We start from the raw sequence: 56,415 nt of genomic DNA, 5'->3' as shown, positions 1-56,415 counted from the left end.
ATCTTGCTCTACGATGCCAGCAGATTCAATTAAAAATAAAAAGGAGGCAGCACTGCCGTCCATGATCGGCACTTCTTCGCCATCTAATTCAATCAAAAGATTATCCAAACCCAAACCAGCACAGGCTGACAATAAATGTTCAACAGTAGAAACTCGGACGCCATCTTTTTGTATTACTGAAGCTAAACGGGTGTCACATACTGCCAGTGCGGTAGCAGGAATCACCGATGGCTCTGGAGTATCCATACGAACAAATTGAACCCCTGAATTTATTGGTGCAGGCTTAATCGAGATCGTAACCTTACGACCAGAGTGCAAACCAATGCCTACGGTCTTCACCGGAGTAGCAATGGTTCTTTGTTTCATCATGGTCTTATCTCTAAATTCAGGGGAATAAATTACAGTTTTTTTAGAATTGAGGCTGCATCGCTCACTTCAAACTTACCAGGAGCTTCACGATCTAGACTTTTCACGACGCCATTTTCAACAATCATGGCATAACGATCAGAGCGCACACCCAAACCACGAGCCATTAAATCTAACTCCAAGCCCATCTTTTTGGTGAACTCGCCACTGCCGTCACCCATCATGCGAATTTTTTTGTCGACCTTTTGATCTCGTCCCCATGCACCCATCACAAATGGGTCATTCACTGAAATACACCAAATCTCATCGACTCCTTTTGCTTTGATCGCATCGAAGTGCTCAACATATCCAGGAACATGTTTAGCAGAGCAGGTTGGCGTGAATGCGCCCGGCAAAGCAAAAATAACAATTTTTTTACCAGCAACTAATTTATCAACTTCAAAAGCATTAGGTCCTAAGGTACAGCCCTCGCTCTCTTCATTCAAAAATTCATACAAAGTAGCGTTAGGTAGTTTTTGTCCAACAGCAATCATGACATCTCCAATAAGTAGTTGTTAGTTAGTATGCCAACGCAAGCGCGGGATTCGTCGTCCGGAGGGGCGCCCGCGCTGGCATTTCGCAACTATCTATTGTATTGAGCAGTCAATTAATCTGCTTGTTTTCGTAAAAAGGCTGGAATCTCATAGTAATCAGCCCCTTTATCCAACATAGTCTTTGCTTGAGGAGAGCTATCTGCGCCCAAAGTCGGAGCAGCAGCTGCCTCACGGGAGCTTCGGAAAACCCGTGGCAAATCATATTGGCTGTAATCAACACTACCGGCACCAGCTGATTGAGCGGGCAAGGAAGATAAACCTCCAGCCATCGCTGCACTTGTACCTAAGATAAAGTTCATACCAACCTTACTCATAGCAGCAGAAGGACTAGCAGGGGCAAAACTATTGAGATCAGCCATAGTTGGCATTGCATCATTTGTACCAGTAGCCTGTCTCCAGACTACTTCTGGTTGATGAGCTTGACGTGCTTGTGGATTATTCAATCCAGTTGCAACAACTGTCACACGCAGAGCATCACCCAAGCTATCGTCATATACCGTACCAAAAATAACGGTTGCATCATCAGCGGCATAACCACGAATAGCGGCCATCACTTCACGTGTTTCTGATAACTTCAATGTATGGCTTGCAGTAATATTTACCAAGACACCACGTGCACCTGATAAATCCACGCCTTCAAGTAATGGTGAGGCAACCGCAGCTTCTGCAGCTAAACGTGCGCGGTCCATGCCCGATACAGTTGCAGTACCCATCATGGCTTTACCTTGCTCGCCCATGACAGTTTTCACATCTTCAAAGTCAACGTTGATTAAACCCTGAACATTGATAATTTCTGCAATACCAGAAACGGCGTTATGCAACACATCATCTGCACAAGCAAAAGCCTTATCAAACTCAGCATCCTCACCCATTACTTCAAACAACTTCTCATTCAGAACCACGATCAATGAGTCTACATATGATTCGAGTTCAGAAGCACCGTGCTCTGCTACCTTTAAACGTTTCACACCTTCAAAGTCAAATGGCTTACTAATCACGCCAACCGTGAGAATACCCATTTCTTTTGCTACCTGTGCAACGATCGGAGCAGCGCCAGTGCCTGTACCGCCACCCATACCAGCAGTAATAAATACCATATGAGCCCCTTGCAATGCATCGGCTATACGCTCACGTGCTTCGATAGCCGAAGAGGCACCGATCTCAGGTTTTGCTCCGGCACCCAATCCACTAGAGCCCAGTTGCAAATTCACAGATGCTTCTGAACGCCGTAAGGCACCTGCATCGGTGTTCATGCAAATAAACTCTACGCCACTCACTCCGCGACGGATCATGTGCTGAACGGCATTGCCTCCAGCGCCACCGACTCCAACCACTTTAATCATGGTTTTGCCAGCAGTATCTTGATCTAACATTTCAAATTCCATATACCCTCCTAGGTAATTAACTTACTACATTGACGACGACGAAAAACTTAAAAATTTCCTGCAAACCATTCCTTCATGCGCGAGAGAACTCCTTGAAGCGCGCCTGACTGAGAAACACGACGACCCCGTAATAACTGAGCTTGACCTTCCATCAACAAACCAATGCTGGTGGCGTAGCGGGGGCTACGTAAAACTTCATGTAAATGGCCACGATATTCAGGAGTACCAATACGAGCAGGTCTTAAAAACACTTGTTCTGCTAACTCGACCATTCCAGGCATTAAAGAGGTGCCCCCAGTCAGCACAATTCCAGAAGAAACCATATCCTCATAGCCAGAGTCACGTACAACGCCTCTAACCAAAGTGAACAACTCTTCAACACGAGGCTCGATTACCGCAGCTAATGCTTGCTTAGACATCGGACGAGGTTCACGATCACCTACGCCTGGGACATCAATCATTGCAATAGGATCGGCCATCTCTTGACGCGCGATCCCATGAGCAATTTTTAAATCTTCTGCATCAATGGTTGGGGTGCGTAATGCCATTGCAATATCATTAGTAATTTGATCGCCGGCAATCGGAATCACTGCAGTATGACGAATAGAACCTTGACAATAAATCGCGATATCGGTGGTTCCTCCGCCAATATCAACCAAGACAACGCCAAGCTCTTTCTCATCATCAGTCAATACTGCCAAGCTAGATGCCAAAGGCTGCAAAATTAAATCATTTACTTCTAAACCACAGCGACGCACACACTTCACAATATTTTGTGCAGCACTTACCGCACCAGTCACAATGTGCACCTTTACTTCTAAGCGTAGACCACTCATACCAATCGGCTCGCGGACATCCTCTTGACCATCAATAATGAATTCTTGAACCAAGATGTGAAGAATCTGTTGATCCGTTGGAATATTGATTGCTTTAGCAGTTTCTAAAACGCGCTCTACGTCGCCTTGACCAACCTCTTTATCTCGAATCGCAACCATGCCACTCGAGTTAAAACTCACAATATGATTTCCAGCAATCCCAGTAAAGACCTGAACAATCTGACGATCAGCCATTACCTCAGCCTCTTCTAGAGCTTTGTGAATAGACTGAACAGTTGCCTCAATATTGACAACAACGCCTTTCTTTAAACCCTTAGAGGCAGTCTGACCAACACCCACAACATTAAATTGACCATCAGGAGCTAATTCAGCAACCAAGGCAACCACCTTGGATGTACCAATATCTAAGCCGACCAATAAATCGCGATTATCTTTACTCATTCCGATTCCTCATTGCTTCTGCTCACTTTTTTTTCCATCAACATCATTCTTTTTTAAACTGGCAGCAGCTAAATGAACTGCAAAGCCATTCGCATATCGCAAGTCAACCGCATCAATGCGATTTCCCCACTTCTCTTGTACTTGTGGCCAATACTTAAATAGACGTGCTACACGTTCTTCCGTTAAGTTCTTGTCGGAGCTTTCTTCGTCGCGTCCAAATTCCACCTTCATACCATTGGATAATTTGACATGCCAGGCATATCTTTCGGTCAGCGCTAAACTTTTTACCTCTACACCCCATGGCTTAAACCAAGCGGTAGCTTTGTCATAAAGGTTCATGACTTCTTTACTAGCATCAGCTGGCCCATAAAAATCAATTAGATAAACTTCATCACTAATTTCAGATACACGGCCTGCAAATAATTCGCCATAGGTATTCATCAAGGTATGGCTATCTGCCCCGCCCCATGTACCAAATGGCTTTTGTTCTTCAATACTGACTACTAAACCATTTGGCCAGACACGGCGTACATTAGCGTGGCGAACCCAAGGCATACTTTCAAATCCGCGCTTGACGTCTTCTAAACGAACGCTAAAGAAATTTCCTTGGACGGTTTCAAGGACTTGCTGTTTCACAATCGGCTTATTAATATGTTTTAGAGTTTGTCCGGCAACAGGTTCAATTTGAATTTGCTTCAGCATAAAAACAGGGCGCTGACTCAGCCACACTAAAATTCCGATTACCATCATTACTGCAAAACAACGCATCAAGAAACGGCTAAGGCTTTGCATTCGCCCCGGATGGTTCCAAAGCGGAGACATGATGACGGAGAAGATATCTCCAAATCGGTCTAAAAGAGTGCTCATGCGCTAGCGCCCTCCTTTTGCTGCATAGTTTGGCTCAGCAACCACAAGACCAAGTCTGCATAAACCACACCCGCTGCTTTGGCTGCCATCGGCACCAATGAGTGAGATGTCATGCCCGGAGAAGTATTCATCTCCAGCAAATAAGGTTTACCTGTCTTCTGATCAAGCATGACATCAGCACGGCCCCAGGTACGGCATCCTAAAGCTTTGTAAGCCAATAAAGATAAAGCTTGAACTTGGGAATTCACTTCTGGCGCAAGCCCAGTAGGGCAGAGATACTGGGTCTCATCTGAAAAATACTTATTATGAAAATCATAATTGGCTTGCGGGGGAATAATTTTGATTACTGGTAATGCCTCTGCCGTAGCACCCTGACCTACTAAAGGACAAGTTAATTCATCACCAATAATGCAAGTCTCAGCAATTACCTTTTTATCTAGTCCTGCTGCCAATTGATAAGCGGCAGGCAACTCATCTACAGATTTCACTTTAGTTAAACCGAGTGATGATCCCTCATGTGCAGGTTTGACAATCAGTGGCAGGCCTAACTTTTTAACCACTGCAGACCAATCACTCGCTGGAGTCAGTTCTTCAAATTCAGGGGTAGCTAAACCATTGCTGATCCAAATTTGCTTGGTTGCAATTTTGTCAATTGCTAAAGCTGAAGCTAAGACACCGCTACCGGTATAAGGAAGGTTGAGCAATTCTAATAAGCCTTGAATTGTTCCATCTTCACCATATCGGCCATGCAGAGCAATAAATACTCTATCAAATTTTTCTTTGGCTAATTCTGTTGGGCACCTTAAGCCTGTATCAAAAGCATAGGCATCAACACCTTTAGCTCGCAATGCTTCTAAGACGCCATTACCAGACAACAGTGAAATTTCTCGCTCACCAGAGCGCCCACCCAAAAGAACGCCGACTCTACCTAAAGATTTCAGATCTAAATTGGCTAACTGCGTCTGAACGCGCTGACCCCAATCCATCAGTTGTTTAGACATGCTTTGCCTCCACCAGCGTGTAGGGCAAAGTGGAAATAGAACCTGCTCCCATCGCAATCAAGACATCGCCATCTTTTAAAATTTCACTTAGCTTTTCAGGCATCTCGCCAATATTGGCTGCAAATACCACAGCAGAAGAATCAAGTGCAGCCTTTGAGTTCTGATCTTCAGCAAGTGCTGCCTTCATGAGACTCTTACCATCAGCACCAGGAATTTTTGCCTCACCTGCTGGATATACTTCAGTCAATACCAAAGCATCAAAATTTCTCAGTACTTGCACGAACTCGCCAAAACAATCACGCGTTCTTGTGAATCGATGTGGCTGGAATGCCAGTACTAAGCGACGGTTTGGAAATGCCCCTCTTGCAGCGGCTAAGGTAGCTGCCATCTCGACCGGGTGATGACCATAGTCATCAATTAATGTAAAGCTGCCACCAGCGAGCAAGGTAATATCACCATGGCGCTGGAAGCGCCGACCTACCCCACCAAAATGAGATAAAGCCTTAGTAATAGCTTCGTCACTCACGCCTAATTCAGTCGCAACACCAATTGCAGCTAAAGCATTTTGAACATTATGTAAGCCTGGTAAATTTAAAGTGATGTTGAGTGGACCTGGTTTATTACCATGTCGACGTACCGTCCGTCGCTCTACTGTGAAATGCATTTTCGTTCCATCGGCACGAATATTACTGGCGCGAATATCTGCGTCGTCTGATAGTCCATAACGTAATATTGGCTGTGAAACAAAAGGAATAATGTCACGGACATTCGCATCATCAATGCATAGCACCGCTACTCCATAAAAAGGCATACGCTGAATAAATTGCACAAATGCCTGCTTCAACCTAGCCATATCGTGCTGATAAGTATCCATATGGTCAGCATCAATATTAGTGACTACTTCCATCGCTGGAAATAGCTGCAAAAATGATGCATCTGATTCATCCGCCTCTACAACAATGAAATCGCCTTGCCCCAGGCGTGCATTAGCACCAGCAGAATTGAGTTTGCCACCAATCACAAAGGTTGGATCTAAACCACCTTCAGCCAATACTGACGCAACCAAACTAGTCGTTGTGGTCTTTCCATGCGTTCCTGCAATTGCAATTCCTTGCTTTAAACGCATCAACTCACCCAGCATGACTGCGCGCTGAATGACAGGAATTTTTGCTGCTCGAGCTGCCAACACTTCTGGATTATTACCAGCTACAGCGGTTGATATCACGACAGCTTCTGCTGTTCCAATATTTTTTGGGTCATGCCCAATATGAATAACAGCACCTAATTCACCAAGACGCTTAGTGGTGGCACTTTCAGCTAAATCTGATCCAGAGACTTGGTAGCCCAAATTCAATAAGACCTCAGCGATACCACTCATGCCTGCACCACCAATACCGACAAAATGAATTTGCTGAACGATATGCTTCATACGCCCACTCCCGCACAATTGGCACATACCTCGGCAACTCGTTGAGTAGCGTGCGGCTTAGATAAAGCATGGGCACGCAATGCCATCGCTTTTAGATCGGAGCGATTAATATTTTGAATCATTAATGCCAAATCCTGAGGATTGAGGAATGGCTGTGGTAACAATATTGCGGCATCTGCATCCGACAAAAATTTTGCATTAGCAGTTTGATGATCATCAATCGCATGGGGAAATGGCACTAAACAAGATGCAACGCCACAGGCAGCTAACTCAGAAACAGTCATTGCCCCCGAGCGACAAATGACTAAATCTGCTTGAGCATATGCCGCTGGCATATCATCAATAAATGAGCGAATATCCGCCGTAACCCCCAACTGCTCATAGCGTATTTGTAGTTCCGCTAAATGCTTATCGCCTGCCTGATGGATTACCTTAGGTCGATCTTTTAAAGGAATTAATGCCAAAGCTGCTGGAACGTTTTCATTTAAAGCTGCCGCACCCAAACTTCCGCCTACAACTAAGATTGATAAGGGGCCTTGCCGCTCTTCGTAACGTAATGCTGGCAAAGGGACGCGGTCAAACTCTTCACGTATAGGGTTGCCAACCCACTCTGCAGAGTTGATCGTGTCTGGAAATCCTGTTAATACTCGCATCGCAATTTTGGTGAGAGCGCGATTTGCACTACCTGCAACTGAATTAGATTCGTGTAAAACCAATGGGCGCTTTAATAATTTAGTGACCAAGCCGCCAGGGAAAGTAATATAGCCGCCCATACCCAAAACCACACTTGGTTTAAGGCGACGCATAATTTTCCAACTTTGAAAACAAGCTCGTATCAAATTCATTGGCAGCATCAGTTTGGCCTTGAGCCCTTTACCTCGTAAGCCACCAAAATCTATGGCTTCAAAAGGAAAATCACAGGACTTCACCAGGCGGTACTCCATCCCGTTTCTATTGCCCAACCAAGCCACATTCCAGCCACAGATCCGCAAATATTCAGCGACGGCAAGGCCCGGGAAAATATGCCCGCCAGTACCGCCAGCCATCACCAGAATTGAGGGTTTAGTCACAACTTCCCTCCACGCATCAAGATGCGGTTCTCATAATCAATCCGAAGCAACATCGCAATTGCTACAGCATTCATCAAAATACCTGATCCACCATAGCTCACTAATGGCAATGTCAAACCTTTAGTTGGCAATAAGCCTAGGTTCACGCCCATGTTGATAAACGCTTGCCAACCAATCCAAATTGCTACGCCTTTTGCTGCTAGACCAGCAAAACTTCGATCCAATTGCAAAGCTGTACGGCCAATGATGAAAGCGCGCCGAACAATCCAATAAAAGAGGAAGATCACCACTACTACACCTACAAAGCCAAGCTCCTCGCCGATTACAGCCATGATGAAATCAGTATGGGCTTCCGGCAGGTAATGCAGTTTCTCTACACTTCCGCCTAGCCCTGTACCAAACCATTCCCCTCGGCCAAACGCCATTAGTGAATGCGTTAATTGATAACCCTTATTAGCAGCGTTATCCACTTGCCATGGATCCATAAAAGCAAGCATTCGTCCACGACGAAAGGGCGACAGGGCAATCATGATTGCCACGCTTAAAAAGCCCACCATAATTAGGCCACCAAATAATTTGGCATTGATACCGCCTAAAAATAAAATTCCAAATGCTATTAAGCCTATAACCACAAGGGCGCCCATATCGGGCTCAGCCATTAGCAAGCCACCAACCAAAGCGACTGCCACACCCATTGGCAGCATGCCTTTTACAAATGAGTGCAGATACTCTTGACGTTGCACGGTGTAACTTGCAGCAAAGATCACTGCAGCAAACTTCATTAGTTCTGAAGGCTGAAAAGTCAGGGGGCCCAACATAATCCAACGTTTGGCGCCATTAACACCCTTACCAACGCCTGGAATGAGAACGGCGATTAAAAGTAGCAGAGTTAATCCAAAAATGACCGGTGAATATCGATCCCAAACCCTCGTTGGAATCTTAAATACCCAAATTGCCACACCGATAGCAATACTCAAAGAGATGAGGTGGCGTATCAAGAAGAAGTTACTGCTGTAGTTAGCATACTTTGGGCCATCAGCCAAAGTAATTGAGGCTGAATACACCATCACCAAACCAATCAATGCTAACGATAAAACCGCCCAGACTAGTAACTGGTCGTAATCCATCATCCGTGAACGAGTTTGCTCTACGCCAGACACGGCGTCCCTTAAGCCGCTGCGGAAATTATCTATACCGCCCCTTGAGAAACTCCAGAATCGGTTTAGGCCCATACGATTTTCAGGAAATAGTTTTTCTCTTAAGCTCATACTTGAACTCCTTCGAGTCGCATACTCAATTCTTCAACTTCAGAGAAAAATACTTCGGCGCGCTCAACGTAATCACGAAACTGATCAAAGCTTGCACATGCGGGCGATAGCAAGACAAGATCCCCCGATTGGGCCTGTCTTGCAACTGCTTGAACAGCGGCTTGCAAGGTACCACTATTAGTACATGGCACTTGTTCACTGAGGGCTTCTGCAATTTTCTCTGCATCTTGGCCAATCAAGAAGACGCCCTTGACAAAGCGCAATGCAGGTTCGCGCAATGGTCTAAAATCTTGACTTTTTCCATCGCCACCAGCAATCAACCAAATTCGCTTGCCTGCTGCACCATTACCCAAACCATTTAATGCTGCGACAGTTGCACCTACATTTGTTCCCTTGCTGTCATCGATATATTCGACATCGTTGACAATCGCGATACTTTGAACACGATGGGGCTCCCCGTGATAATCACGTAAACCATGTAACAAAATATTCATGGGTAAATGAGCTGCCCTAGCTAAAGCTAATGCAGCCAAAGCATTCATTGCATTGTGGCGCCCACGAATACGCAGTGCATCAGCAGGTATTAAGCGCTTCAAACGCAAAGGCTCATCTTCTTTCACTACAGCACTCTTACGACGACGCCTAGGCTTCAGCTCAATATCTTCATCAATCTCAGCCCATACTAGCCAATCAATCCCTCCAGCACGTAAGTCATGCTCAATACCAAATGCGCCTTGCTCATTGGGTTGATTTGCGCCAAAGGTCAGTATTGAGCGCTTCGTTTTTTGATCTTCAGAAAGCAATCCCATTACCAAGGGATCATCGCGATTTAAGATACAAACTGTGTCAGTACCAAATATTTTTGCCTTTGCATCTCCATATGACGACATGTTGCCATGCCAATCTAAATGATCTTGCGAGAGATTCAGTATGGTGGCGGCAGTGGCATTTAAAGTAGAGGTGTAAACCAACTGGAAGCTAGATAACTCCAACACCCAAATATCAGGCATATCTTCTAACTGATCAGATTCATCCAAACAAGACATTAATTTTTCTAAGGCTGCTGGACTGATATTTCCTGCTACTGCCACCTTCTTGCCTGCTCGCTCACACAGTTGACCTGTAAGCGCAGTAGTTGTTGTCTTACCATTTGTTCCAGTAATAGCGAGCACTGTTGATGCATAAGATGAGTTGCGTGCTAAGGCCATGCACTCAAGAGCGGCTATTGCACGAGCAAAAAACTCAATCTCACTCCAAACATCTACTCTAGATTTTCTAGCCTTTACTAAAAATGATTGGGCCGGCTCTTTTAATGGAGATAATCCCGGGCTGATACCAATCACATCAATGTCAGTTAAGCAGTCATCAACTAAAGGTCCAAATTGAATATCTTTAAGACCAGCAAACTTTAACTCCTCTAACCAGGCATTTTGTGTATCGGTAAATTTAGACTGATCTCGAGTATCAGCGAAACGAACAGAAGCGCCATTTCGCAAGCACCATTTAACCATGGCAACACCAGACTCTCCGAGACCTAAGATTAAAAAACGCGTAGGCGCTTCATAGCCAGCATTGGTTATTGCAGCAGGATTTGCGAAAGTATTTTCTAAATTAAGCATATTTACTTTTAGCTCACCGTAATTTCAGGCTAGATAAGCCAATTAAAACTAATAGGATGGTGATAATCCAGAAACGAACCACGACTTGTGTTTCTTTCCAGCCACCTAACTCAAAGTGATGGTGCAAAGGAGCCATCCGAAAAATACGGCGCCCCTCACCAAAGCGTTTCTTGGTAAATTTGAACCAGAGCACTTGCAACATGACAGAAAGTGTCTCGGCTACAAAAATACCGCCCATCACGAATAAAACTATTTCTTGTCGAACGATGATTGCGATAGTTCCAAGTGCGCCCCCAAGAGCTAAAGCACCAACGTCACCCATAAATACTTGTGCTGGATGCGCGTTGTACCAAAGGAAAGCTAAACCCGCTCCACCCATGGCGCCACAAAAGATCAATAACTCACCGGCACCAGGAATATATGGAAACAATAAATACTTTGCATAGATGGCATTACCCATTACATAGGCAAACGCTCCCAATGCTGCACCCACCAAGATCACAGGCATGATGACTAAGCCATCTAAACCATCTGTCAGATTCACTGCATTACTACTTCCCACAATCACTAAGTAACTCAGGATAATGAAGCCCATCATTCCCAGTGGATAACTCACCTCTTTCATAAAGGGCAAGAGCAAATTCGTTTTAGCAGGCAGATCTAAGGCAAAGCCACTCTTTAGCCAATCGTAGAAAAGTTGTAACACTTTCAGGTTATTTACCTCTGAAACTGAAAAGGCTAAATAGATTGCAGCGAATAAACCAATAAGGGTCTGCCACATGAATTTTTCTCTTGAAGGCATTCCTTTGGGATCTTTCTGAGTAACCTTACGATAGTCATCTACCCAACCAATCAGACCAAAACCAAACGTCACAATCATCACAATCCAAATAAAACGATTGCTCAAGTCAGCCCATAACATGCAAGAAATAAAAATGCCAATCAAGATTAATACGCCGCCCATCGTAGGTGTGCCTGATTTAACTAAATGTGTCTGTGGTCCATCATTACGAACTGCTTGACCCATCTTCAAAGCAGTTAATTTACGAATCACCCAAGGGCCTGCTGCCAATCCAATTAATAGCGCTGTCACTGTTGCAAGCACTGCTCTAAAGGTAATGTAATTAAAGACTCTAAGGAATCCAAAATCATCCTGTAACCATTGTGCCAAGATTAAGAGCATGTCTTAGCCTCCTCTAACAAGGCTTGTACTATGCGCTCCATACGCATAAAACGAGAACCTTTAACCAAAATATTTAAATGCCGATTGCCATGAGCTATCTGTCCCTGTAATTCATTTCTTAATTGCGCAATGAGCAGATCCATATCTGCAAAATGCGATGCACTAGTCATTAGCGAGAGGGTTTTCTTGGCATCTTCGAAACCAGTAATTGCAAACTGACATTGTTCGCCTAGAGTAAATAATTTATTGACACCCTGAGCGGCAGCGTAAGCCCCTACTTCTCGATGAAATTCTGGCCCCTGATTGCCTACTTCACCCATATCACCCAGAATTAACCAAGAGCTATTTCCAGTTTGCTTTAAAGTATCAATTGCAGCCCTTACTGAATCAGGATTTGCGTTGTAACTATCATCAATTAAGGTGTAATTATTATCAATATGCTTAGCCTGCATGCGACCATTAACAGGTAAAAACGCTTCAAGTCCTTGTTTGATTTTCTCAAGACTCACTCCAGCGGCTAAGGCGACAGCACTGGCTGCTAAAGCATTGCGAACGTTATGCCTACCTAAAGTATTGAGTCGAACCTGCAAGACTCCCTGCTCTGCTTGTATTTGTACTTGACCATTATTTAAAAGACGTCCAGTAACAGAAGCCTTTACAGAAGATGAGCCTGATAACAATACAAAATCGATTATCTTTCTACCGGCAGCAGCCTTGTGCCATACCTCAGCAAATTCTGAGTCTGCTGGAAAAACGGCTACCCCGTCTTTTGGCAAAGCTTTAATTGCAGCAGAATGTTCTTCAGCAACTGCAGCCACTGTTGCCATAAACTCTTGATGTTCACGTTGCGCGTTATTAATCAGAGCAATATTGGATTGTGCAATCGCCGCCAATACAGCCGTTTCGCCTGGATGATTCATTCCTAGCTCTACCACTGCGAGGCGATCAGTCGAACGTAATTTTAATAAGGTGATTGGTAGCCCAATCTCATTGTTAAGATTGCCATTTGTAACTAAGAAGCAATCCTCACCAACCGCTGCCTTGAAAATTGAGGCAATCATTTCTTTTACCGTAGTCTTGCCATTGCTTCCAGTAACTAGAGCTAATGGAATTAGATGCTTTGCACGCCATGCTGCAGCTAACTCTCCCAATCCAATTCTGGTATCGGGTACACAGATTGCTGCTAAATTTGCTGGGCATTTATCTTGCTGACTAATCAGCACTCCTCCTACGCCTACTTTAGCTACATCAGATAAAAAATCATGGGCATCAAAACGCTCGCCTGCTAGGGCTACAAATAATTCACCTACTTCAATTTGGCGACTATCTGTACCGACTCTGGAAATCATGATCTGCTCAGCTAGCACTTCAGAACTATTTATCAGCGTGCTGCCTGGAAGCATGGCCTGCACTTGCGCTAGGGTTGTCATCACACTCCACCCCCAGCAGCCAAAAGAATATGCTCTTGATCAGAAAAATCGAATTTTTTGCCGCCAATTTCCTGCGAAGTTTCATGACCTTTGCCTGCTACCAACACAATGTCATGCATATCAGCATGACGAACGGCAGCCATAATAGCGGCTGCACGATCAGCCAACATTTGAATATTTTGTGCATCGTGACTCATACCAGCGCGAATCATATTCATAATTTCTAAAGGATCTTCGGAGCGAGGGTTATCACTAGTAATAATGATGTGATCTGCAAGATGCTCTGCTACAGCACCCATTTGTGGACGTTTGCCGGGATCACGATCACCGCCACAACCAAATACACACCAAATTTTTCCTGAGCGCTGTTCTGCAATTGCGCGAATAGCCAGTAGAGTCTTTTGTAAAGCATCGGGAGTATGCGCATAATCCACTACAACCAACAAAGCGTCAGATTTATTAGCTTTACCAAGCGGTATGAGCTCCATGCGACCCGGAACAGGACGAAGTTTCACAATACATTTGCTGGCTTCATCACTAGTAAAGCCTTGCGTTAGCAATACAGCCCATACAGCTAAAGCATTACTTAAATTAAATTCCCCGATCACTGGAACGTGAACCGTATTTTCACTCACACCTTGATGCACAAATAGCGCGTCATACCCAACGCCATAGAGAACACTATCTTTTGCATAGATTCGCTGTAAGTGCTCGCCAAATTTTTCAAAGCCCTTTAGAGCCTCTTTACTTAAAGCATAAGCCCATACCTTGGTAGCGCCTTTTGCCAAAAGCTTCATTCCCAGCTCACGACCAAATGCGTCATCAAAGTTTATAACGGCATGTTCTAAGCCAGCAAACTGAAATAGCTTTGCTTTTGCCTCAGCATAATTAGCCATACTGCCGTGATAATCTAAATGGTCCTGCGTCAGATTTGTAAATACCGCACAATTGAATTGCGTACCAGCAATGCGTCCTTGCTCTAAAGCATGAGAAGAAGCTTCCATTACCAGTTGCTTCGCACCTGTACTCAATAGTTCATATAGTTGTGTTTGAAGCTTTGGAGCATCAGGGGTGGTATACCCAGTCTGCAATAACGACCCCACAAAACCTGTACCCAAAGTACCCAACACAGCAGTGCGATGATGAGCGCTATCAAGAGCTGAAGCTAACCACTGGGTAATACTCGTCTTACCATTGGTGCCGGTGACGCCAATCATTTGAAGTTTCTGGCTAGGATAGCCATACCATTGCGCACAAAGCTGTCCTGCCTTGGCAGCAAGATTTTCAACTGCCACGCATTGTGGATGGCCTAAATATTGAGCTCCAAAACCAGCAGGATCAAACACTACGGCCGCCGCACCATTTTCTAGAGCTGCATCAATATATTGACGACCATCTCTGAGGGCATTGCCATGACCGACTGGGTATGCAAAAAAGATATCACCAGGCTGTATCTGGCGACTATCCGCCCTTACCTTTGCAGAGGCATTTGCTAGGCTGTGCAGGTGTTCAATCAAGTGATTAGGTTCTATATTCAATGCTGCACTCATCTTTTCAGAACCGCATGTTGAGCTTGTACATTTGCAGTGCGAATCTCTTCGGGTGTTTTATCTTGCAATACCATTTGCTTCACTTTGGCATCAGGCAATACATTCAAGGTATGAAGTGTTTCGCTAACAATGGTCGAAAAGACCGGTGCTGCTACTTCACCGCCATAGTGACCACCTTTGGTTGGCTCATCAATCATGACTGCCACGACAATCCGAGGCGCACTAATCGGTGCTAATCCAGCAAAGTAGGCGCGATATTTATTCCCATAAACCTTACCGACTAACTTGTGTGATGTCCCCGTTTTTCCACCGACACGAAAACCTTCAGCTTGAGCCTTAAGAGCTGTGCCACCAGGCTCAGTAACTGTCTCGAGCATGCCACGCATTTCGATTGCAGTCTTGGCTGAAATAACGGGAGTGCCTGGCTTAAATTCAGGACTGCGCTCAATTGTTAATGGCACTAATTCTCCGTCACGAGCAAAGATGGTGTATGCCCTTGCCAACTGAAAGAGCGAAGAAGAGATGCCATAACCAAATGCAATACGCGCCTGATCAGACGGTACCCATTTTTTATAGGGGTGCAAAGTTCCTGTAACGGCCCCAGGAAAACCAATCTTGGGAGCTTGTCCAAAACCTGCGGCCGTATATAGATCCCACATTTCTTGTGGGCTGGTATTCATAGCTAATTTAGCGGTTCCAATGTTGCTAGACTTTTGAATAATCTGAGCGATGGTTAATGTGCTGTAGGGATGAGTATCTGTAATCGGCTTTGGCCCAATTAAATATTTCGCGCCAATCACCATTTGGGTATTTGGCTGAACTTGCCCTTTTTCGAGTGCCAATGAAACCGTAAATGGTTTCATTGTTGAGCCAGGCTCAAAAGTATCGGTGAGTACGCGGTTGCGTAATTGCTCACCAGTTAAGTACTTTCGATCATTCGGGTTATAGCTAGGGTAATTAGCCAATGCCAATATTTCACCAGTCTGGGTATCTAACACTACCGCACCGCCGGCTTTAGCCTGATGCTTTTCAACCGCGCTCTTCACTGCGTTATAAGCTAGAAACTGGATCTTGCTATCGATAGAAAGGCTTAAGTCTTTACCATTTTGTGGCAATTGCAAGATCGCCATTTCTTCAACCACTCGACCAAGGCGATCTACGACTACCCTTCTTTGTCCAGGATGACCGGCGAGCTCTTTCTCTCTAGAAAGTTCCATTCCTTCTTGGCCACGATCTTCTACGTTAGTAAAGCCAACGACGTGCGCCATCGCCTCACCCTCTGGATAGAAGCGTCGATATTCGTTATTCAAACCAATGCCAGGAATTTCTAACTGCTTAATTTTCTGGGCGACGGCTGGATCAACCTGACGTTTTAAGAATATTTGCTTACGCTCTTCTTTCAACTTCTTACGCAATTCTGCCTCGCTAATTTGCAATAGATTGGCAAGCGCTTTGACTTTTTCTGCAGAAAGATCATCAGGTACTGTGTCGTTATAAGCAATCACAGACTTTGCTTCTAGACTTGTAGCAATCACTTGACCATTGCGATCCAGAATTTTTCCACGACTTGCTGGTAGCTCTAATTCGCGTTGAGTACCTCGTACTCCTTTAGCTTCATAAAAAGCATTTCCTGGACCTTGGATCCAAAAAGCCCTAATTAATAACAGCATAAAAACAAAAAATAAAAGAAATAACATCAAACGCGACCGCCACATTGGCAGGCGTAACACTAAATTTGGGGTTGTAGAGAAGCCAACTGGTCTCATTTAACTTCCTTTAGGTACAAAGTACGTTCAGGAGAGATCGGTGACATCCGCAATTGATTTCGCGCCACATCACGTATACGAGCGGATTTAGAAAGATTACGTTGCTCATATTCGAGACGCAACCATTCTTGATTTAATTTTCGTTCTTCAATTTGGGCACGCTCTAGCTTAATAAATAACTTACGCGCACGTTGTTGTGCTGCCACTAGCGAAAGAGCACAAATGACTAACAAGATCAGCAAAGTTAAGGTCGCTCGATTCATGTAACTGACCCCAAGCGTTTTTCAGCTACACGCATAATGGCCGAACGGGCACGCGGATTTTCTAAAACCTCTGCCTCACTTGGCTTAACACGTCCAATCATTTCTAAAGCACTTTGTGGCAAGTCTTTTTCGCGAACTGGTAGACCACGAGGCACTTCTACTTTTGAGTGGACCTGCATAAATTGCTTCACGATTCGATCTTCTAAGGAATGGAAGCTGATTACTACCAACCTAGCACCAGGCTTTAATAATTTAAGCGCTGCCTTCAAGCCCAACTCCAAATCCTCTAACTCGCGATTGATTAATATTCTCAATGCTTGAAAAGTTCTGGTTGCAGGATCTTGACCAGCTTCACGTGTGCGCACAACACTTGCTACAAGACTGGCCAGTTGTGTAGTAGTTTGTGGTGACGAGCCTTCTTCGCGCTTGGCAACAATAGCCTTTGCAATTTGAAATGCAAAACGCTCCTCTCCGTAAGTCTTAATCACGTGAGTGATTTCCTCTTGAGGCGCTTGCTCTAACCACTGCGCGGCCGTTAATCCATGCTCTGTATTCATGCGCATGTCCAAAGGACCTTCGCGGCGAAATGAAAATCCACGATGTGCCTCGTCCACTTGAGGTGAGCTGATCCCCAAGTCCAACAGAATTCCATCGACTGATTCTGGCTCGGCGTACTGACCCATTTGTGCAAAGCTGTCGTGCACGATCTGTAAGCGAGGATCGTTGATCTGCTGTGCTACTGCTATCGCATCCAAATCTTTGTCGAAAGATATCATGCGAGCGGATGACGGTAGCTGCTTGAGCAAAGCCTGAGTATGACCACCGCGCCCAAAGGTGCCATCGATGAGTAGGATATTTTTTGCTTGGTCTGGCTCTTGAATGAGTGGGCCGCTGATTAGCGCCGTCACCGCCTCGGCCAGCAACACTGGGCGATGAGTTGTGTTCATGGCACCCTGTCATCAAAAATTAAATTGCTTGAGTGCTTCAGGCATGCCTTGCGCAATCGCAGCCTGTTCTTTTGCAGCGTATGTTGCTGCATCCCACAACTCCAGGTGACTACCCATACCGAGCAAGATGACTTCTTTTTCAATATCAGCAGAAGCACGTAATTCTGGACTCACCAAAATGCGGCCAGCACCATCCAGATCGAGATCTACTGCATTGCCAAGAAAAATTCTGCGCCACCAATGTGCATCCATTGGCAATTGCGCAACTCTAGATCTAAAAGTCTCCCACTCTGGTCTTGGAAATAGTAGAAGGCAGCCATCTGGGTGCTTTGTGAGCGTAATTCGACCCTCACCCTGTACCAATAAGGCGTCACGATGCTTTGCCGGAACCGACATTCGTCCTTTTGCATCTAAATTGAGAGCTGACGCACCTTGAAACACCATTTACCCCACTTTTTCACACTTCCTCCCACTTTAGAGGATCGTCATAAGAGGGTCAAGTGTTTTTGGGTATTTTTTAAGGAATTTCTCTAGTGTTTACAAACACTTAGCGAGATATGTTCATAAAATGGTGATAATAAAATAGCTACTTGAAACAATGGTTTGGAAAATATACTTAAGAATAGGTCTTAGCTCTAAGGCTAGATAATACCCAAATATACTGTATTAAAAAACAGTATTCTTAATAAAAATATATCAAAAAAATTAATCAGAATTGATTTTTAAATATCAATGTGGATTTAAATTTTGTATGCGGTTGTTGTCATCACCTTTGACATCATTTGCATCATCTTTTGAATGGGCTCCGGCAATACTGCTCCACCACTTTGAATGGCAGCCTGTCCGTGCTCAATTTCATCGATGCGCATTTGATCCACAATCGCTCGTGAACGATAGTCTTCTGGCGGCAGTTTTTCAAGATGACTCTCTAAGTGATTCTCAACTTGCTTTTCTGTTTCTGCAACAAAACCTAAGCTCCACTTATCACCCGCTAAGCCAGCGGCCAGGCCGATCGCAAAGGATCCAGCATACCAAATTGGATTGAGATAACTAGTATGAGAACCCAGCTCTTGCAGACGCGTTTCACACCATGCAAGATGATCCATTTCCTCTTGTCCAGAATGATTCAACATCTCCTTAATTTGTGGATCTCGAGCCACTAATTTTTGAGATTGATAAAGTGCTTGAGCACAAACTTCGCCCACATGATTCACACGCATTAATCCAGCCGCATGCTTGCGTTCTTGAGCATCTAAAACCGTTTTTGAAGCAGCCTCAGATCCAGGGGTAGGGCGCTGAGAATTCGCTCCACCAGCAACACATCGGAGTGCGTTATCGAACTCAATAATGAGGTGATCTATTGGGGACATATACTGATTGAATTAGATTAAAACCTCAGCTTTTGAGCTTTGTTTAGTCTTTAAACCAAGCTCAGCTAGGAGAGCACGGTCTTGTTCTGACTCGGGATTCCCGGTAGTGAGTAGTTGCTCACCATAGAAAATAGAGTTAGCGCCGGCGAGGAAGCACATCGCTTGAACCGCCCTTCCCAACTCTTGGCGACCAGCTGATAAACGCACCCTTGCCCGTGGCATCGTAATTCGAGCCACAGCAATCGTCCTAACAAATTCGAAGGGGTCCAAGGGCTTTTGATCGGCCAAAGGAGTGCCAGCAACTGGTACCAAATGATTAATGGGTACTGACTCAGGGTAAGGGCTTAAATTAGCCAAACGCGCTAAGAATGCAGCGCGTTGTTCACGAGATTCACCCATACCTACTATTCCACCGCAGCATACGGACATACCGGCTGCACGAACATGTGAAATCGTGTCTAAACGATCTTGATAGCCACGCGTGGAAATCACAGAGCGATAAAAATCTTCACTGGTATCTAGATTGTGGTTATAAAAATCTAGACCTGCCTCTTGTAAAGCCTGGGCTTGATCAGCTTCTAGCATGCCAAGAGTAGCGCAGGTCTCCAGCCCTAAAGCCTTTACCCCTTTGATCATCGCCGCCACTTTCTCAATATCACGATCCTTAGGTTCGCGCCAGGCGGCACCCATGCAAAAACGGTTTGAGCCGGCGGCTTTAGCGGCTTTAGCGGCTTCCAAAACCTCTTCAAGGCCCATCAACTTCTCAGCCTTAACATCGGTGTCATAACGAGCTGCTTGAGGGCAGTAAGCACAGTCCTCTGGACAGCCACCTGTCTTAATCGACAAGAGGGTAGCCAATTCCACATCACCCTCGGGAAAGTAAGTCTTATGAGTTTCTTGTGCCTTAAGCATTAAGTCGTTAAAGGGCAAATTAAACAAAGCCTTTATCTGGGCAACTGACCATGACCCAGATGCGTCAACCTCTTTACGCAAATCCGCCTGGGATTTGATTAGGGTGATGGGTTTTTCTACGGTTTGGGTGTCCAGCATGGGTAAATTCCAGAAAATAGATCGATACAAGACATAAACATAACAGATACAGCTCAAGTTTAGGAAAAACTAGTGGTCAAATACCAGACATGAAGCTTATTTCCGATCTAAATCAAAGATCCCTGGTAGATCGCAGTTTGGCTGCCGTCTGGCATCCCTGTACCCAAATGAAGCAGCATGAATCTTTTCCCCTCATAGCGATCAGCAAAGGAAAGGGAGCCTGGCTTTACGATGAAAAGGGCAATCCCTTGCTCGATTGCATCAGCTCTTGGTGGACAAATTTATTCGGTCACGCCAATCCACAGATTAACCAAGCAATTACCGCTCAATTAGAAAAAATTGAGCACGTCATGCTCGCAGGTTTTACACACGCTCCAGTAGTCGAATTATCAGAAAAATTATCTGCCCTTACCAATGGAAATTTAGGTCACGTTTTTTACGCCTCTGATGGTGCTTCTGCGGTAGAGATTGCGCTCAAGATGAGTCACCACTACTGGCAACTTCAAGCTAAGGCTCAAAAGAAAAAATTTGTTTGCCTTGAAAATGGCTATCATGGCGAAACTCTAGGCGCACTGGCGGTAACTGATGTTGCCATTTTTCGTAAAGCGTATGGCTCGCTATTGCAAGAGGTATTTACAGCTCCCTCTCCAGACTCACGCAAAGCAAAATCTGGGGAAAGTGCAGATGATGTTGCAAGATATGCAGCGCAAGAGCTTGAGAAACTTTTTAAAAAAGAGCATCAGCATATTGCAGCTATCATCATTGAACCACTCGTGCAATGTGCTGGGCAAATGGCGATGTATTCACCCGAATATCTTCGGCTAGTGAAAGCCTTGTGCGATCGTTATGAGATCCATTTGATTGCAGATGAAATTGCTGTGGGATGCGGTCGAAGTGGTACTTTTTTTGCCTGTGAGCAAGCACAAATCTGGCCGGATTTCTTAACCCTTTCTAAAGGGATTAGTGGCGGCTATCTTCCACTCTCTTTATGCTTAACAACAAAGCGCATCTATCAAACTTTTTATAGCGATCAAACTCAGCAGGGATTCTTGCACTCCCACTCATACACAGGTAACCCACTTGCGTGTTCTGCTGCTCTTGCTTGTTTGGAAATATTTGAAAATGAAAACGTACTACAAAAAAATATGTTACGTGCGCAAGATTTAGCTAATGCTTTTGCTTGGGCAAAATCAGATTCAAGAATTGAACATTGGCGTCAGCAAGGCATGATTTTGGCATTTGACATCAAACAAGACTGCATCAAAAACCTCGCCACTTTCCCGCGCGAAATGTTTTCTCAATGCATTGATGAGGGTCTGCTGATTCGACCAATTGGTAATACTGTCTATGTGATGCCGCCTTATATTTTGTCTGCCGAAGAAACATCGCAGATGGGCAAAGCGGTAGAACGTGCCTTAGACAAGGTATTGTCATGACAAAATTATTTAATGCTTTGAGTATGGCTGAAACCCAAATCGCCGAACTCGATTTGCAATTATTAAAGCGTCAGTTGCGCACTAATCATTTGGCGTGTGATACAAGAACAAGCGTAGATAACCGTGAACTCAAAGCATTTTGTAGCAATGACTATCTTGGATTAGCCAATCATCCTGCACTCATAGAGGCTCTTGCTGAGGGAGCAAAACGTTATGGTGTTGGTAGCGGAGCCTCTCATCTCATCAGTGGCCACAGTATTGCTCATGAATTACTAGAAAAAAAATTAGCCTCTTTTCAAAGTCGCCACATCCCCCAAGCTCGAGCATTATTTTTAAGCACTGGTTACCTTGCTAACCTTACAGCAATCACTGGCCTTGTAAGGCTGGCATCGTCAGGTCAAGCAAGTATTTATTCAGCAAAACTCAATCATGCTTCCTTGATCGATGGTGTTCGTTTAGCCGGCGCGCAAAACAAGGCATCTGTGACATTGTTTGATCATACGCAGCCCGATACTCTCAGAGAGTTATTTAAGAGTGATCAAAAACCATTCAAACTAATCGTCACTGACGGTGTTTTTAGTATGGATGGCGATCTAGCACCAGTCAAAGCATTACTTCAGATTGCTGAAGAATTCGATGCCCTTTTATTGGTTGATGATGCTCATGGGTTTGGAGTGTTAGGAAAACAAGGTCATGGAATCTTGGAGCAAGAAAACTTGGTCTCTGAGCGCATTGTCTATATTGGCACTTTAGGTAAAGCGGCTGGAGTCAGTGGAGCCTTCATTTGTGCACATGATTCTTTTATCGAATGGCTGATTCAAAAAGGTCGGCCCTACATTTACAGTACCGCTAGCCCACCTGCCATTGCCTATGCACTCTTAACCAGTCTTGAAATCATTGCAAGTGAAGAAGGCCAACAACGACGCGCTCATTTAAATCAATTAATTGAAGTTTGGCAAAAGGAAATGATTTTTTCTAGCTGGCAAAAATGTTCCTCAAGCACGCCCATACAGCCAGTCATCTTAGGTAGCAATGCAAATGCTCTTTTAGCTGCAAAGCTTTTAGATCATGCTGGATATTGGATTCCTGCAATACGGCCTCCTACTGTGCCTAAGGAAAGTGCGCGTTTACGTGTTACCTTTTCTGCAAATCACAGTCTTGATGATTTACGCCAGCTGATTGTTCAGCTCAAACAGATAGAGCAAGAAACGATGGTGCAAGCATTATGAGTAAGCCTGCTGGTTTTTTTATTACCGGTACTGATACTGAGATTGGAAAAACTTTAGTAGCAGGGGCTTTAATCCAAAAATTTCGTGAGCAAGGGATTAATGCGCTGGGTTTTAAACCAGTGGCGGCCGGCACCTATCAAGACCAGCAGGGAAATATCCTGAATGAGGATGTAGAAACTCTGCGAATTGCGGCAAACCTAGGGCATGACCAGAAGATTCCATCGCCCTACGTTTTTGAAATGCCAATAGCGCCTCATCTGGCAGCTGAAAAATTGGGTACACGTCTTGATCTCAGCATTATGTTAGATGCCTTTGAAAAAGTTAGTAGCCAAACAAATTGCATCATCGTTGAAGGGGCTGGCGGATTTTTAATTCCGCTCAACGAGACTGAAAATCTTAGTGATCTCGTACAAAAGTTAAAACTACCAGTCATCATGGTTGTTGGAATGCGATTAGGCTGCATTAATCACGCATTGTTAACTTATGAAGCGATGACCTCGCGTCAATTAAAAGTGGCTGGTTGGGTTGCAAATAGCCTTTCATCTGAAATGCCTTTCTTGCAAGAAAACATCAAGACCCTGCAAACTAAAATACAAGCTCCATTTCTAGGGTCAATACCACCTTTACCAATAGACCTACAAAAATCAGATCACAGCCCCTACTCAATTGAAGCTTTGCAATTTGCTGCACAGCACCTAAGCTTACCCAATCGCTAAAACCCCCAATAGAAGGGGCTTAAGGTACGTGTTCATCAACTTTCGGATAAGATGAAGGCATGCATTTACTACCAGAAATCATCAATTCAGCTAAATCTATTCAAGATATTCGTCGCAATATTCATGCTCATCCCGAGTTGCGTTTTGAAGAAAATCGTACTGCTGACCTAGTAGCTGAAGCACTCTCAAGCTGGGGAATTTCGGTCTATCGCGGCATGGGAAAAACTGGCGTGGTAGGTCGACTAGATGGTGATTTAGGTCCGGGCAAGATGATCGGATTACGCGCAGATATGGATGCCCTTCCTCTGCAAGAACATAATAACTTTGAGCATACCTCTCGCAATCCAGGAAAGATGCACGCCTGTGGACATGATGGTCACACGGCCATGCTTCTTGGAGCAGCTCAATATTTATCAAACCATCGAGACTTCAAAGGTACCGTCATCTTTATCTTTCAGCCTGCCGAAGAAGGTGGAGCTGGTGCTAAGGAAATGATTCAGGATGGCCTTTTCAAAGAGTTTCCATGTGATGCCGTATTTGGTCTGCATAACTGGCCCGGATTAGCAGAAGGTCATTTTGGTGTTACCTCAGGTCCGATGATGGCTTCTAGCAATGCTTTTGAAATCACCATTAAAGGCAAAGGTGGTCATGCCGCCTTACCTCACAACAGCTCAGATCCTCTGCTGACTGGAGTACAAGTAGTACAGGCACTGCAAAGCATCATTACACGCAATAAGCGCCCCGTAGATGCAGCTGTCTTATCGATTACCCAATTTCATGCGGGCGAAACCAGCAACGTGATTCCTGATAGCGCCTTCATTGGTGGTACGGTAAGAACCTTTACCTTAGAAGTGTTGGACCTCATTGAAGCACGTCTACGAGAAATTTCTCACGGCGTCGCTAGTGCATTTGATTGTCAAGCAGAAATTGTATTCAAGCGAAGTTATCCGCCCTTGATCAACCATGAGAAAGAGGTAGCTTTTGCTGCTGAGGTGATGGGGGAAGTAGTTGGCCCGCAAAACGTTGATACTTCGATTGACCCCACAATGGGCGCTGAAGATTTTGCATTCTTTTTATTAGAAAAACCTGGCTGCTACGTCTTCCTAGGAAATGGTGATGGTGATCACCGCTCTGTCGGTCATGGCATGGGGCCATGTCATCTTCATAATCCTTCTTATGACTTCAATGATGCTTTGATCCCCGTTGGCGTAAGCTATTGGGTAAAGCTTGCTCAGCGCTATTTAGAAAAGAATTAAGAGTTAGTAAATTTGGCTGGGCGTTTTTCCACAAACGCTGCCATGCCTTCTTTTTGATCATCGGTTGCAAAGCATGCATGAAACAAACGACGTTCAAAATGAATTCCTTCCGAAAGCGTTGTTTCATAAGCTGTATTGATTGCCTCTTTCACCATCATCGCAGTGAGCAAGGGCATATCTGCAATCCCTTTCGCAATTGCTTTCACTTCTTTTAATAAATCCGCTTGAGGGAATATGCGCGCCACTAAACCAGCGCGCTCAGCTTCTGCAGCGTCCATCATGCGTCCAGTCAAAGCGAGATCCATCGCTTTTGCTTTTGATACAGCGCGGGGTAAACGCTGTGTGCCGCCAGCCCCGGGAATAATTCCCAGCTTTACTTCAGGCTGAGCAAACTTTGCATTGTCAGCAGCCATAATCGTGTCGCACATCATAGCCAACTCACAACCACCACCCAATGCATAACCAGAGACTGCTGCGATTACGGGCTTACGAACTTTCTTCATCTCTTCCCAATTGCGAGAAATGAAGTCCTCACGATAGACATCTTTAAAACTATATTTGGCCATCGAAGTGATATCTGCACCAGCAGCAAATGCTTTCTCACTACCAGTGATAATGATGCAGCCGATTTTGTCATCGGCATCAAAGCCTAATAAGGCAGCACCTAACTCATCCATCAGCTCATCATTTAGAGCATTAAGTACCTCAGGACGATTGAGGGTGATAGTGGCAACTTTGCCATCAACTGCAGTCAAAATAGTTTTGTAGCTCATGGTTCTCTTTCTAAGATGTACTCAATTAGCGTGGTAGCAATACCCACATCTTGCCATTTTGTTTCATGCGCCCAGCCAACTCTCCAGCGGCATCCCCTGAACCCCAATAGTAGTCTGCTCTAACGCCTCCGACAATCGCTTTGCCAGTATCTTGTGCCATGACTAATTTTTGTAAGGGTTGATTACTTAAGGGTCTAGTCGTTGCCAAAAATACGGGCGCTCCTAGTGGCATTGCTTGTAAATCGATAGCAATACTGCGCTCGGTCGTTAATGGGACATTTAATGCCCCTGTAGGCCCAAGGTCTGCACTAACATTTCCAGGGAGTTCTTTAAAAAATACAAAGCGTGGATTTGCATTGAGCATGTCGTTAACCCGATCGGGGTTACGTTTGGCCCATTTTGAAATTCCCTGCATTGTTGCTTCACTTCGATTAATTTCTTTTTTATCCAGTAACCATTGCGCAAATGACTTGAAGGGTTGTTCATTGTTCCCGGCATAGCCTAGGCGCATTACACGACCATCTTGTAGGCGAATTTTTCCTGAGCCTTGAATTTGCATAAATGCTGCAGCTACTGGATCTTGAACCCAAGCAATCTCAGAACCTTTCAAGATTCCCGAACTCATCAACTCAGCTCGGCTCGGGCCAGGGTTAGGCCTTGTTTGGCGCCATACATTGGGATAAGCATATAAAGGCACGTTGTAAAGACTAGTCCGAGTTTGTGAACCATTCATCACTGGTTCGTAATATCCAGTAATGAGTCCTGTTTCACTGCCGGCACTATTGCGAATTTCGAAAGGCTGAAAGTTGCTTTCAAAATATCGACGGATAGCTTGAGCATCACTTACAGAAACACTTACGGCTTGCGAACAAACCTGTCGCCAATTGAGCTCACTATTTCGCATACGCAAGGCTTCACAACTCTTTAACCAAGCAGGCCATGCTTGAGATAAATCATCCTCTTGCCATCCTGGGAGAGCCTGCCAAGAGACTGCGCTAAAACTCGCAATAGGAGAGCTGTAATTTGAGGGAACCGTGACAGGGCCTGAACGATATCCCGCTCCACGAGTAGGAGGGCTTGAGCAGCCAGCCATCAAACTCCCAATCAAGATAGCGGATACACTCATTACTAAAGACCGTTGTAAGACAAGATTTGTTAATTTAAATGGTGAAAACATGATTGCCAATTTACTCGATCAGTACCCCATGTTGCTCTTTGTTGCTGAGGGCGCTATTGCATTGGGACTTTTGCTGTTTATCGTCCTCTGGACTGGTAAAGGCAAAAAATAGGCCTAGTGAAGTGTGCGAGGCATCACCAGAGCAAACTCTGGGATCGGAGCCTGGAAAAACTGCGCCTCTTCAGTCACACAAAAATACTCCCCACGCATTGTGCCTGCAGGAGTAGGTAAAGTAGCCCAACTGGTGTACTCAAATTGCTCCCCTGTGCGCAATAGAGGTTGCTGCCCAACCACTCCCAAACCACGAACTTCCTGGACCTCATTATCCCCGTCAGTAATAAACCAATGACGGGCTATTAACTGAATGCTGGCAGTCCCAGTATTACGAATAGTGACCGTATAGGCAAAGGCAAACTGGCGGTTATCTGGGTCAGATTGCTCTGGCAGGTACTGGGTTTTAACCGTAATACTGATTTCGTGGGGGTTCATGCACGAATTCTGCTCTATCCTGAGGCCAACTGCAAGCTAGAATCTAGGAATGGAAAGCCAAAAATCACCATCCCAAAGCCAATTTGTCATTGCCCCCTCTATTTTGTCGGCTGACTTTGCCTGCCTAGGCAAAGAAGTTCAAGATGTTTTGCTAGCAGGCGCTGATTGGATTCACTTTGATGTCATGGACAACCACTATGTACCGAACCTCACCATTGGGCCTCTAGTCTGTGAGGCTATTCGTCCACATGCTGTAAAAAATGGCAAGCTAGCAGTGATTGATGTTCACCTCATGATCGAACCCGTGGATCGTATTGTTCCGGATTTTGCAAAAGCTGGCGCTAACCTAATCAGCTTTCATCCAGAGGCAAGTCCTCACGTTAACCGTACACTCAATTTGATTCGAGACCAAGGCTGTCAGTCAGGATTGGTTTTTAATCCAGCGACTCCTTTAGATCATCTTGACCATACTCTAGATCTCCTTGACCTAGTCTTACTAATGTCAGTAAACCCGGGATTTGGTGGTCAATCTTTTATAGCAAGCACCCTCAATAAAATTGCACAAGTGCGTGCACGCTTAGACCAGTATCAAGCCGATACTGGTCGTCATATACGGCTTGAAGTAGATGGTGGAATTAAGGTTGACAACATTGCACAGATTGCAAAAGCAGGTGCCGATACTTTTGTTGCAGGCTCAGCCATTTTTGGACAAGACAATTACGCCTCCGTCATTGAAATAATGCGCACAGAATTGGGAAAGTCGAGTAGAGCCTGATGCAGCGTGAAGAATTTAACGCCCTCGGGAAGCAGGGCTTCAATCGCATTCCATTAGTAAAAGAAGTGCTTGCGGATCTTGAAACCCCTTTATCGCTCTACGTCAAACTTACTCAAGCCTTTGGTAAAACCAATACTTATCTTCTTGAATCTGTTTTAGGTGGAGAACGTTTTGGGCGCTTCTCTTTTATTGGCTTACCAGCTAAGACTATCCTTAAAACTGTTGGTACACCTTCTGCGCCTGTAAATGAAGTAATAAGGGATGGCAAGGTAGTAGAAAGCAATACCGATAACCCACTCGACTTTATTGATGCTTATTTCAAGCGCTTTAGGGTTGCTCTTCCGCCAGGCTTGCCACGCTTTTGTGGTGGTCTTGCTGGTTATTTTGGCTATGACACAGTCCGATATATTGAAGCGCGTCTTGCCAAACATTCATTGCCAGACGAATTAGGAGTACCTGATATTCAGCTGATGTTAACGGAAGATTTGGCAGTGATTGATAACGTCGCGGGCAAAATCTATTTGATAGTGTATGCAGACCCAAGTCAGCCAGAAAGTTTTGACAGCGCTCATGAGCGCTTAAAAGAATTACTTACCTGTCTTAATAAGCCTGTTAGCATGCCTGCATCGCTACCGAGTAAGAAGACTGAGTTGATCCGCAAATTTAAAGTGGAAGATTTTGAAAACGCTGTACGTAGAACAAAAGAATATATTTTGGCTGGCGACTGCATGCAAGTGGTGATTGGTCAGCGAATCAGCAAACCATTTACAGATTCACCATTGGCGCTTTATAGGGCCTTGCGCTCCCTCAATCCATCGCCTTATATGTATTTTTATGATTTTGGAGATATGCAAATTGTTGGGTCTTCTCCAGAAATTTTGGTACGCCAAGAGCAGCGTGATGCAGAAAAAATTGTTACGATTCGACCATTAGCTGGAACTCGTCCACGCGGAGCCAATCCTACTGAGGATGAACGGCTTGCTAAAGAACTCTTAGCTGACCCTAAGGAAATCGCCGAGCACGTCATGTTGATTGATTTAGCGCGTAATGATGTTGGGCGTATTGCTAAAACTGGCTCGGTGAAGGTCACGGACTCCATGTCGATTGAAAAATACTCCCATGTTCAACATATCGTGAGCTCAGTAGAAGGTCATCTGCTGGACAATATGAGTAATATGGATGTACTACGCGCCACCTTTCCAGCGGGCACTCTATCAGGAGCGCCTAAAATTCGTGCAATGGAAATCATTGATGAAATGGAAATTATCAAACGCGGAGTTTATGGTGGAGCAGTTGGCTACCTCTCTTTCTCAGGTGACATGGACGTGGCGATTGCTATTCGCACTGGCGTCATTCGTGATGGCATGCTGCACTCCCAAGCGGGCGCTGGTGTAGTAGCCGACTCTGACCCTACAGCAGAATGGAAAGAGACTGAAGCTAAAGCACGTGCTGTCCTTACTGCGGCTGATTTAGTACAAGGAGGACTCGATGCTTCTGATGATTGATAACTACGATTCTTTTACGTACAACTTAGTCCAATATTTTGCAGAGCTAGGCGAGGATGTCAAAGTATTTAGGAATGATGAAATTGCCGTTGAAGAAATTGCAAAAATCAACCCTGCACGTATTTGCATCTCTCCTGGACCTTGTAGCCCAGCAGAAGCTGGTATTTCTGTTGAAACTATTAAACGCTATGCCGGACAAATTCCGATTCTCGGAGTTTGTCTTGGACACCAGGCAATTGGCGAAGCATTTGGTGGCAACATCATTCGCGCGCAAAAAGTCATGCATGGTAAGACAGATGACATTCATCATACCGGGGCGGGTGTTTTTAAGAACTTACCTAACCCCTTTAAAGTGACTCGCTATCACTCTCTCGCGATTGAAAAGAGCTCATTACCTACGGTACTGGAAGTGACAGCCACTTCTTCTGACGGCGAGATTATGGGTGTACGCCATCGTGAGCTTGCGGTGGAAGGCGTGCAGTTTCACCCAGAGTCGATTCTGTCTGAGCATGGTCATGCTCTACTCAAAAATTTTTTACAAATTAAATAATTCATCTAGAGCTTATATGTCGATTACTCCTCAAGAAGCCCTCCAACGTTGTATTGAGCACCGTGAACTGTCTCATGATGAAATGACAGCTATGATGCGACTCATCATGAGCGGTGAAATGTCACCAGAACTAGTAGCTGGCTTCCTAGTAGCGCTTCGCACAAAAAAAGAAACGGTTGGCGAAATTGCTGCTGCTGCTCAAGTGATGCGCGAATTTGCAACTTCTGTTCACGTGGAGGATCATGCTCATTTGGTAGATGTAGTGGGTACCGGTGGTGATGGCGCTCATACTTTTAATATTTCAACAGCAGCGATGTTTGTAGCCGCCAGTGCGGGCGCTAAAATTGCGAAACATGGAAACCGCAGTGTTAGCAGTAAATCGGGCAGTGCCGATGTACTAGAGGCTCTAGGCGTCAATCTTGCCCTCTCGGCTGAACAAGTAGCTCAATGTATTTCTGCAGTGGGTGCTGGCTTTATGTTCGCACCCAACCATCATCCGGCCATGAAAAATGTTGCTCCCATTCGCAAACAATTGGGTGTGCGCACTATTTTCAATATCTTGGGACCCCTTACCAACCCCGCTGATGCAAAGCGCATCTTAATGGGGGTATTTAATGCAGATTTAGTTGGAATACAAGCGCGGGTATTACAGGCCTTAGGAATGGAGCATGCTTTAGTGGTCTATGGCTGTGATGGTTTAGATGAAATCTCCCTAGAAGGTCCAACACTCGTTGGCGAGCTTAAAGATGGTGTCGTACGTGAATATGAAATCCACCCCAAAGACTTTGGGCTCAATACCGCCCTCACAAGCAGCTTCAAAGTAGCCAATGCGGAGGAGTCCAAAAAAATTGTTTTGGATGTACTTAATAATGAGCCCGGGGCAGCTGGCGACATCGTTTGCCTCAATGCTGGCGCCACGCTTTATGTAGCTGGCGTTGCGAAAGATATTACAAGTGGTATTGCTATGGCTAAAACTGCAATAAGCTCAGGCGCCGCTCGCCAAAAACTCGATGCGTTTGTCGCTGCAACCCAATCTAAATAAGTATTTATGAGTGATATCCTCGAAAAAATTGTTGCGACTAAAAAGATTGAGATTGCTAATATCTCCAAGCAAATTTCATTGGGAAATCAGCGCGAAATAGCTCTAGAAAATAATCAAAGCCCTGTTTTAAAGCCCCGTGGTTTCATTAAATCCATTCAACAAAAAATTGCCTCTGGCCAAGCGGGCGTTATTACTGAAATCAAAAAGGCGAGCCCTAGTAAAGGCGTCTTGCGAGAAAACTTTAATCCCGCAGAAATTGCTCGCTCTTATGAAAAGTATGGTGCGGCAGGTTTATCAGTACTAACGGATGTAGATTATTTCCAAGGATGCAATGCTTATCTACAAGAGGCCCGCGCAGCTTGCACTATTCCCGTACTCCGCAAAGACTTTACCATCGACCCTTACCAAGTCTATGAAGCTCGTGCTATTGGCGCAGATGCCATTTTGCTAATTGTTGCCTGCTTAGAGCTCAATCAAATGAAAGAGCTTGAAGCGTGCGCTCACGAATTAGGTTTAGATGTTCTAGTAGAAGTACACAACGCACCTGAACTAGAACAAGCGCTTGAATTAAAAACGCCTTTACTAGGAATCAATAATCGTAATCTCAAAACTTTTGAAGTCACCCTGCAGACAACGCTATCGCTCATGTCCATGGTTCCCAAGAATAAAACTTTGGTAACAGAGTCAGGCATTCTGAGTCGCTCTGATGTTCAACTGATGCGCTCAAAGCAAGTAAATGCATTTTTGGTTGGTGAAGCATTTATGCGGGCAAGCGATCCAGGGCTAGCTCTTAGCGAGCTATTTTCCTAGTATTCCTTAAAAGCTGAATGCCGTATTTAAAGATGGCAATCAACAATAGTGAGCCCAAGATATCTCCAAGCAGCATCACGAGAAAGTGATTTATCGTTCCAGTATCCTCAAGCCCCATGATCGAGAACCACCACTGGTGAAGGCCAGCGCTCAATAAGGCAAAAAGCAAAATACACATCATCAGTTTTTGGAGACTGAGGTTACTTAGATCGGGCTCCAATTGAATATTATTCAAAACGAAGATTCTGGCTAAATAAGGTGCAAATCCTGAAATTAAAGCAATGCCAATACATGCCACTAAATCTTGAGAAAAGACTCCGTAGTAACTCAGTAAGAAGGAGGAAAAACCAATCCCTAAAGCCCCGGGGAGCCCAAAGATCAAGATCAGAAATAATCTCAAGCCAGCGGGTAGATAAATCCAATGAACCCCTAAGCCATACATTAATTCAGTGGTTAACCAATCATTGAGATAAAACAAGATTAAGTACAAAACCGAGCTGAGTGCAAACTCAAAGAGCCAGCCAGCAAAATTGGAAGAGAGCACTTTTAGCATTGTTCATGAGTATGGTTTATTTTTTCAAACTTGCATACAAGTTCCATACAAGTGCGCCTAAGGGCTAATACGGATATACTAATAAAAATTACAAGTTTCCTAATTCAATTCAGTAATCCCCACACCATGCTAACCAATAAAACTTCTTATCTGCGCTTTCTCAATTTACTGGATGCTATCGACCGCATGAATCCCGGTAAAAAGCTCGATCGTACAGAGGAAAGCTTGCTCGATAAAATTGTGCTCGCTTCATTCGCTAAAAAAACAATCTTAGTAGGGGATTTAATTTCACTCTCTGAACTAGGCTCCCAAGCTACCTTGCATGGCCGCTTGAAAAATCTTAATGCAATGGGTTATATCAAAATGGCTGCTAATGCTGATGGACGGAAAAAAGAAGTGGTGCCAACAAAGCTAGCTTTTAAACGTTATGAAGAAATTTCTAAATGCTTAGAGAAAGCAGCGAAAGCCGGTTAAGAAGCTGCTACTTTATTACAATTTGCTATGTAATAAAAAGCCCTCATGAGAGGGCTTTTTTGCTTCTAAAGTAATGAATATTTTATTTAAACATTAAATAAGAAGTTCAATACATCTCCATCTTTCACGACATACTCTTTGCCTTCAGCCCGCATCTTGCCGGCCTCTTTAGCGCCTGACTCGCCCTTAAAACGAATGAAGTCATCATAAGAAATGGTTTGGGCGCGAATAAATCCACGCTCGAAATCCGTATGAATCACCCCAGCTGCCTGAGGAGCTGTATCACCTTGGTGAATAGTCCAAGCCCTTACCTCTTTTACGCCAGCTGTGAAATAAGTATGAAGACCAAGTAAAGAATAGCCCGCTCTGATGACACGATCCAAGCCTGGCTCTTCCATGCCAAGATCAGCCAAAAATTCAATTTTGTCAGCATCATCTAAATCGGCAATTTCAGCTTCAATCGCTGCACATACGGCAACTACCGGTGCATTTTCTTTTGCAGCATGTTGCTTTACTGCCTCTAAATGAGGGTTATTAGTAAAGCCGTCTTCTTTCACATTAGCAACATACATTGCAGGCTTTGCAGTAATTAAGCACAGTGGCTGAATGACTAGTTTCTCTTCTGCTGTGAGCGGCAAACTCCGTACCGGTTGAGCAGTATCTAAATGCGCCTGAACTTTAGTCAGCACAGCTACCAAAGCAGCAGCTTCTTTATCATTACCAGACTTTGCAGCCTTAGTTGAGCGATTTAATGTCTTTTCAACAGTGGCTAAATCGGATAGAGCCAGCTCTGTATCAATCACTCCGATATCAGCAATTGGATCGATTTTTCCGGCAACGTGGATGACGTTTGGATCCTCAAAACAACGGACGACATGGGTAATAGCATCGGTTTCGCGAATAGTGGCTAAAAATTGATTGCCTAGACCCTCCCCTTTAGAGGCGCCTGCTACTAAACCTGCAATATCGACGAACTCGACTGCGGCCGGCAGAATGCGCTCAGGCTTCACAATTTCAGCCAGTGCAGCTAAGCGGGAGTCAGGAACCTCAACAATGCCCACATTAGGCTCAATCGTGCAGAAAGGATAGTTTTCCGCTGCGATCCCAGCCTTGGTAAGCGCATTAAAGAGGGTAGATTTGCCGACATTAGGCAGGCCGACGATGCCACATTTTAAAGACATGGGCTTATTGTAAAGGGGCTGGATTCGATATCATGGAGTTATGTCAGAAGTTCACCCAAAAATCTCCACTAAATCCCCTCCACATCCCATTAAAGTTCGCACCGTAGACGTTGCCGTTATTGGAGGAGGGATTGTTGGCAAAGCTTGCGCCTTAGGATTAGCGCAGCTTGGCCTAAATACTATTGAAATCGCTCCCGATTTGGGGCAAACCGTACCAAGCCCAGAAGGAGATCAATGGGGTCAACGGGTTTACGCTTTTTCGCTCAGCACACAAAAATTATTAGCCTATCTACAAATTTGGGATGCCCTAGATCATTCCCGCATTCAAGTTTTAAGGGATATGCGGATTTATGGAGATCGGGGCGAAAAGAATGATCAACTCCACCTATCGGCATTCGAAGCGGGTACACCTCAATTAGCATGGATTGGCGAATCCAATCTGGTTGAACATATTCTTGATCAAGCATCTCGTTTTCAAAATAAATTAGAGCGCTTAACTGATGTTGTCGAAAAAATAGATACTGATCACGAGGGTGTCACGCTTAATTTAAAAAATGGAGATGTCATTCAAGCGCAACTGGTAATTGCAGCCGATGGCGCAAACTCACCTATCCGCAGTGAATTGGGAATTAGCACCAGCGAAGAAAGTTATTCTCAAAGCGCTGTAGTGGCCAATTGGACATGCACCTATCCTCACCTTGAAACTGCTTTTCAGTGGTTTTTACCAGGCGGTGACATCATTGCGATGCTGCCCCTGCCAAACAAACAAGTATCAATGGTTTGGTCAACTTCTCCAGAAAATGCATCTGTACTTTTGAAGCTTGACCAAAATGGATGGTCCGATCTTTTAAGCACTGTCGCCAATGCTGCTATTGGCAAACAATTGGGTGAGCTCACCCTGAATTCAGCGCCTGCAGCTTTCCCATTAAGAAAAATTCGGGCGAGTCGATTTATTGGTCCAGAATCTTCTCCAAAGATTGCCCTGATTGGTGATGCTGCCCACGTGATGCATCCGCTAGCCGGACAGGGCTTAAATTTAGGCCTTCGTGATGTGGCCGTTTTACTCAATATTCTTGGTAAGCGTGAGTCCTTTCGCTCAGTGAGTGACCCAGTTCTATTGCGTCGTTATGAACGCCAGCGCCAAGGAGACACTACTGCGCTACTGTGGGTCACCGATAAACTGAAAAGATTATTTTCTGCAAGCAGCAATCCAGAGCGTCAACTCCGCAATTGGGGTCTTGGGTTAGTTAACAGAAGTCACTTTATGAAACAACGCCTCATTGAGCGCGCCTTAGGGGATATTGATTTTGAATAAAATTTTTTTTAGTGGCCTATTCGTCCTTAGCGCTCTTTTTTGCATCGGCACCGCTCATGCACAAGCAGAACAACAACTCAAGACTGAGCTCCAGAAGAAATTAGGTAGTAACGCCAAAGTACGCAGCGTTTCTCCGTCTCCTGTCGCAGGTCTATATGAAGTGTTAGTTGGTAATGATGTCTTCTATTCAGACAGTACCGGAAAATATCTGATCCAAGGAGAAATCATTGAGCTGGCCACAGGTAAAAATATTACCGAACAAAGGCAAGCCGATATAAATCGGATTAAGTGGGCTGACCTCACAACAGCAAATGCGATCAAAACAGTCCGCGGGAATGGTAGCCGACAACTAGCAGTATTTTCTGATCCGAATTGTGGCTACTGTAAGCGTCTTGACAAGTCATTACAGCAGCTAGATAACGTCACCATCTACACCTATCTGATTCCTATTTTGTCGGCAGACTCAGCTCTCAAATCAAAACAAATATGGTGCTCTAGTGATCCTTATAAGACCTATATAGATTGGATGGTTAATGGGCTTACTCCTAGCGGTAAGAGTGATTGCACCACCCCACTAGATAAAAATTTGGCTTTTGCAAAGTCTTATGGCATCACTGGTACACCGACCCTTTTCTTTACTGATGGCAGTCGTTTTCCTGGTGCGGTTCAGATTGCGGACATTGAAAAGAAATTTAGCTCACTTAAATAAACATCATGAGTCACTCAGATCTTCCTGCAATTCAATACACCATATGGCCAGCTGACCTGCATGGCCATCGCTTTCGGGTCAAGCTGCACATTACCAATCCAGACCCCAATGGTCAAATATTAGAAATGCCAGCATGGATTCCAGGCAGCTATCTGATTCGAGATTTCAGTAAACATATTGAATCTATTCAGGCATATACGACTGGGGAAAATATCAAACCTGTTTCTTTAGATCGAATTGATAACGACCGCTGGCGCCTACCTCAGAACTGTGCTGCCGTAGACATTATCACTACAGTCTATGCCTTTGATTCCTCAGTTCGAGCAGCCTATCTCGATACTGAGCGAGCATTCTTTAATGCTAGTAGCTTATGTCTAGCAGTAAAAGGGCAAGAGCATTTGCCGTGTTCTCTTGCCATTGTTGCACCAGAAGTAGCGTCTGCCGATCACTGGTCAGTGCAAACTAGCATGAGGTCAGCAAAAACTGATTCACAAGGTTTTGGTTTCTATCTAGCGAAAGATTACGAGGACTTACTTGATCATCCAGTTGCTATGGGTGAATTTCAAATAGTGCAGTTGAAATCTAATGGGATACCTCATCGCATGGTGATTCAAGGCTGCGTGAACTCGATAGATTCAGTAAAACTAGCAGATGATCTACAAGCAATTTGTACCTCTACGATTAATCTATTTGAACCTCAATCCAAAAAGGCGCCGTTTAATCACTACCTATTCTTAGTCAATGCGGTACTCAATGGCTATGGCGGTCTTGAACACCGTAATAGCACTGCTTTACTATGTCGCCGTGATCAGATTCCTCAAAGCGGGATACTTTATGAAGAAAGTATTTATAGGGAGTTTTTAGGCTTATGCAGTCATGAGTATTTTCATGCATGGTTGGTAAAGCGCATCCAACCGAAAGCATTCCAACCTTACCAACTTGACCGCAGAAATCATACTCGCCTGCTCTGGCTATTTGAGGGCTTCACCAGCTACTATGATGATCTTCAGCTGTTTCGTAGCAAACGGATAGACCTCAAAACGTATTTGAAATTAGTTGCCGATAACTGGAATGGAATTTTGCGTGGCCCAGGACGGCAGAAACAAAGTCTTGCAGATAGCTCGTTTGATGCTTGGAATAAGTATTACCAGGCTGATGAAAATACCCCAAATGCAGTAGTGAGCTACTACGGTAAGGGTGCCTTACTTGCATTAGGGCTAGATCTACAAATTAGAGCTTTTTCTAAAAATCAGAAGTCTTTAGATGACCTGATGCGACTCATTTGGAAAAGGCATGGTGTCACTATGGAGGGCCTTGCTGAGGATAGTCTAGATATTCTGCTCTCCGATCTTTTGGGAAGCGATTTTACAAAAACTTGGCATGAAATAAAGCGCAAGTATATATTTGGCACTGAAGATATACCCATTCAAAAATGGATTGCCTCAAAATATATCTCAGTTCAACTAAAACCAGTATCCAAGCTTGAAAAGCTAAAGCTTCAATTTGGTATGCGTTATAGCGATGCTAATGGCTGGCTCAAAGTGACCCATGTTTTAGATGGAGGAATTGCCCAAGCAGCTGGGCTATCAGCGGGTGATTTATTGGCTAGCATCAATGGTCAACGCATCACTAGCGCACGCTGGGATAAGGTTCTTGCTGGACTTTCAGAAAATCAAAATATCAGCATTTGCTTTTATCGGGATGATTTGATGCATGAGCGCTTGGCTCTACTGAAAGCCACTACGCCTACTCAATATGAGCTCAGCAGTACAAAAAACACCTAATTGATTTGATGTATTCTTTTTCTGAAGTTGACATTCCAAAAGACTGGCGAGAGCTGCTAGGCGATTATTTTGAATCTAGAGAGTGGGTAGCATTAAAAGATAATCTGCAAGCGCTGTTGATCCAAGAACCTCAAATGATTGGGCCCAAGCCCGAGTTTTTTTTCAAAGCCTTGCAATTAACGACCGTTGATCAAGTCAAGGTTGTTATTTTGGGCCAGGACCCCTATCACTCACCAGGACTTGCTCAAGGACTGGCATTTTCAATCCCTGCGGATATTCCAATCAATTCGCGTGCATTCCCAAGCTCACTCCGCAATATTGGCAAAGCGCTTGCTCTTGAACAGTTTGGTCATCTTCCTAATGGTGATTTACTGCCTTGGGCTAAACAAGGCGTGCTACTCCTAAATACCGCCTTGAGTGTGAAATTAGGTGAGGCAGGGAGTCATGCCAATCTTGGATGGAAGAGTTTGATTGATCAATTAATTTGTGCCTTAGCTCAACACAAGCCGAATTTGGTTTGGATGCTTTGGGGTGGTCATGCACAATCCAAATTACCTCTGATAGCCAATGCTTCTGAACAGCTCATTTTGCAATCGTCCCACCCTTCAGGACTGGGTGTCTATAAAACTGACCGGCCTTTCTTAGAGCCTGGTGATCAGAAAAGCTGTGGTCATTTTGTTAAGACCAATGAGTGGCTAGTGCAACACGGTGAGACCCCCATTCAATGGATAGAAAATTTCGCCAACTCCCATCAAATAGACCTTGTTTAATCTGGGCATTTAAATAATGCTGATGTAAAAGCAAGGTTTTCGTTAAAATGTTACCTGTAACATCGCTAGGGAAATAAAAAATGTCATCCAATACAGCTAAAAGGGTTCAAAAGCATCGTCTTGCCCTGCGCGCATCTGGACTAAAGCCTGTTCAAATTTGGGTTCCAGATACTCGAATAGCAGGTTTTATAGAAGAATGTCGCCTTCAATCCGCTTTAGCTGCGAAATCTGACCGAGAAGACCATGAACTGATGACCTTTTTGGATCTTGCCTTGTCTGATTTACAGGGCGTATGAAGCGCGGCTCAATTGTGACTATTGCTCTTCAGGGAGATTTTGGAAAACCAAGGCCTGCATTAGTTCTTCAATCGGATGTCTTTAATGACATACATGAAACTATTACGGTTGCATTAATTTCTAGCAGATTAATTCAGGGGCCAATATTTCGTCTTGATATTGCTCCAAGCAAATTGAATGGTCTATCAAAAGATAGTCAAATTCAAATGGATAAAATCATGAGCATCAAAAAAGAAAAGATTGGTTCGGTTATCGGGAAAATAGAAGAGCCCCTATTGGTTCGAGTGAACCGAGCCTTGGCACTTTGGCTTGGATTGGTATAGCTATAGACTATTTAGCGATAGCGGTGAAGATACATCCCACTAGGCAGGATGCAAAAATAGCACTTAGCCACTCAAGCATCTGCCCAGACTGAAAAAAACCGGCGTACTGTCCCAAATAGGCGCTGGCAGCGGCTGCAATAAAGCCTAGAAAGCCAGCAAATAAGAGCTTTACCGGCTTTGATCCGCTAGACCTGCCAGGGTAAAAAATCCAAGCCGATGCCCCCGATACACCGCCAATCACCAGAAAAGCCAAAAACCCCATTGTTACCCCCATTAATAGCGTCATCAAATCTATAATCACCATTATGAAGTTGTTGACACTCGGCATCAATCATCACACAGCGCCGGTCGCCATTCGGGAAAAGGTCGCCTTTGACCCCGAATTTCTTCAAGAAGCGTTGCACGATCTTCGTCAACATCTCCTTGGCGAGAATCAGGCTGGGCTTCCCGAGGCAACTATTTTGTCAACTTGCAATCGCACTGAAGTCTATTGTGCTGCCAATGATGCTAGCGCGGCCGAACTCTTACATGAAGCGACTTTTGATTGGCTTGCCAAAACCCAAGGGCTGGCCCCAAGCAGTCTTCAGCCCCATATTTATTCTCTTCCCCAATCGGATGCGGTTCGTCACGCTTTTAGGGTGGCATGCGGTCTAGATTCAATGGTCATTGGCGAAACCCAAATCTTGGGACAGATGAAAGATGCGGTTAGAACTGCCAATGATGCAGGAGTTTTAGGGACTTACCTAAACCAACTGTTTCAGAAAACATTTGCTGTTGCCAAGGAAGTTCGTGGCTCAACAGAAATAGGTGCGCATTCAATTTCAATGGCCGCCGCATCTGTTCGCTTATCAGAACGCATCTTCGAAAAGATTTCCGATCAGCGGATTTTATTTATTGGTGCTGGTGACATGATTACCCTGTGTGCAACTCACTTTGTAGCACGCAAACCCAAAAATGTAGCGATTGCCAATCGCACGATTGAACGAGGTCAAGAACTTGCAGACATTATTTCTTCTCAAAATGTAGAGGCTGAATCGTTCAGACTTTCGGAGCTACCTGGGCGTCTCCATGAATTCGACATTATTATTTCGAGCACTGCCTCCTCCTTACCTATCATTGGTCTGGGTATGGTGGAAAGTGCCCTGAAATTACGTCGTCGTAAACCCATGGTCATGATTGACTTGGCTGTCCCGCGTGACTTTGAGCCTGAAATCTCCAGACTTGCTGATGTGTATCTGTATACCTTAGACGATTTAGGTCTCATGATTCAGACTGGCGCCAATTTGCGGCAAGCTGCTGTTAGCCAGGCTGAGGCGATCATTGAAGATCGCGTTGGCAACTTTATGCATTGGATGGATGGGCGCAATGCAGTGCCGATCATTCAGGATATACAGCAGCAAGGCGAACGCTTAAGACAACTTGAGCTTGAGCGTGCAATGAAACGCCTCATGCGGGGGGATGATCCTCAAGAAGTCCTCAATGCAATGGCCCAAGGCCTGACTAATAAATTTTTACATGGTTCACTCCATGCACTACAACACTCCAATGGTGCTGAGCGTGACGCTCTAATGAAGTTATTGCCTAAGCTATTTGCCTCGCATCCCAAGCCAGAAGATCATTAAATGAAGCCCAGCATGCGGGCTAAGCTAGATTACCTAGATACGCGCTTAGCCGAACTCAACTCCCTGTTAACTTCCGAAGAAGCGACTAAAGATATGGATGCTTATCGGAAACTCACGCGCGAGCATTCCGACATTGCCACCGTTGTAGAGCAATTTGGCCTTTACAAGCAAGCTGAAGCAGATGCGCAAGCAGCAGAGGAAATGCGCAAGGATCCGGAGATGAAGGACTTTGCCGACGATGAGCAAAAGCAAGCAACAGCAACGATGGAAGAGCTTGAAGGGATCTTGCAAAAACTCCTACTTCCCAAAGATGAAAATGATGAACGTAATGTGTTTTTAGAAATCCGTGCGGGCACAGGTGGTGATGAGAGTGCCTTATTTGCAGGAGATCTATTGCGTATGTATACCCGCTTTGCGGAACGTCAGAGCTGGAAAGTAGAAATCGTCAGCTCTGCTGAATCTGATCTAGGTGGGTACAAAGAAGTTGTTCTACGCTTAGTCGGGCAATCAGTCTATTCACGACTCAAATTTGAATCTGGTGGTCATCGCGTTCAACGTGTTCCCCAAACTGAAACGCAAGGACGTATTCACACTTCTGCTTGTACAGTAGCCGTCATGCCTGAGGCTGACGAATTAGAGGCTGTCAAAATTAATCCCGCAGAACTGCGCATCGATACCTTCCGTGCCTCTGGCGCTGGTGGCCAGCATATTAATAAAACCGATTCTGCAGTACGGATTACCCACTTACCCACTGGCACTGTCGTTGAGTGTCAAGATGATCGTAGCCAACATCGAAATCGTGAACAAGCAATGAAGGTATTGGTATCGCGCATCATGGATGCACGCCAACGTGAAAAGCATCAACTAGAAGCCCAAACTCGTAAATCGCTAATTGGTTCTGGCGATCGTAGTGACCGCATTCGTACCTATAACTTTCCACAGGGACGCATTAGTGATCACCGCATTAATCTCACTCTCTATAAGATTGATGCCATGATGGATGGTGATCTAGATGACCTCTACAATGCCCTTGCCTCCGAGCATCAAGCTGAATTACTTGCCGCACTGGGTGATAGCTAAACTTTGATGAGTGCTGATTTATCTTTGCGTGACTTATTACGCAACTCTAGTCTTCCCCAAAGCGAAGCACGCCTATTACTTGCCCATGTGCTAGAGCAATACTATCAACTACCCCGCTCAGCCGTAATCTCTCAGGATGAGATGGTGCTCAGCGCAGATGCCCTTGCCAATTGGAAGGAGCTTGAAGCCAAGCGCCTCAATGGTGAACCCATTGCCTATCTCGTAGGCAAGAAAGGCTTCCACAATATTGAATTGCAGGTGGCACCAGGTGTTTTAATTCCGCGCCCAGAAACGGAATTGCTTGTTGAGATTGGACTTCGTGAAATCAACAGGCTTGGTGGCAAAGCAAGCTTGCTCGATTTAGGTACTGGCTCCGGAGCCATTGCACTAGCAATTGCTAGTGCTGCTCCAGATTCACTAGTAACAGCAACCGATCAGTCTATAGAAGCCCTAACAATTGCCAAAACCAATGCTAAGCACTCAAATCTGGAAGGGCGGGTGCAATTTGCCCTAGGTAGCTGGTATGCCGCAATTGGTGAGGATGCAATCTTTGATCTCATCCTGAGTAATCCGCCTTATATTGAAAAAGGTGATCCCCACTTGCAGCAAGGTGACCTGCGTTTTGAGCCCCTCGGTGCATTGACCGACCAAGCAAATGGATTCAGCTGCCTAGAAGCCATCATCTCTAGCGCTTCAGCTCACTTAAATCCCCACGGGCTGATTGCCATAGAGCATGGCTTTGATCAGTCTAAGGCTGTGATGGATTTGATGAAATCAGCGGGCCTAAGAGATATTGAAGCCCATCTTGATTTAGCGGGTCACCGCAGGGTTGCTTCAGGCCGCAAATAAGCCCTTTGAATAACCTTTTTTGGGATAAAGTCTTAAAATTAAGTGGACGCCGATTTATTTACATAGGCGCATTAATACAAATACTGCTCTTCTAGAAAGAATTTATGGATACACAAGCTCAAATTAAAGAAATCGTAACAAGCCATCCCGTAGTCTTGTTTATGAAAGGTACTGCTCAATTCCCTCAATGTGGGTTCTCAGGAAATGCTATCAATATTCTTCGCGCGAGTGGAGTTGATGAGCTACATACTGTCAACATATTGGAGGATGAAGGCATTCGTCAAGGCATTAAACAATTTTCCAATTGGCCTACTATTCCGCAACTCTATATCAATGGTGAATTTATTGGCGGCTCAGACATCATGACTGAAATGTTTGAATCTGGCGAACTGAAAAAGTTAATTCAAGCTTAATTTCAAAATCACCTCTGTGACATTTGATCTAAGCTCGCTGTTGCTATTTGGCCTACCAGTTGTATTCTGTGTAGGCCTTTTAGTTTATGTATTGAATTTACGCTCGGCCTTAGCGCGGACTGAACTGCAAGCACAAGCTGAGTCTGCTTCAGTCATTAGTTTGCGGACTGAACGTGATCAAGCCATCCAGAGTGCTATTCGCTTAGAAGCAGAGCTTGACTCAGAACGCAAGCAAGGTTTAGGCAGAATTGAATCACTCAATGAAGCTAAAGAGGTATTGACTAGCCAATTTAAAAACCTTGCCAATGAAATCCTGGAAGATAAGTCTAAGCGCTTTACTGAACAAAATGCCGCTAACTTAGATGCGCTTTTAAAGCCTTTACAAACTAAGTTAACAGAGTTCAAAGAGCAGGTTAATACCTCTTATGGCAATGAAGCCCGGGAGCGCTTTGCCCTTAAAAGTGAAATCGAGCGTCTAGCAAATCTCAACCTTCGCATGTCTGATGAGACTCGCTCTTTGACACAAGCATTAAAGGGAGACTCAAAAGTTCAGGGTAACTGGGGCGAACTTGTGCTTGAATCTATTTTGGAATCTTCTGGCCTGCGTAAGGGTGAAGAGTACCTCGTTCAAGATAGTCATACCCAAACTGATGGCTCACGACTTCAGCCTGACGTAGTCATCAAACTTCCCGAGGGCCGCAGTCTAGTAGTTGATAGCAAAGTATCCATTACCGCCTATGCAAGACATGCAGAAGCAACAGATTCAAGTGTTGCCGAACAAGAGCTTACGGCCCATATCCAGTCCTTACGTCAACATATCCAAGGCCTCTCCGGGAAAAACTACAGCTCCCTATATGGCGTGGGTTCCGTAGACTTTGTGTTGATGTTCGTGCCGATTGAACCAGCCTTTTTACTGGCCCTCAAGACAGCCCCTAATCTTTATCAAGAGGCATTAGCAAAGAATATTGTTCTTGTATGTCCAAGTACCTTAATGGCTACTCTACGAACTGTTGCTCACTTGTGGAGGCAGGATCATCAAAATCGCAATGCTTTAGAAATTGCAAAACAATGTGGCAATCTCTACGATAAGTTTGTAGGCTTTGTGGATGACTTAGAAAAACTAGGCCAGCGTTTAGATCAAGCTCAAACAAGTTACCACGATGCCTTTAATAAATTAAAGAGTGGTAAAGGTAATCTCATTCGTTCTGCAGAGAAGGTTCGCGAACTGGGCGTTAAGCCCAGCAAGGCATTACCTATGCCACTAATAGAGTCTTGCGCAGATCCCGAATAATTTTTTAATTGATAAAACAAAAACCCCGACTAGTTTTGACTAGTCGGGGTTTTTTAATAGCGATTACTTCAATACTGCAACTATTTACTTCAAAAAAAAATCAAGCTGATTTACGGCTACGTGATGCAGGTGTAGCAGCTTTCTTAACTTGAGCCATCTGATCTTGAACAGCATCGATTGCTTGATCAGCAGTTTTTTCTGCAGTTGCAAAAGCTTCTTTGCTAGCAGCGCGGAACTGCTCAAAACCTTGCAATGCACTTCCGTATACTGTTTTAAAAGAAGAGACAAATGCATCAGAACCAGCAGGTGCGTTAGCCGCTACCGTGTTGATCCAATCTTGGAAACCATTTTGCATTTGATCGATGCTTGCATCAACAACGTTTGCAAATTCTTTATTGCCATCACGTAATACTTTAGAAACTTTCTTTTGATATGCAGCAGCTTGGTTACCAGCAGACTGCAATGCGTCGGCGTTCAAAAATTCAGTAACTTGTTTTGGATCTTTAGCAGTCAAAACTTGCTGAATACCATCTTGAGCATTTACTAAGGCATCTTTAGATGCAGCGTAGTTCAACTCGGCCAATTTCTGAGCATTTTCCAAAGCAGCTTCGCTTAAAGAAAATGAAGTCTCGAGGCCCTTGCTGTTAATTTGCGACAATTTAGCGGTGATTTGTTCTTGGTTCATGTATTTCTCCAGTAATTAAGTGGTACAACTAATCAATTAAGTGCATTTAAGGAGAATTCGTTTACCTTAAATATTGCACTGCACCATGAAACTGTAACTGAAGAGATATAACAATGCAAGAACTTTTTGCTGCTATGCAACAAATATTGACTAATAAAGTATTAAATTGAATAAAATCAATCATTTAAAGCCAAATCATTCGGGTCGCTCCTATCGAAAAGTAGCCGTTGCTGCGTGTTTTGGTACTTTTTTAGAGTGGTACGACTTCCTCACATTTGCCACTTTAGCGGTGGTTTTTGCTCCTCTATTCTTTCCTTCTAACGACCCCAATGCAGCCCTTTTAGCCAGCCTGGCAACATTTGGCGTTGGAATGGTAGTGAGACCCATTGGAGCGGCTCTATTTGGCTCTATGGGCGACCGTATCGGCCGCAAACCTGTATTCATGATCACGATTGCCTTGATGGGCTTTGCGACCTTTAGCGTAGGCTTTTTACCCACCTATGCCCAAATTGGTATTTGGGCACCTATCTTGTTAGTTAGCCTGCGCCTCATGCAAGGACTATCGGCCGGCGGTGAAATCGGAGGCAGCGCAGTCTATCTAACCGAACATGCTGGAAATGAATATCGGGGATTAAAGACAAGCTTTTTGCAACTCATGGGCCCACTAGGAATTTTATTTTCTACTTTGCAAATTGCATTACTTCGTTATTACCTCACTAATGAAGAATTTTTAGCTTGGGGATGGCGTGTGCCATTTTGGATTTCGCTTGTCTTGCTCATCATCGCATTTAAAGCGCGTATGGCTCTGGAAGAAACCCCAGTGTTTTTAGAGCTCAATAAAAATAGTCAGAAAGTAAAAAATCCTTTGCGGAGTAACTTCAAGGATGCCCATACCCGTAAGCGCATGTTCTTACTGTTCTTCTGCGTCTCTGCTGGTGGCGCAGTCCTCTTCTTTTCTGTTCAAGTCTATACCGCCATCTTCCTCAAAACTTCCGTCAAACTAGCACCACAAGTAGTTGACCAGCTCAGCATCTATGCAACTTTAGTCTTATTACCGTTGACAATTTTCGCGGGCTGGTTATCTGACAAGATTGGACGAAAACCTGTAGTAGTCAGCGGACTTATTCTTGGGGCCGTTTTTATTCACCCAGCTTATCAATTGTTGCAGCAGTTTGGACAAGCAAACAATCTAGGCATGATTGTTCTGATCCTAACAATGCTTTCGCTTTCGCTTGCCTTGGTTGTGGGGCCACAAACAGCACTACTAGCTGAACTATTTCCGGCAAAAACCAGAAATAGCGCTGCGACCTTTCCACACAACTTAGCCGCAGGATGGATTGGTGGTTTGTTGCCATTGATAGTGACATGGCTTAATCAAACATGGGATAGTGCTGTTGCGGGCCTTTGGTATCCGACTATCTTCTTAGCCAGTGGTGCTTTGGTTGCTTTACTGTATTTACCTGAAACCCACAAGACAAATTTACACCACTAAAGCAATATCATGCCTAAAAAAATCTTTAGTATTTTCTTGCTAGTAGTTTCAGGTTTAGTGCACTCACAACCCACCCCGCAATCAATTGAATTAGCAAAAATTGTACCCATAGCTGATGTACATATGCACACCTATCAACAAAACCCACGTTCAGCTAAATGGTGGCGTGAATTGATGGATGCCAATGGAGTTAAATGGGGAGGCGCAGTTGGTGACTATCGAGAAGATGTTCAGGCTGAGTTGGGAGATAGATATATACCAGCGGTCGGCCAAGCAGAATTCTTTAAAGTATTTTTTAAAGATGGTAGAAGCGGATTGATTAATCCTGACAATGAGACCTTTAAAGCTTTATATCTTCGCTCGGAAGAACTATTTAAAGAGGGAAAAATCAAGGGTTTTGGCGAATTTCATACCGACAATCTTTCGAGTGGACCCCCAAGAATTCGCCGCAGTATCAGAGCTGATAATCCTGCAATGCGTAAGTTTTATGAAATAGCCAATAGATATGGTGGCTTCGTACAAATACATGCTGAATTTGATGGTGACTTTGAGAAAGATATTTTAAATTTATCCCTTAGCTATCCCAATACCACCACAGTACTATCCCACTGCCTCAGCACAAAGAATGTAGATAATGTTGCTGCAATACTCAGCAAGCGCAAAAATATTGTTTGCGAAGTCTCAAGCTTAGGTGCAGTTCATGTAAATCGACTCAATATTCCAAGATCACCCCATGCCTATGATTCAGGAGGTTTATATAGTAATTGGATAAAGTTCATTGAAGCATATCCAGATCAAGTATTACTAGGCTCAGATCCTTGCTGTGGAATTGATGCATCTTATTCTGAAATTATTACTGAGTTAAGAACTAAGGTTTTACCTTATCTCTCCCCAGCAACGATTGAAAAAGTGGCTAATCAAAATGCTATACGTATCTTTCTACTCAAAAGTGACTAGTTTTTTATTTACTAGCTAGCAATTCGCAATAAAAACCACAAAGAAAAAGGCTTCTCAGTTAATTAACCTAGAAGCCTTTTGTATTTGGTGCCCCTTGTCCGACTCGAACAGACTACCTACTGATTACAAATCAGTTGCTCTACCAGATGAGCTAAAGGGGCAATGACAATATTTTAGCCTATTTCACAATCTTCAAGAATGGCTTGCTAGTTGGTGGCTTTTCAGGAGTCTGATCCTTTGAATCTGCCACGTGCAAATCACGCGCCTTTGCAGGATCAAAAGGAAACGACATACCCTGTCCATTTTCCCGCGCGTAAATGGCAAGAACATGAGTGACTGGCACCATAATTTTTCTAGGAATCCCACCAAATCTTGCTTGAAAGCTAATCCAGTCATTATCTAATTGCAATTGATGGCAAGCTTCTAGGGAGAGGTTTAAAACGATCTCATCGTTCTTCACAAACTCCATAGGCACTTCAACCCTGGCATCCACAAAAACGGCAATGAAGGGTGTAAAACCAAAATCCGTACACCACTGATGTAGAGCACGGATTAGGTAAGGCTTGTTACTTGGAATATCAGACATTCTGACTCGTGATGAACCGCAAGTGCAGCTTAGCGGCGCATTACCTTTTCAGAAGGGGTCAAGGCTTCAATGTATGCAGGTCTACTAAAAATACGCTCAGCGTATTTCAATAGTGCAGCAGCATTACGAGATAGATCAATGCCGTAGTGCTCAAGACGCCATAACAATGGCGCAATCGCTACGTCTAACATTGAAAACTCATCGCCCAGCATGTACTTATTCTTAACAAAAATAGGTGCCAGCTGAGTTAAGCGATCACGAATTGCTAAACGCGCTTTTTCATGAGTCTTTTCAGCAGCCTTGCCTTTTTCATTTTCCAGGGCCGCAACATGCACAAATAATTCTTTCTCAAAATTAAAGAGGAAGAGTCGTGCGCGTGCGCGTGCAACTGGATCGGGCGGCATTAACTGTGGATGCGGAAAACGCTCATCAATATATTCATTGATGATGTTTGACTCATACAAAATTAAATCGCGCTCAACCAAAATAGGAACTTGGCCATAAGGGTTCATTACCGAGATATCTTCTGGCTTGTTGAACAAGTCGACATCACGAATCTCAAAATCCATGCCTTTTTCGAAAAGCACCAAACGGCAGCGTTGCGAGAATGGGCAGTTAGTACCCGAATACAACACCATCATAAATTTATTTCCTTAAATTTCTACTTCAATACATCAAATGCACAACCAACAGCGGCCTAAATCTTTCACTAACGGACACCAATCAAGATGCCCAAACAAGCTATCAGTGAATATCTTTCCAATATGCTTTATTCAAACGCCATGCCAAGAGTGTGAAAATCGCTAAGAACAATAGCACTACAACGCCAATGCGCTTACGCTCAAGTTGGACTGGCTCAGCCATCCAAGACAAGAAAGAAACTAGGTCAGCGATATTATCGTCATACTCTTGTGGTTTCATCACACCTGGAGTGAGTTGCTCAAAGCCTACAAATACTTTTTCAGTTCTACTTTGGTCATGCGGATCCTTGCGTTCCTCAAACTTAGCAGCACGTTCACCCTGCAACTGCCAGAGCACATGGGGCATACCCACATTTGGATACACTAAATTATTCCAACCGGTTTGGGTTGTATCGTCTTTGTAAAAAGTACGGAAGTAGGTATAGAGCCAATCAGTACTACGTGCTCGAGCCTCAACAGAGAGATCTGGTGGGGTCTTACCAAACCAGGCTTTACCTTCTTTTGGTGTCATGGCAATGGTCATCAAATCGCCGACCTTAGCATCTGTCAAAATCAAGTTATCTTTAATTTGAAGGTCGGTTAAGCCAATATCGCGCAAGCGGTTATAACGAACGCTAGTAGCTGAATGGCAGTTCAAGCAATGGTTTACAAATATCTTTGCACCATTTTGTAATGAAGCATTGTTGTTGACGCGGTTAGGCGCAGCATCTAATGGAAAATCGCCTTCACTGGCATTGGCAGTCATACCAAAGCCAATCGCAGCAAGCACAACCGTTACTTGGCAGATGCCCATTAAAGTTTGCAGAATTCGTTTCATACTAGTTCCTAATTTCTCTTTACCAATGTGCAGAGCGTTTATTAATGTGCTGCAAAAGTAACGCGCGTTGGGACTGGCTTGAAGGTGCCAAGCTTGCTCCAGAACGGCATTGCCAAGAAAAATCCCAAGTAATAAATAGTACAAATCTGAGAAATCTTTTCAAACAAGGGTGATGGTGGCTGAATACCCAAGTAACCCAAAATCACAAAGGTCACTACAAAGGTGCCATAAATATATTTATGGAATTGTGGACGATAGCGAATTGACTTCACTGGGGAATAATCTAACCAAGGTAAGAAGAACAGGATCACCACGGAACCACCCATGATCACAACTCCCCAAAACTTCGCATCAAGCACATAAAAACCAGCAGCCAAAACTATTGCAATGGCTACGCAAGCGCCTTTGACCTTGATATCTTTCGACTGAAGGGCAAACATCCCAAGAATCACTGCCAAGAAAATCCATAAAGGCAATAAGAAGTTCGTAGTCGTAGCGCGCAACATAGAGTAGAACGGCGTGAAATACCAAACCGGCGCAATATGCGTTGGCGTAACAAATGGATTTGCTGGAATGAAGTTATTCGCTTCTAAGAAATAACCGCCCATCTCTGGTGCAAAGAAAACAATTGATGCAAAGATAATCAAGAAGCCGCCCAGATACATGACGTCATGAACGCTGTAAAACGGGTGGAACGGAATTCCGTCTAAAGGAATACCTTTTTCATCAACGGTATCTTTAATCTCTACACCATCTGGATTGTTTGAACCGACCTCATGGAGTGCAAGAATGTGCGCTGCAACCAGACCAATTAACACCAGTGGAATAGCAATTACGTGGAATGCAAAGAAACGGTTTAGCGTTGCGTCGCCGACAACATAGTCCCCACGCAACCATAAGGAAAGGTCTGGACCAATCAATGGGATCGCCGAGAATAAATTCACAATAACCTGGGCGCCCCAGTAAGACATTTGACCCCATGGGAGGAGGTAACCAAAGAAGGCTTCACCCATTAAGGCCAAGAAAATGGCGCAACCAAAAATCCAAATGAGTTCACGTGGCTTTCGATAAGAGCCATAAATCAAACCACGGAACATATGCATGTAAACCACTACGAAGAACATTGAGGCTCCAGTGGAATGCATATAGCGAATTAGCCAGCCGAAGGGAACCTCACGCATGATGTATTCAACAGACTCAAATGCCTTTGCAGCATCAGGCTTGTAGTTCATTGTTAAGAAAATGCCCGTAACGATCTGAATCGCCAAGACAACAATTGCTAGTGCGCCAAAGATGTAAAAGAAATTGAGGTTTTTAGGAGCGTAATACTCACTCATATGCTTCTTGAAGGCCGCAGTCACTGGCAAACGTGAATCAACCCATGCCATCACCTTTTGAGCAGCTGATGCGTCAGCTGGAACAACTTTTTCATGAAATGCCATTTATCGCCCCTTATGCTTTCTTATCTTCACCAACCAGAATCATGGTGTCGCTCAAATACATATGCGGCGGCACTTCAAGGTTATCTGGAGCTGGCTTATTTTTATAGACACGGCCTGCCATATCAAAAGTCGATCCATGACATGGGCAAAGGTAGCCGCCTGGCCATGTATTTGGCAAGGAAGGTTGTGCGCCTGCATCAAACTTAGGCGTTGGAGAGCAGCCTAAGTGAGTGCAAATGCCTACCACTACAAAATACTCAGGTTTAATTGAGCGCCATTGATTTTGGGCATATGGTGGGGTGTATTGGGCTGGATCCCTTAAAGAATCAGGATCTGCGAGCTCTGCATCAATTCTAGACAGCTCAGTAACTTGCTCAGGAGTACGACGTACGACCCAAACTGGCTTTCCGCGCCATTCAACCATTCTCATTTCATCCGGCTTCATGCCAGCAATATCAATCTCAACAGCAGCTCCAGCCGCCTTAGCGCGCTCGGAAGGCTCAAAACTATCTACAAAAGGGTAAAGGGCTGCTGCTGCACCAACGCCGCCGACCGCTGAGGTAGCGATCAACCATTTACGACGATCCTTGTCCATAGAGGGCTTGTCACTCATTTACAAAATTCCTAAAAGGGTATTTTTGAATAGAAATTGCTTAAAGATAGGATTTTAAAGTAAAAAGTGGGGTGAGTAAGAAAGTTGTGGGGTTAATCTTGAGTAAATCAGTATTCAGGCAAAAAGGAGGGTAATTATGGCCGTTTTAAAGGAATTTCGGGACTTTGCAGTTAGGGGCAATGTCATTGATTTAGCAGTGGGCGTCATTATTGGCGGGGCATTCGGAAAAATCGTTGAATCTTTGGTAAATGACATCGTGATGCCAGTTATTTCTACTCTTTTTGGAGGTCATATTGACTTTACTAACCTGTTCATTATTTTAGGCAATGTTCCAGAAGGGATTCCTAGAACATACGATGCCCTCAAGAAGGCAGGGATACCCGTTTTTGCGTATGGTAATTTCATTACAATTTCCATCAATTTTATTATTTTGGCTTTTGTTATTTTTCAAATGATCAAAATCGTTAACAAGGTTCGCTTCATCGATGGGCTAACAGTACCACCAGCACCGGAAGATATTGTGTTGCTGCGTGAAATTCGTGATTGCCTCAAAAAATAAAAACTGAAACACATCATTCAATGTTAAACCGTCTTTGGCTACTCTTTGCGCAAGTTGTCACCATTTTTTTGGCAGCCTGGTTCATTACGATGATCCTGAAACCAGGCTGGTTGAATAGCATACAAAATGGTTCACTAGTAGAAAGTATTACCTTAAAGGAAGGCTTTTACGACGGCAGTAGTTTAAGTCCCGGCTCGTATCATGAGGCTGTAAAAAAATCGATGCCTGCTGTTGTCAATATTTTCACTAGTAAAGCCTCAACTAAACCTAAGTCTCGCAAAGGTAATAATTCTGCTGATCCCTTATTTAAATTCTTTTTTGGTGATCAACCGCCAGATGAAGAGCCCAGCTCCAGCCTGGGTTCGGGGGTATTAGTCAGTCGCGAAGGAATTATTTTAACTAACCACCATGTCATTAGTGATGCCAGTGAGATTGATGTAGCGTTGGCCGATGGACGCAAATTAAAAGCGCAAGTCATTGGTAGTGACCCAGAAACCGATATTGCTGTTTTAAAGATTGATGCGAAAAATTTACCAACTCCGATCACGCTTGGAAAAATAGAATCCGTGCATGTAGGAGATGTAGTACTTGCCATTGGCAATCCGTTTGGTGTTGGTCAAACAGTTACTTCTGGAATTGTTTCAGCGCTGGGCCGAGACCATGTCGGCATCAATACATTTGAAAACTTTATTCAAACAGATGCGGCTATTAACCCTGGTAATTCAGGTGGGGCGCTAATCGATACGCGCGGTAACCTCATTGGCATCAACACCGCAATCTTTTCTAGTAATGGAGGTTCAATGGGAATTGGTTTTGCGATTCCTGTGAGCTTGGCTAAACAGGTAATGGAATCCATTGTGAGTAATGGTTCTGTCACTCGCGGCTGGATTGGTGTGGAGCCTCAGAACCTCTCTAAAGAGTTAGCTGAATCACTTGGTCTTGCAGGTGCTACTGAGGGGGTGTTGCTATCGGGCGTGCTTGAAGGCGGGCCCGCTGATCGCGGCGGAGCTAAACCTGGCGACGTACTCATTGCAGTAAACAACCAGGGAACTAAAGATGTCAGACAGCTACTGAATCAAATTGCGCAACTAGGACCCGGCAATGAGGCCACCATTAAAGTTTTGCGTAAGGGCAAAGTGCTAGAGCTCACAGTCAAAATTGGTAAGCGCCCAAAACCCAAAATACAGGGCCAATAAAGAACCGCTCTTAAATTTAGTTCGACAGTATCTTAGATAAAAAATCTTTTGCTCTTGCAGAGCGTGCTTCAGGATTACCAAAAAATTCATCTTTGCTGCAATCCTCAAGAATTCTTCCTTGATCCATAAAAATCACCCGATTACCAACTTTGCGTGCAAATCCCATCTCATGCGTGACGCAGCACATCGTCATGCCTTCATTGGCGAGCTTGACCATGACATCTAAAACTTCACCAACCATCTCTGGGTCTAATGCAGAAGTAGGCTCATCAAACAACATCAAGATGGGATCCATACTCAAAGCGCGTGCAATCGCCACTCGCTGTTGCTGACCACCAGACAGCTGGCCAGGATATTTGTCCTTCTGTGCGATTAAGCCGACCCTATCAAGATACTTCAAGCCATGGGTTTTAGCTTCATCAGTAGAGCGCCCTAACACCTTAATTTGAGCAAGCGTTAGGTTTTCGGTAACGCTGAGGTGAGGAAATAATTCAAAGTTTTGAAACACCATACCAACGCGAGCGCGCAACTTAGGCAGATTGGTTTTGGGATCATGCAGATCGATACCGTCAACTGTCACTTCGCCGGCCTGAAAAGGCTCTAAAGCATTAATTATTTTAATCAGCGTAGATTTACCTGATCCAGATGGGCCGCAAATAACCACGACCTCGCCCTTATTGATTGAGGTACTGCAATCAGTCAGAACCTGAAAAGAGCCATACCATTTAGAAACGTTTCGAAGTTCAATCATGAGAGTCTATGTAATTAGTAGTAAGCATAAAAATAAATTAGCGAACGATCGCAACTTTGGCATGAATCTTACGTACAACTTTAGAAAGTGAAAAGCAAATGACAAAATAGGTTGCTGCTGCCAATATATAAGTCTCAATTGGCCTGCCATAGTTCTTACCTGCAATCTCAAACCCCTTCAGCAAGTCATAGGCGCCAATCGCGTAAACCAGTGAGGTATCTTGGAACAAAATAATAGTTTGAGTCATGAATACAGGAACCATGTTGCGAAATGCCTGTGGCAACACAATCAAGCGCATATTCTGACCATAATTCATACCCAATGCCTCAGCAGCATAGGTTTGCCCTCTGGGCACCGACTGAATACCAGCGCGCACAATCTCAGCAAAGAAAGCCGCCTCAAAAGCAATAAAAGTAATCGTAGCAGATAGGTCAGCACCGATAGGCTTACCAATTAACATGGGGATCAATAAGAAGAACCACAAAATCACCATGACCAATGGAATGGAGCGCATGGTATTGATATAAATAGTGGCTGGATAAACTAATGCAGGCTGGCCTGATAAGCGCATGAGCGCCAAAAAGGTGCCCACCACGATGCCGCCAATCGTCGCAATGACTGTGAGCTGAACACTAAATATCAACCCCTTAACAATGTAATTAGTAAATAATTCCCAGCTATAGAAACTCAGATCTAGGCTCAGCATAACAAGATCACTTAGTGAGCCAAACTAGCATCATTAGATGCGCTGATAAATCCGGGTATTCGACTTCTCTTTTCAATCAGTGCCATTACCCGATTAGCACCAAAGGCAGAAAGTGCATAGAGCCCAGTCACTGCCAAATAGATTTCAACACCCCGCGAGGTCTCTTCTTGTGCTTGCATTGCAAATAAAGTGAGCTCGGGAACAGATACCGCAAACGCTACGGAAGAATTTTTAATCGCGTTCATGCTCTCAGAAGTGAGTGGCGGAATCACAATTCGTAGCGCCATCGGCAAGATGATGTAGCGATAGGTTTGAGTTGTAGTCATCCCTAAAGCAGTAGCAGCAGCACGCTGACCGCTAGGTAATGACTGAATACCCGCCCTGACCTGCTCTGCAATTCGCGCTGAGGTATAAAAACCAAGGGCAATACTAACCAACCAATATGATGGGAGAAGCTTTAAAGGCAAAATAAATGAAGGGATCACGTGGTACCAAAGAAATACCTGGACCAAGACCGGGATATTTCTAAATAACTCCACCCAAGCCGTAGCAAAACGAACGAGTGTCCTACTACCCCTTCCAGTATCGGGAAGAGTTCGCAAGGTACCCATTACAGCACCCACAATTAATGCGATAGCAAGGCCTAGAGCAGCAACTGCTAGAGTCCAGCCCCAGGCCTTCATTAGCCAATCTAAGTAACTAGGATCAGCATTGTGGCCTAGCCCAAGTAATGAGGAGAAGCAGTGGTCAACCGCTTCTCCATCTAAGGTGCTTTTACAAAAGACACCAAAATCTAACGCCATAGATTATTTTTTCTGCGCGTAATCTTCTGCTGGCTTGTCATTTAAGTTAGCCCACGCATTTTTAGTAGCTGGTGATAACTCAAGACCAACCACGACATTTTTAGGTGGAATTGGTTTTAAGAACCACTTGTCCCAAAGTGCAGGCATCCTACCGTTTGCAACCATTTTGGCAATGGCTGCATTTACTGCTGCCTTGAATTCTGGGTCATTCTTAGGAACCATAATTGCAATTGGCTCAGTACTCAAAACCTCACC

60 protein-coding genes and 1 tRNA gene (2 of these 61 running past the window's edge) are annotated in these 56,415 nt (G+C 44.4%); 25 read left to right on the top strand and 36 right to left on the bottom strand.

Going from position 1 to position 56,415, the window contains the following annotated elements; genetic code table 11:
• The 19 genes from lpxC to bioB form a co-directional block, all read right to left on the bottom strand.
• On the bottom strand, positions 1-369 hold the 5' portion of the coding sequence (gene lpxC, locus ABWP14_RS05840) for a UDP-3-O-acyl-N-acetylglucosamine deacetylase (RefSeq protein WP_353202035.1). Its footprint begins 546 nt before the window's first position; 369 of the gene's 915 nt are visible here — the first part of the coding sequence; the start codon lies at positions 367-369; the stop codon falls past the left edge of the window.
• 29 nt (positions 370-398) lie between these two features.
• Positions 399-899 (bottom strand): peroxiredoxin, encoded by a 501-nt coding sequence (locus ABWP14_RS05835; RefSeq protein WP_353202034.1) that lies wholly within the window; start codon positions 897-899, stop codon positions 399-401.
• Between the two features lie 113 nt (positions 900-1,012).
• Positions 1,013-2,344, bottom strand: coding sequence for a cell division protein FtsZ (gene ftsZ, locus ABWP14_RS05830; protein ID WP_353202033.1), 1,332 nt, complete (start codon positions 2,342-2,344; stop codon positions 1,013-1,015).
• A gap of 47 nt (positions 2,345-2,391) precedes the next feature.
• Positions 2,392-3,621 (bottom strand): cell division protein FtsA, encoded by a 1,230-nt coding sequence (gene ftsA / locus ABWP14_RS05825; RefSeq protein ID WP_353202032.1) that lies wholly within the window; start codon positions 3,619-3,621, stop codon positions 2,392-2,394.
• A 9-nt stretch (positions 3,622-3,630) separates the two neighbouring features.
• Positions 3,631-4,488, bottom strand: coding sequence for a cell division protein FtsQ/DivIB (locus ABWP14_RS05820; protein WP_353202031.1), 858 nt, complete (start codon positions 4,486-4,488; stop codon positions 3,631-3,633).
• Positions 4,485-5,489: a D-alanine--D-alanine ligase gene (locus ABWP14_RS05815; protein WP_353202030.1), complete on the bottom strand. Its 1,005-nt coding sequence runs from the start codon at positions 5,487-5,489 to the stop codon at positions 4,485-4,487. The genes ABWP14_RS05820 and ABWP14_RS05815 overlap by 4 nt, the downstream gene beginning before the upstream one ends.
• Complete coding sequence (gene murC, locus ABWP14_RS05810) at positions 5,482-6,918, bottom strand: UDP-N-acetylmuramate--L-alanine ligase (RefSeq protein WP_353202029.1); 1,437 nt, start codon at positions 6,916-6,918, stop codon at positions 5,482-5,484. Before murC ends, ABWP14_RS05815 begins: the two co-directional genes overlap by 8 nt.
• Positions 6,915-7,988 carry an undecaprenyldiphospho-muramoylpentapeptide beta-N-acetylglucosaminyltransferase gene (gene murG / locus ABWP14_RS05805; RefSeq protein WP_353202028.1) on the bottom strand — a complete coding sequence of 358 codons (1,074 nt, stop codon included), beginning with the start codon at positions 7,986-7,988 and terminating at the stop codon, positions 6,915-6,917. Before murG ends, murC begins: the two co-directional genes overlap by 4 nt.
• Positions 7,985-9,220 (bottom strand): putative lipid II flippase FtsW, encoded by a 1,236-nt coding sequence (ftsW, locus tag ABWP14_RS05800; RefSeq protein WP_353202061.1) that lies wholly within the window; start codon positions 9,218-9,220, stop codon positions 7,985-7,987. Before ftsW ends, murG begins: the two co-directional genes overlap by 4 nt.
• A 32-nt stretch (positions 9,221-9,252) precedes the next feature.
• A complete protein-coding gene (gene murD, locus ABWP14_RS05795) occupies positions 9,253-10,875 on the bottom strand; it encodes a UDP-N-acetylmuramoyl-L-alanine--D-glutamate ligase (RefSeq protein ID WP_353202027.1) in 1,623 nt (540 codons plus the stop codon).
• Positions 10,876-10,888: 13 nt separating this feature from the next.
• Positions 10,889-12,058 carry a phospho-N-acetylmuramoyl-pentapeptide-transferase gene (gene mraY / locus ABWP14_RS05790; RefSeq protein WP_353202026.1) on the bottom strand — a complete coding sequence of 390 codons (1,170 nt, stop codon included), beginning with the start codon at positions 12,056-12,058 and terminating at the stop codon, positions 10,889-10,891.
• The gene (locus tag ABWP14_RS05785) at positions 12,049-13,488 is read right to left on the bottom strand and encodes a UDP-N-acetylmuramoyl-tripeptide--D-alanyl-D-alanine ligase (RefSeq protein ID WP_353202060.1); all 1,440 of its coding nucleotides are present in this window, start codon (positions 13,486-13,488) and stop codon (positions 12,049-12,051) included. Before ABWP14_RS05785 ends, mraY begins: the two co-directional genes overlap by 10 nt.
• Positions 13,488-15,038, bottom strand: a complete 1,551-nt coding sequence (locus tag ABWP14_RS05780) for a UDP-N-acetylmuramoyl-L-alanyl-D-glutamate--2,6-diaminopimelate ligase (RefSeq protein WP_353202025.1) — start codon at positions 15,036-15,038, stop codon at positions 13,488-13,490. Before ABWP14_RS05780 ends, ABWP14_RS05785 begins: the two co-directional genes overlap by 1 nt.
• Entirely contained in the window at positions 15,035-16,804 is a 1,770-nt protein-coding gene (locus tag ABWP14_RS05775; RefSeq protein ID WP_353202024.1) for a peptidoglycan D,D-transpeptidase FtsI family protein, read from the bottom strand. Before ABWP14_RS05775 ends, ABWP14_RS05780 begins: the two co-directional genes overlap by 4 nt.
• A complete protein-coding gene (ftsL, locus tag ABWP14_RS05770) occupies positions 16,801-17,067 on the bottom strand; it encodes a cell division protein FtsL (RefSeq protein ID WP_028819244.1) in 267 nt (88 codons plus the stop codon). Before ftsL ends, ABWP14_RS05775 begins: the two co-directional genes overlap by 4 nt.
• Positions 17,064-18,014 (bottom strand): 16S rRNA (cytosine(1402)-N(4))-methyltransferase RsmH, encoded by a 951-nt coding sequence (gene rsmH / locus ABWP14_RS05765; protein ID WP_353202023.1) that lies wholly within the window; start codon positions 18,012-18,014, stop codon positions 17,064-17,066. The genes ftsL and rsmH overlap by 4 nt, the downstream gene beginning before the upstream one ends.
• Positions 18,015-18,026: 12 nt before the next feature.
• Positions 18,027-18,455 (bottom strand): division/cell wall cluster transcriptional repressor MraZ, encoded by a 429-nt coding sequence (gene mraZ / locus ABWP14_RS05760; RefSeq protein ID WP_353202022.1) that lies wholly within the window; start codon positions 18,453-18,455, stop codon positions 18,027-18,029.
• 299 nt (positions 18,456-18,754) lie between these two features.
• Complete coding sequence (gene coq7, locus ABWP14_RS05755) at positions 18,755-19,384, bottom strand: 2-polyprenyl-3-methyl-6-methoxy-1,4-benzoquinone monooxygenase (RefSeq protein ID WP_353202021.1); 630 nt, start codon at positions 19,382-19,384, stop codon at positions 18,755-18,757.
• A 12-nt stretch (positions 19,385-19,396) separates the two neighbouring features.
• Positions 19,397-20,434 (bottom strand): biotin synthase BioB, encoded by a 1,038-nt coding sequence (gene bioB, locus ABWP14_RS05750; RefSeq protein ID WP_353202020.1) that lies wholly within the window; start codon positions 20,432-20,434, stop codon positions 19,397-19,399.
• Between the two features lie 89 nt (positions 20,435-20,523).
• Between bioB and bioA the strand changes: the two genes are divergently transcribed.
• The 4 genes from bioA to ABWP14_RS05730 are packed head-to-tail and all read left to right on the top strand — an operon-like array spanning position 20,524 to position 25,071.
• Entirely contained in the window at positions 20,524-21,870 is a 1,347-nt protein-coding gene (gene bioA, locus ABWP14_RS05745) for an adenosylmethionine--8-amino-7-oxononanoate transaminase (RefSeq protein WP_353202019.1), read from the top strand.
• A complete protein-coding gene (locus ABWP14_RS05740; protein ID WP_353202018.1) occupies positions 21,867-23,099 on the top strand; it encodes an 8-amino-7-oxononanoate synthase in 1,233 nt (410 codons plus the stop codon). The genes bioA and ABWP14_RS05740 overlap by 4 nt, the downstream gene beginning before the upstream one ends.
• Positions 23,096-23,815, top strand: coding sequence for a dethiobiotin synthase (gene bioD, locus ABWP14_RS05735; RefSeq protein ID WP_353202017.1), 720 nt, complete (start codon positions 23,096-23,098; stop codon positions 23,813-23,815). The genes ABWP14_RS05740 and bioD overlap by 4 nt, the downstream gene beginning before the upstream one ends.
• A gap of 59 nt (positions 23,816-23,874) precedes the next feature.
• Positions 23,875-25,071, top strand: coding sequence for a M20 aminoacylase family protein (locus ABWP14_RS05730; protein ID WP_353202016.1), 1,197 nt, complete (start codon positions 23,875-23,877; stop codon positions 25,069-25,071).
• Here the strand turns inward: ABWP14_RS05730 and ABWP14_RS05725 are convergent.
• From ABWP14_RS05725 to apaG, 3 genes are all read right to left on the bottom strand, one after another.
• A complete protein-coding gene (locus ABWP14_RS05725; protein ID WP_353202015.1) occupies positions 25,068-25,844 on the bottom strand; it encodes an enoyl-CoA hydratase in 777 nt (258 codons plus the stop codon). The two genes, ABWP14_RS05730 and ABWP14_RS05725, sit on opposite strands and share 4 nt — an antisense overlap.
• A 25-nt stretch (positions 25,845-25,869) precedes the next feature.
• A complete protein-coding gene (gene mltA, locus ABWP14_RS05720; protein ID WP_353202014.1) occupies positions 25,870-26,970 on the bottom strand; it encodes a murein transglycosylase A in 1,101 nt (366 codons plus the stop codon).
• 165 nt (positions 26,971-27,135) lie between these two features.
• Complete coding sequence (apaG, locus tag ABWP14_RS05715) at positions 27,136-27,510, bottom strand: Co2+/Mg2+ efflux facilitator ApaG/CorD (protein ID WP_028819232.1); 375 nt, start codon at positions 27,508-27,510, stop codon at positions 27,136-27,138.
• Between the two features lie 49 nt (positions 27,511-27,559).
• On the opposite strand from apaG, the gene rpe reads away from it, so the two are divergent.
• Genes rpe through trpC form a run of 5 tightly spaced genes read left to right on the top strand, consistent with a single transcriptional unit; the run spans position 27,560 to position 32,192 of the window.
• Positions 27,560-28,285, top strand: a complete 726-nt coding sequence (gene rpe, locus ABWP14_RS05710; protein ID WP_353202013.1) for a ribulose-phosphate 3-epimerase — start codon at positions 27,560-27,562, stop codon at positions 28,283-28,285.
• Positions 28,285-29,790 carry an anthranilate synthase component I gene (gene trpE / locus ABWP14_RS05705; RefSeq protein WP_353202012.1) on the top strand — a complete coding sequence of 502 codons (1,506 nt, stop codon included), beginning with the start codon at positions 28,285-28,287 and terminating at the stop codon, positions 29,788-29,790. The genes rpe and trpE overlap by 1 nt, the downstream gene beginning before the upstream one ends.
• Positions 29,774-30,340 carry an anthranilate synthase component II gene (locus ABWP14_RS05700; RefSeq protein WP_353202011.1) on the top strand — a complete coding sequence of 189 codons (567 nt, stop codon included), beginning with the start codon at positions 29,774-29,776 and terminating at the stop codon, positions 30,338-30,340. Before trpE ends, ABWP14_RS05700 begins: the two co-directional genes overlap by 17 nt.
• Positions 30,341-30,356: 16 nt before the next feature.
• Complete coding sequence (gene trpD, locus ABWP14_RS05695; RefSeq protein ID WP_353202010.1) at positions 30,357-31,382, top strand: anthranilate phosphoribosyltransferase; 1,026 nt, start codon at positions 30,357-30,359, stop codon at positions 31,380-31,382.
• A 6-nt stretch (positions 31,383-31,388) separates the two neighbouring features.
• Positions 31,389-32,192 (top strand): indole-3-glycerol phosphate synthase TrpC, encoded by an 804-nt coding sequence (trpC, locus tag ABWP14_RS05690; RefSeq protein WP_353202009.1) that lies wholly within the window; start codon positions 31,389-31,391, stop codon positions 32,190-32,192.
• Here trpC and ABWP14_RS05685 read toward each other — a convergent pair.
• A complete protein-coding gene (locus ABWP14_RS05685) occupies positions 32,173-32,745 on the bottom strand; it encodes a hypothetical protein (RefSeq protein ID WP_353202008.1) in 573 nt (190 codons plus the stop codon). The two genes, trpC and ABWP14_RS05685, sit on opposite strands and share 20 nt — an antisense overlap.
• Before the next feature lie 126 nt (positions 32,746-32,871).
• On the opposite strand from ABWP14_RS05685, the gene ABWP14_RS05680 reads away from it, so the two are divergent.
• Positions 32,872-33,219, top strand: a complete 348-nt coding sequence (locus ABWP14_RS05680) for a hypothetical protein (RefSeq protein WP_353202007.1) — start codon at positions 32,872-32,874, stop codon at positions 33,217-33,219.
• An 86-nt stretch (positions 33,220-33,305) separates the two neighbouring features.
• On the opposite strand, the gene ychF is transcribed toward ABWP14_RS05680, so the two are convergent.
• A complete protein-coding gene (gene ychF, locus ABWP14_RS05675) occupies positions 33,306-34,400 on the bottom strand; it encodes a redox-regulated ATPase YchF (protein WP_353202006.1) in 1,095 nt (364 codons plus the stop codon).
• A gap of 40 nt (positions 34,401-34,440) precedes the next feature.
• Here ychF and ABWP14_RS05670 point away from each other — a divergent pair, with 40 nt between their 5' ends.
• The 6 genes from ABWP14_RS05670 to ABWP14_RS05645 all read left to right on the top strand — a co-directional run bounded on the left by ABWP14_RS05670 (position 34,441) and on the right by ABWP14_RS05645 (position 39,597).
• Positions 34,441-35,715 (top strand): FAD-dependent monooxygenase, encoded by a 1,275-nt coding sequence (locus ABWP14_RS05670; protein ID WP_353202005.1) that lies wholly within the window; start codon positions 34,441-34,443, stop codon positions 35,713-35,715.
• Complete coding sequence (locus ABWP14_RS05665) at positions 35,708-36,424, top strand: DsbC family protein (protein WP_353202004.1); 717 nt, start codon at positions 35,708-35,710, stop codon at positions 36,422-36,424. Before ABWP14_RS05670 ends, ABWP14_RS05665 begins: the two co-directional genes overlap by 8 nt.
• 5 nt (positions 36,425-36,429) lie before the next feature.
• Complete coding sequence (locus tag ABWP14_RS05660) at positions 36,430-38,208, top strand: M61 family metallopeptidase (protein ID WP_353202003.1); 1,779 nt, start codon at positions 36,430-36,432, stop codon at positions 38,206-38,208.
• Between the two features lie 8 nt (positions 38,209-38,216).
• Positions 38,217-38,978, top strand: a complete 762-nt coding sequence (locus tag ABWP14_RS05655; RefSeq protein WP_353202002.1) for a uracil-DNA glycosylase — start codon at positions 38,217-38,219, stop codon at positions 38,976-38,978.
• Positions 38,979-39,058: 80 nt separating this feature from the next.
• Positions 39,059-39,274, top strand: a complete 216-nt coding sequence (locus ABWP14_RS05650; RefSeq protein WP_353202001.1) for an antitoxin MazE family protein — start codon at positions 39,059-39,061, stop codon at positions 39,272-39,274.
• Entirely contained in the window at positions 39,271-39,597 is a 327-nt protein-coding gene (locus ABWP14_RS05645; protein WP_353202000.1) for a type II toxin-antitoxin system PemK/MazF family toxin, read from the top strand. Before ABWP14_RS05650 ends, ABWP14_RS05645 begins: the two co-directional genes overlap by 4 nt.
• Before the next feature lie 7 nt (positions 39,598-39,604).
• On the opposite strand, the gene ABWP14_RS05640 is transcribed toward ABWP14_RS05645, so the two are convergent.
• The gene (locus ABWP14_RS05640) at positions 39,605-39,901 is read right to left on the bottom strand and encodes a hypothetical protein (RefSeq protein ID WP_353201999.1); all 297 of its coding nucleotides are present in this window, start codon (positions 39,899-39,901) and stop codon (positions 39,605-39,607) included.
• 1 nt (position 39,902) lies between these two features.
• On the opposite strand from ABWP14_RS05640, the gene hemA reads away from it, so the two are divergent.
• The 5 genes from hemA to ABWP14_RS05615 all read left to right on the top strand — a co-directional run bounded on the left by hemA (position 39,903) and on the right by ABWP14_RS05615 (position 44,852).
• A complete protein-coding gene (gene hemA, locus ABWP14_RS05635; RefSeq protein WP_353201998.1) occupies positions 39,903-41,219 on the top strand; it encodes a glutamyl-tRNA reductase in 1,317 nt (438 codons plus the stop codon).
• Positions 41,220-42,299, top strand: coding sequence for a peptide chain release factor 1 (gene prfA, locus ABWP14_RS05630; RefSeq protein WP_353201997.1), 1,080 nt, complete (start codon positions 41,220-41,222; stop codon positions 42,297-42,299).
• Positions 42,300-42,305: 6 nt separating this feature from the next.
• Positions 42,306-43,148: a peptide chain release factor N(5)-glutamine methyltransferase gene (gene prmC, locus ABWP14_RS05625; RefSeq protein WP_353201996.1), complete on the top strand. Its 843-nt coding sequence runs from the start codon at positions 42,306-42,308 to the stop codon at positions 43,146-43,148.
• A gap of 104 nt (positions 43,149-43,252) precedes the next feature.
• Entirely contained in the window at positions 43,253-43,561 is a 309-nt protein-coding gene (grxD, locus tag ABWP14_RS05620) for a Grx4 family monothiol glutaredoxin (protein ID WP_353201995.1), read from the top strand.
• Positions 43,562-43,577: 16 nt separating this feature from the next.
• A complete protein-coding gene (locus ABWP14_RS05615) occupies positions 43,578-44,852 on the top strand; it encodes a DNA recombination protein RmuC (RefSeq protein ID WP_353201994.1) in 1,275 nt (424 codons plus the stop codon).
• A gap of 100 nt (positions 44,853-44,952) precedes the next feature.
• Here ABWP14_RS05615 and ABWP14_RS05610 read toward each other — a convergent pair whose 3' ends face one another.
• The gene (locus tag ABWP14_RS05610) at positions 44,953-45,537 is read right to left on the bottom strand and encodes a phasin family protein (RefSeq protein ID WP_353201993.1); all 585 of its coding nucleotides are present in this window, start codon (positions 45,535-45,537) and stop codon (positions 44,953-44,955) included.
• A gap of 166 nt (positions 45,538-45,703) precedes the next feature.
• Here ABWP14_RS05610 and ABWP14_RS05605 point away from each other — a divergent pair, with 166 nt between their 5' ends.
• Complete coding sequence (locus ABWP14_RS05605; RefSeq protein WP_353201992.1) at positions 45,704-47,029, top strand: MFS transporter; 1,326 nt, start codon at positions 45,704-45,706, stop codon at positions 47,027-47,029.
• 9 nt (positions 47,030-47,038) lie between these two features.
• Entirely contained in the window at positions 47,039-47,986 is a 948-nt protein-coding gene (locus ABWP14_RS05600) for an amidohydrolase family protein (RefSeq protein WP_353201991.1), read from the top strand.
• Positions 47,987-48,071: 85 nt separating this feature from the next.
• Here the strand turns inward: ABWP14_RS05600 and ABWP14_RS05595 are convergent.
• The 6 genes from ABWP14_RS05595 to petA all read right to left on the bottom strand — a co-directional run bounded on the left by ABWP14_RS05595 (position 48,072) and on the right by petA (position 52,145).
• A tRNA-Thr gene (locus ABWP14_RS05595) sits at positions 48,072-48,147 on the bottom strand.
• 17 nt (positions 48,148-48,164) lie between these two features.
• Positions 48,165-48,572: a ClpXP protease specificity-enhancing factor gene (locus ABWP14_RS05590; protein ID WP_353201990.1), complete on the bottom strand. Its 408-nt coding sequence runs from the start codon at positions 48,570-48,572 to the stop codon at positions 48,165-48,167.
• Positions 48,573-48,601: 29 nt separating this feature from the next.
• Positions 48,602-49,213, bottom strand: coding sequence for a glutathione S-transferase N-terminal domain-containing protein (locus ABWP14_RS05585; RefSeq protein WP_028819209.1), 612 nt, complete (start codon positions 49,211-49,213; stop codon positions 48,602-48,604).
• A gap of 103 nt (positions 49,214-49,316) precedes the next feature.
• The gene (locus ABWP14_RS05580) at positions 49,317-50,090 is read right to left on the bottom strand and encodes a cytochrome c1 (RefSeq protein WP_353201989.1); all 774 of its coding nucleotides are present in this window, start codon (positions 50,088-50,090) and stop codon (positions 49,317-49,319) included.
• Positions 50,091-50,131: 41 nt separating this feature from the next.
• Positions 50,132-51,532: a cytochrome b gene (locus tag ABWP14_RS05575; RefSeq protein WP_353201988.1), complete on the bottom strand. Its 1,401-nt coding sequence runs from the start codon at positions 51,530-51,532 to the stop codon at positions 50,132-50,134.
• A gap of 10 nt (positions 51,533-51,542) precedes the next feature.
• Positions 51,543-52,145: a ubiquinol-cytochrome c reductase iron-sulfur subunit gene (gene petA, locus ABWP14_RS05570; protein WP_353201987.1), complete on the bottom strand. Its 603-nt coding sequence runs from the start codon at positions 52,143-52,145 to the stop codon at positions 51,543-51,545.
• A gap of 136 nt (positions 52,146-52,281) precedes the next feature.
• Here petA and mscL point away from each other — a divergent pair, with 136 nt between their 5' ends.
• Together mscL and ABWP14_RS05560 are read left to right on the top strand one after the other, a co-directional pair.
• Entirely contained in the window at positions 52,282-52,704 is a 423-nt protein-coding gene (gene mscL / locus ABWP14_RS05565; protein WP_353201986.1) for a large conductance mechanosensitive channel protein MscL, read from the top strand.
• A 20-nt stretch (positions 52,705-52,724) separates the two neighbouring features.
• Positions 52,725-53,900 (top strand): trypsin-like peptidase domain-containing protein, encoded by a 1,176-nt coding sequence (locus ABWP14_RS05560; RefSeq protein WP_353201985.1) that lies wholly within the window; start codon positions 52,725-52,727, stop codon positions 53,898-53,900.
• Positions 53,901-53,916: 16 nt separating this feature from the next.
• On the opposite strand, the gene ABWP14_RS05555 is transcribed toward ABWP14_RS05560, so the two are convergent.
• The 4 genes in view from ABWP14_RS05555 to ABWP14_RS05540 are tightly spaced (at most 37 nt apart) and all read right to left on the bottom strand, a layout consistent with a single transcriptional unit that may run on beyond the window.
• Positions 53,917-54,651 (bottom strand): amino acid ABC transporter ATP-binding protein, encoded by a 735-nt coding sequence (locus ABWP14_RS05555; protein ID WP_353201984.1) that lies wholly within the window; start codon positions 54,649-54,651, stop codon positions 53,917-53,919.
• Positions 54,652-54,688: 37 nt separating this feature from the next.
• Entirely contained in the window at positions 54,689-55,357 is a 669-nt protein-coding gene (locus ABWP14_RS05550; protein WP_353201983.1) for an amino acid ABC transporter permease, read from the bottom strand.
• Between the two features lie 11 nt (positions 55,358-55,368).
• Positions 55,369-56,160, bottom strand: a complete 792-nt coding sequence (locus ABWP14_RS05545; RefSeq protein ID WP_353201982.1) for an amino acid ABC transporter permease — start codon at positions 56,158-56,160, stop codon at positions 55,369-55,371.
• Positions 56,161-56,163: 3 nt separating this feature from the next.
• Positions 56,164-56,415 carry the 3' end of an amino acid ABC transporter substrate-binding protein gene (locus ABWP14_RS05540; protein WP_502930146.1) on the bottom strand. Its footprint extends 663 nt past the window's final position, so 252 of the gene's 915 nt are visible here — the last part of the coding sequence; the start codon falls outside the window, past its right edge; its stop codon occupies positions 56,164-56,166.

This window comes from Polynucleobacter sp. (assembly GCF_040400325.1).
Classification (GTDB): Bacteria; Pseudomonadota; Gammaproteobacteria; order Burkholderiales; family Burkholderiaceae; genus Polynucleobacter.
The sequence above is the reverse complement of the archived record's forward strand: the minus strand, read 5'-3'. Positions and strand labels throughout refer to the sequence as shown.

What these genes read in the sequence shown, in the direction of transcription:
- ABWP14_RS05545 (WP_353201982.1), bottom strand. Translation starts at nt 56,160, where the DNA reads ATGGCGTTAGATTTTGGTGTCTTTTGTAAAAGCACCTTAGATGGAGAA.
- ABWP14_RS05575 (WP_353201988.1), bottom strand. Translation starts at nt 51,532, where the DNA reads ATGGCATTTCATGAAAAAGTTGTTCCAGCTGACGCATCAGCTGCTCAA.
- grxD (WP_353201995.1), top strand. Translation starts at nt 43,253, where the DNA reads ATGGATACACAAGCTCAAATTAAAGAAATCGTAACAAGCCATCCCGTA.
- ABWP14_RS05775 (WP_353202024.1), bottom strand. Translation starts at nt 16,804, where the DNA reads ATGAGACCAGTTGGCTTCTCTACAACCCCAAATTTAGTGTTACGCCTG.
- ABWP14_RS05835 (WP_353202034.1), bottom strand. Translation starts at nt 899, where the DNA reads ATGATTGCTGTTGGACAAAAACTACCTAACGCTACTTTGTATGAATTT.
- ABWP14_RS05780 (WP_353202025.1), bottom strand. Translation starts at nt 15,038, where the DNA reads ATGAGTGCAGCATTGAATATAGAACCTAATCACTTGATTGAACACCTG.
- ftsA (WP_353202032.1), bottom strand. Translation starts at nt 3,621, where the DNA reads ATGAGTAAAGATAATCGCGATTTATTGGTCGGCTTAGATATTGGTACA.
- trpC (WP_353202009.1), top strand. Translation starts at nt 31,389, where the DNA reads ATGAGTGATATCCTCGAAAAAATTGTTGCGACTAAAAAGATTGAGATT.
- ABWP14_RS05700 (WP_353202011.1), top strand. Translation starts at nt 29,774, where the DNA reads ATGCTTCTGATGATTGATAACTACGATTCTTTTACGTACAACTTAGTC.
- ABWP14_RS05725 (WP_353202015.1), bottom strand. Translation starts at nt 25,844, where the DNA reads ATGAGCTACAAAACTATTTTGACTGCAGTTGATGGCAAAGTTGCCACT.
- ABWP14_RS05650 (WP_353202001.1), top strand. Translation starts at nt 39,059, where the DNA reads ATGTCATCCAATACAGCTAAAAGGGTTCAAAAGCATCGTCTTGCCCTG.
- ftsW (WP_353202061.1), bottom strand. Translation starts at nt 9,220, where the DNA reads ATGGGCCTAAACCGATTCTGGAGTTTCTCAAGGGGCGGTATAGATAAT.
- bioB (WP_353202020.1), bottom strand. Translation starts at nt 20,434, where the DNA reads ATGCTGGACACCCAAACCGTAGAAAAACCCATCACCCTAATCAAATCC.
- mraY (WP_353202026.1), bottom strand. Translation starts at nt 12,058, where the DNA reads ATGCTCTTAATCTTGGCACAATGGTTACAGGATGATTTTGGATTCCTT.
- ABWP14_RS05660 (WP_353202003.1), top strand. Translation starts at nt 36,430, where the DNA reads ATGAGTCACTCAGATCTTCCTGCAATTCAATACACCATATGGCCAGCT.
- ftsZ (WP_353202033.1), bottom strand. Translation starts at nt 2,344, where the DNA reads ATGGAATTTGAAATGTTAGATCAAGATACTGCTGGCAAAACCATGATT.
- ABWP14_RS05655 (WP_353202002.1), top strand. Translation starts at nt 38,217, where the DNA reads ATGTATTCTTTTTCTGAAGTTGACATTCCAAAAGACTGGCGAGAGCTG.
- apaG (WP_028819232.1), bottom strand. Translation starts at nt 27,510, where the DNA reads ATGAACCCCCACGAAATCAGTATTACGGTTAAAACCCAGTACCTGCCA.
- hemA (WP_353201998.1), top strand. Translation starts at nt 39,903, where the DNA reads ATGAAGTTGTTGACACTCGGCATCAATCATCACACAGCGCCGGTCGCC.
- ychF (WP_353202006.1), bottom strand. Translation starts at nt 34,400, where the DNA reads ATGTCTTTAAAATGTGGCATCGTCGGCCTGCCTAATGTCGGCAAATCT.
- murD (WP_353202027.1), bottom strand. Translation starts at nt 10,875, where the DNA reads ATGCTTAATTTAGAAAATACTTTCGCAAATCCTGCTGCAATAACCAAT.
- ftsL (WP_028819244.1), bottom strand. Translation starts at nt 17,067, where the DNA reads ATGAATCGAGCGACCTTAACTTTGCTGATCTTGTTAGTCATTTGTGCT.
- ABWP14_RS05730 (WP_353202016.1), top strand. Translation starts at nt 23,875, where the DNA reads ATGCATTTACTACCAGAAATCATCAATTCAGCTAAATCTATTCAAGAT.
- bioA (WP_353202019.1), top strand. Translation starts at nt 20,524, where the DNA reads ATGAAGCTTATTTCCGATCTAAATCAAAGATCCCTGGTAGATCGCAGT.
- ABWP14_RS05590 (WP_353201990.1), bottom strand. Translation starts at nt 48,572, where the DNA reads ATGTCTGATATTCCAAGTAACAAGCCTTACCTAATCCGTGCTCTACAT.
- rsmH (WP_353202023.1), bottom strand. Translation starts at nt 18,014, where the DNA reads ATGAACACAACTCATCGCCCAGTGTTGCTGGCCGAGGCGGTGACGGCG.
- ABWP14_RS05670 (WP_353202005.1), top strand. Translation starts at nt 34,441, where the DNA reads ATGTCAGAAGTTCACCCAAAAATCTCCACTAAATCCCCTCCACATCCC.
- ABWP14_RS05815 (WP_353202030.1), bottom strand. Translation starts at nt 5,489, where the DNA reads ATGTCTAAACAACTGATGGATTGGGGTCAGCGCGTTCAGACGCAGTTA.
- mltA (WP_353202014.1), bottom strand. Translation starts at nt 26,970, where the DNA reads ATGAGTGTATCCGCTATCTTGATTGGGAGTTTGATGGCTGGCTGCTCA.
- trpD (WP_353202010.1), top strand. Translation starts at nt 30,357, where the DNA reads ATGTCGATTACTCCTCAAGAAGCCCTCCAACGTTGTATTGAGCACCGT.
- ABWP14_RS05560 (WP_353201985.1), top strand. Translation starts at nt 52,725, where the DNA reads ATGTTAAACCGTCTTTGGCTACTCTTTGCGCAAGTTGTCACCATTTTT.
- petA (WP_353201987.1), bottom strand. Translation starts at nt 52,145, where the DNA reads ATGAGTGACAAGCCCTCTATGGACAAGGATCGTCGTAAATGGTTGATC.
- ABWP14_RS05580 (WP_353201989.1), bottom strand. Translation starts at nt 50,090, where the DNA reads ATGAAACGAATTCTGCAAACTTTAATGGGCATCTGCCAAGTAACGGTT.
- ABWP14_RS05600 (WP_353201991.1), top strand. Translation starts at nt 47,039, where the DNA reads ATGCCTAAAAAAATCTTTAGTATTTTCTTGCTAGTAGTTTCAGGTTTA.
- murC (WP_353202029.1), bottom strand. Translation starts at nt 6,918, where the DNA reads ATGAAGCATATCGTTCAGCAAATTCATTTTGTCGGTATTGGTGGTGCA.
- ABWP14_RS05610 (WP_353201993.1), bottom strand. Translation starts at nt 45,537, where the DNA reads ATGAACCAAGAACAAATCACCGCTAAATTGTCGCAAATTAACAGCAAG.
- rpe (WP_353202013.1), top strand. Translation starts at nt 27,560, where the DNA reads ATGGAAAGCCAAAAATCACCATCCCAAAGCCAATTTGTCATTGCCCCC.
- mscL (WP_353201986.1), top strand. Translation starts at nt 52,282, where the DNA reads ATGGCCGTTTTAAAGGAATTTCGGGACTTTGCAGTTAGGGGCAATGTC.
- ABWP14_RS05555 (WP_353201984.1), bottom strand. Translation starts at nt 54,651, where the DNA reads ATGATTGAACTTCGAAACGTTTCTAAATGGTATGGCTCTTTTCAGGTT.
- ABWP14_RS05550 (WP_353201983.1), bottom strand. Translation starts at nt 55,357, where the DNA reads ATGCTGAGCCTAGATCTGAGTTTCTATAGCTGGGAATTATTTACTAAT.
- bioD (WP_353202017.1), top strand. Translation starts at nt 23,096, where the DNA reads ATGAGTAAGCCTGCTGGTTTTTTTATTACCGGTACTGATACTGAGATT.
- ABWP14_RS05640 (WP_353201999.1), bottom strand. Translation starts at nt 39,901, where the DNA reads ATGGTGATTATAGATTTGATGACGCTATTAATGGGGGTAACAATGGGG.
- prmC (WP_353201996.1), top strand. Translation starts at nt 42,306, where the DNA reads ATGAGTGCTGATTTATCTTTGCGTGACTTATTACGCAACTCTAGTCTT.
- ABWP14_RS05645 (WP_353202000.1), top strand. Translation starts at nt 39,271, where the DNA reads ATGAAGCGCGGCTCAATTGTGACTATTGCTCTTCAGGGAGATTTTGGA.
- ABWP14_RS05685 (WP_353202008.1), bottom strand. Translation starts at nt 32,745, where the DNA reads ATGCTAAAAGTGCTCTCTTCCAATTTTGCTGGCTGGCTCTTTGAGTTT.
- ABWP14_RS05680 (WP_353202007.1), top strand. Translation starts at nt 32,872, where the DNA reads ATGCTAACCAATAAAACTTCTTATCTGCGCTTTCTCAATTTACTGGAT.
- ABWP14_RS05740 (WP_353202018.1), top strand. Translation starts at nt 21,867, where the DNA reads ATGACAAAATTATTTAATGCTTTGAGTATGGCTGAAACCCAAATCGCC.
- coq7 (WP_353202021.1), bottom strand. Translation starts at nt 19,384, where the DNA reads ATGTCCCCAATAGATCACCTCATTATTGAGTTCGATAACGCACTCCGA.
- prfA (WP_353201997.1), top strand. Translation starts at nt 41,220, where the DNA reads ATGAAGCCCAGCATGCGGGCTAAGCTAGATTACCTAGATACGCGCTTA.
- trpE (WP_353202012.1), top strand. Translation starts at nt 28,285, where the DNA reads ATGCAGCGTGAAGAATTTAACGCCCTCGGGAAGCAGGGCTTCAATCGC.
- ABWP14_RS05820 (WP_353202031.1), bottom strand. Translation starts at nt 4,488, where the DNA reads ATGAGCACTCTTTTAGACCGATTTGGAGATATCTTCTCCGTCATCATG.
- ABWP14_RS05585 (WP_028819209.1), bottom strand. Translation starts at nt 49,213, where the DNA reads ATGATGGTGTTGTATTCGGGTACTAACTGCCCATTCTCGCAACGCTGC.
- ABWP14_RS05785 (WP_353202060.1), bottom strand. Translation starts at nt 13,488, where the DNA reads ATGACAACCCTAGCGCAAGTGCAGGCCATGCTTCCAGGCAGCACGCTG.